We start from the raw sequence: 54,597 nt of genomic DNA on the forward strand, positions 1-54,597 counted from the left end.
CAGATGTGGAAGCCCGGTAACGGGTGGAGCTGACTGGTACTAATAGGCCGAGGGCTTGTCCTCAGTTGCTCGCGTCCACTGTGTTAGTTCTGAAGTAACGAACTGTGCCGTATCCGGTTTGGTTAACTTCATAGTGTTTCGGTGGTCATAGCGTTAGGGAAACGCCCGGTTACATTTCGAACCCGGAAGCTAAGCCTTTCAGCGCCGATGGTACTGCAGGGGGGACCCTGTGGGAGAGTAGGACGCCGCCGAACAATTTTTCCGGGAAAGCCCCGCACCTTTTGGTGCGGGGCTTTTCTGCGTTCCGGACCGGACATGCATAGGGTCGGTGTCATGAGCTATGACCTCGTCATCTTCGACAACGACGGTGTTCTGGTGGACAGCGAGCCGCTCTCGAACACCATTCTTTCCGGGTACCTGACCGAGCTGGGGCACCCCACCTCGTACGAGGAGTCCCTGCGCGATTACATGGGCGCCGCCGTGCACCGGGTGCACGACACGGTCCTGGAGCGGACCGGGGAGCGGCTGCCGGCCGACTTCGACGACACCCTGCACGCCCGGGTGTTCGCCGCGTTCGAGAAGGAACTGCGGCCCGTCGCCGGAGCCACGGACGTCCTCGAGGAGCTCACCGCGCGCGGGATCCCGTACTGCCTCGCCTCCTCCGGGAGTCACGAGCGGATCCGGGTGGGGCACCGCACCACCGGGCTCGACGAGTGGTTCGAAGAGGAGTGGATCTTCAGCTCCGAGGACGTCGGCAAGGGCAAGCCCGCGCCGGACCTCTTCCTGCACGCCGCCGAGCGGATGGGAGCCCGGCCCGCGCGCTGCGTCGTCGTCGAGGACAGCCCGCTCGGAGTCCGGGCGGCGCGGGCCGCCGGAATGGACGTCTTCGGTTTTACCGCCATGACCCCGGCCGAACGGCTCGCCGGTGCCACCGGCCTGTTCGGCGAGATGAAGGAGCTCCCGGGGCTTCTCCAACTCGATATGTGATCTCTCTACCCACGGGTAGGCCCCGCGCCTACGCTGAGCCGCCATGACAGCAGACGTGCGGCTGCGCCGTGGACGAGGGTCCCTGGGCTTCAGCTTCTTCGTGCAGGGCGTCACCTTCGCCCTCCTGGTGACCCGGATCCTCGCCATCCAGCACCAGTACGGCATATCCGACGGCCTCCTGCCCGCCTTCCTCGCCGCCGTCCCCGTCCTCGCCGGGGTGTCGAGCGTGGTCACCGAGCACCTGGTGAAGCGGGTCGCGCCCAGCACCGTGCTGCGCTGGGCGCAGCCGCTCGTGCTGCTCGCGCTCCTGGGCGCCGGCGCCGGGACCCGGATGTGGCACATCGCGCTGGCGCTCGGGGCGTTCGGGCTGGCGGTGGGCGCGCTCGACGCCTCGATGAACATGCTCGGGGTGAGCCTGCAGCGGGCGTACGGCCGCAGCATCATGCTGGGTTTCCACGCCTCGTACAGCCTCGGCGGGATCGTCGGCGCGTCCGCCGCGTGGGCGTGCGTGCACTGGCACCTGTCGCTCTTCGAGAGCTATCTGCCCGCCGTGGTGATCCTGCTGCCGCTGGCCCTCGCCGCGAGCCGGTACTACGTCGACACCCCGGCCGCGGGCGCCGGCGGGGAGCAGGGGGAGGCGCCGTCGGGGTGGCCGACGAGCGGCGGCCGGCTGCTGCTGCCGCTCTGCCTGGTGATGGCGTTCGCGTACATCGGGGACTCGACGGTCTCCAACTGGGGCGCCAAGTACCTGAAGGACGTCCTGGGCAGCTCCGAGCAGCTCTCGACCGTCCCCTACAACGTCTACATGGTGACCACCCTGCTCGGGCGGGCCGTGGGCGACCTGGGGGTGCGCCGCTTCGGCGCGGTGGCCGTCGTACGGGCCGGGACGCTCGTCGCGGCGGCCGGGTTCGCGGTGGTGGCCGCCGCGCCCGGGGCGTGGGTCGGGATGCTCGGGTTCACCCTGCTGGGGATCGGGCTGTGCGTGATCGTGCCGCAGACCTTCGCGGCCGCGGGCCGGCTGTTCCCGGAGTCCTCTGACACGGCCATCGCGCGGCTCAACATCTTCAACTACGTCGGGTTCCTCGTCGGGGCGCCGTTGGTGGGGGCGCTCGGTGACACGTGGAGCTACCGGGGGGCCATGCTCGTCCCGATGGCGCTGGTCCTGATCACGCTCCTCTACGCCCGCTCGTTCGCCCCGGAGGGCGCCCGATACGGTGTCGGACATGAGCGGCGAGTCGGTGACAGGGCTGTTGATGTGGGACGAGGCGGTAACGAAGTATGACTTCGGGCCCAGCCATCCGATGGATCCGGTGCGCCTGGCGCTGACCATGGGCCTGGTGCGGGCCTTCGGTCTCGACCGGGAGATGGACGTGCGCGCCGCGAAGGCGGCCGGTGATTCCACGCTGCGGCTGGTCCACCGCGAGGACTACGTCGCCGCGGTGCGGGAGGTGTCAGCAGACCCCGGGGTGGCCGACGGCTCGTACGGGCTGGGCACCCTGGACGATCCGGCCTTCCACGGGATGCACGAGGCCTCCGCGCTGATCGCCGGGCAGTCGGTGGCGGCCGCGGAGGCGATCTGGCGCGGGGAGGCCGCGCACGGCGTGAACTTCGCGGGCGGGCTGCACCACGCGATGCCCGGCGGGGCCGCCGGGTTCTGCGTCTACAACGACGCCGCCCTTGCGATCGCCCGGCTGCTGGAGCTGGGGGCCGAGCGGGTCGCCTACGTCGATGTGGACGTGCACCACGGGGACGGCGTACAGGCCGCGTTCTGGGACGACCCGCGGGTGCTGACGGTCTCCCTGCACGAACACCCGCGGACGCTGTTCCCGCAGACCGGCTGGCCCGAGGAGACGGGCGGCCCGGCCGCCGAGGGGTCGGCCGTCAACGTGGCGCTGCCGGCCGGGACCGGGGACGAGGGGTGGCTGCGGGCCTTCCACGCCACGGTGCCCGAGCTGTTGGCGGACTTCCGGCCGCAGGTGCTGGTGACGCAGCACGGCGCCGACACGCACTTCGAGGACCCGCTGGCGCACCTCGCGGTGTCGCTGGACGCGCAGCGGGCCGTGCAGGAGGCCTGCCACGACCTCGCGCACGCCCACGCGGACGGGCGCTGGCTGGCCCTGGGCGGCGGGGGTTACGCGATCGTGGACGTCGTACCGCGGTCCTGGACGCATCTGGTGGCGATCGCCGCGCACCGGCCGCTCGACCCGGAGTCGGCGGTCCCGGCGTCGTGGCGCGACGAGGTGTACGCGCGGACCCGGCAGCTGGCTCCGGCCCGGATGACGGACGGGCGCAGCCCCGCGTGGCGGGAGTGGGAGTCGGGGTACGACCCCGCGGACCGGATCGACCAGGCAGTGCTGGCGACGCGGCGGGCGGTGTACCCGCTGCGCGGGATGCTGACCTGAGGGGCGGCCGGGCGGGCGCGCGGACGGCGTCCGCGCAAGCGTGACATTAGGCCAACTGTGGGGCTGTTTCGGTGAATTGATGATCAGTCGGGCCGGGTGCGGCAGCATCGGAGGGTGTTGAGCACCGGCGCGCTGCGTGCGCATCTGCTGGCCGCCCGGTTGGCCGGGCCCGTCGCGACCACCCGGGAAGAGAGCCTGCGCAGCTACCGGCTGTTCGCGGCCCGTGATCCGAGGGTGCTGCTGGGCCTGGATCCGGAGTGGGGCTGGGCGCAGCCCGACCTGCTGCGGCTGATGGCCGACAAGTGCGGGGTGTCGGCGGACCCCGCGCACGTCGACGGCCAGGACGTGATCGATCCGGAGCGGACACTGGCCGGACTGGACGCCTTCGCGGGGCGGTTGCGGGAGGCCGCGCTGGCCCGTGCTCCGGTGCTGTTCGGCACCGGTCACCCGCACCGCCTCCTGGGGTTCTACGCCACATTGGCCCAGGCGTTGTCGGCGGTGGGCTGTGTTGTCCTCACCCCGGCGCAGGGGGTGGCCGTGGACGTTCTGACGCGGTTCGGCGTACGTACGTACCGCCTCGCCTACGTACGGGGGGTCGCACTGGTACGGGAGCCCGGCGCGCGTCCGCCGGGGGGCGCCACCGGCGCGCACACCCATTCGCCGCTGCCGGTTCGGATCGCGCTGGGGGCTCTGGCGGAGGCCGGGGAGCCGCTTCCGGAGCTTGTGGTGGGGGACCACGGATGGGTCTGCGGGGCAGGTCAGCTGGGTTTCGAGGCGATCGGGCTGGCCGATACGGACGATCCGGCGCTGTTCGTCGGGGAGGCCGAGGGAAGGGTCGCGGCGGTGGTTCCGCTTGATGACGCGGTGCGGTCGGACTACTACCGACCGCTCACACGGTACGTGCTGGGGCGCGCGGGGCTCGCGGGCTGAGGTGTGGCCGGGACTGGTGGCTGTAGCTCCTCTTCCCCACTCGTATCACCCGCCCCTACTCTGGGGAGTGAGCGTGCGACGACGGGGCGTAACCGGAGGGGAAGCCGGTGCCCGTCATGCGCGGAAGGTCAAAGGTGTGTCATGGCTGCTGGCGAGAGGCCTCTCAGTGAGGTTCAGTTCCTGACCGTGGCGGAGGTCGCCTCGGTGATGCGAGTGTCGAAGATGACCGTGTACCGCCTGGTGCACAACGGTCATCTGCCCGCGATCCGGGTGGGCCGGTCCTTCCGGGTGCCCGAGAACGCGGTTCACGAGTACCTCCGAGAGTCCTATGTGGGGGTGGAGTCGGCCTGAGACTGACGTCCTCGGCCCCCCTCGGCCGCATGCGGATTACGGGCTCAGAGATCTGGCGGGTAGGCTAGGCCGACGTAGGTCGTGTGGGCCCAGACGCCCCGCACCGATCCCCGCTAGCGCGGGGATGTTCCGAGAAGTGAGCGAGGGTAGTCGTGGGCTCTGTTATTAAGAAGCGGCGCAAGCGGATGGCCAAGAAGAAGCACCGCAAGCTGCTCAAGCGCACCCGCGTGCAGCGCCGTAACAAGAAGTAAACGGCAGCTGTACGTGTTTTCCGCAGCCCCTCCACCATTCTGGTGGGGGGGCTGCGGTGCAGCCGGGGTACGACGAGGGAGGCGCTGAGCAGTGGGGAAGGTCGTGCTCGTGACTGGGGCAGCCCGGCAGCTGGGAGGCCGATTCGTACGCCGGATCCAGCGCGACCCGGAGGTCGAGCGGGTGATCGCGGTGGATGCCGTGACTCCGCCGCACCGACTGGGATCGGCCGAGTTCGTCCGTACGGACATCAGGCAGTCGGCGATCGCCCGGGTGCTGGCCGAGTACTCCGTGGACACCGTGGTGCACCTCGCGGTCACCGGCGGCGGCGGGGTGGGAGCGGGCGGCGCGGGAAGCGCCGTGAAGGAAACGAACGTCATCGGGACGATGCAGCTCCTCGGGGCCTGCCAGAAGTCCCCGACGGTGCGCCGTCTCGTCGTGAAGTCGAGTACGAGCGTGTACGGAGCGGCCCCGCGGGATCCGGCCGTCTTCAGCGAGACCACCCAGCCCAAGTCACTGCCCGCCGCGGGCTTCGCCAAAGACGCGGTCGAGGTCGAGGGCTACGTACGGGGCTTCGCGCGCCGGCGGCCCGACGTGGCCGTGTGCGTCCTGCGCTTCGCCAACATCCTGGGGCCCTTCGCGGACTCGGCGCTCGCCGAGTACTTCTCGATGCCGGTCATGCCGACCGTGCTCGGATATGACCCGAGGCTCCAGTTCGTCCACGAGGACGACGTCCTCGACGTGCTGCGGCTGGCGGCGGGGGAGCCCCGGCGCGGGAGCCTGAACAGCGGGACCTTCAACATCGCGGGTGACGGCGTCCTGCTGCTGTCCCAGTGCTCGCGGAGGCTGGGGCGGCCGACGATAGCGCTGCCGCTGCCCGCGCTCACCTGGGTGGGCTCCGCGCTGAAGGCGGTCGGGGTCACCGACTTCTCGCCGGAACAGACCAGGCTGCTCACGCACGGGCGGGTCGTGGAGACCTCCCAGATGCGCGAGGTGCTGGGATTCAAGCCGATGTACACGACCGCCGAGACCTTCGCGGACTTCACGCGGAGCCGGGGGAACGGGCTGCTGCCGCCGGAGCGGGCGGGGCGGGCCGTGGACCGGGTGGCGGGGATGCTGAAGGTCGACGTTGCCGTGGCAGGAGACGGAACCGGAGCCGGAGCCGGGTCCGCGGTCGAAGAGGGAGCGCAGCGATAGTGGCGGACGCCAAGGTCATTCCGTTCGACGAGGACCGTCCGCGCCGGCGGGCCCGGCGGGTCCGGGCGGTCGCCGGATCCGACGCGGGGTCAGCGGCGGCTCCGGGGAGTGGTTCCGGGGCCGGTTCCGCGGCCGTGGGCCCCCAGGGGGCGGTGCCCGGTCCGGCCGTCGTACCCGCGCCGGTGCCCGCCGCCCCGAGCGGCTGGGAGCGGCGGCTCGCGGGCGGGCTGGCCTTCCTGCGGCGCCGTGTCACCGGTGACTACGAGGTCGACGACTTCGGGTACGACAAGGAGCTGACCGACCAGGTCCTGATGTCGGTCCTGCGACCCGTGTTCGACAAGTACTTCCGGGTCGAGGTCAAGGGCATCGAGAACATCCCGAAGGAGGGTGGCGCGCTGATCGTGGCGAACCACTCCGGGACGCTTCCGCTGGACGGCCTGATGCTGCAGGTCGCGGTGCACGACCACCATCCCGCGCAGCGGCACCTGCGGCTGCTCGCGGCGGACCTGGTGTTCATGCTGCCGGTGGTCAACGAGCTGGCGCGCAAGGCCGGGCACACCCTGGCGTGCGCGGAGGACGCGCAGCGGCTGCTGGAGGCCGGGGAGCTGGTCGGGGTGATGCCCGAGGGCTTCAAGGGGATAGGGAAGCCGTTCGAGGACCGGTACAAGCTGCAGCGGTTCGGGCGCGGCGGCTTCGTGTCGACGGCGCTGCGGGCGGGCACGCCGATCGTGCCGTGCTCGATCGTGGGGGCGGAGGAGATCTACCCGATGATCGGCAACGCCAAGACGGTGGCGCGGCTGCTGGGGATCCCGTACTTCCCGATCACTCCGACGTTCCCCTGGCTGGGGCCGCTGGGCGCGGTGCCCCTGCCGACGAAGTGGACGATCCAGTTCGGTGAGCCGATCGCCACGGACGGGTATCCGCCGGAGGCGGCGGAGGACCCGATGCTGATGTTCAACCTGACGGACCAGGTGCGGGAGCAGATCCAGCACACGCTGTACAAGCTGCTGGTGCAGCGGCGGTCGGTCTTCTTCTGATTGAGGCGTCGAGCGTGGCCGGACGCCGGCGGGGCATCGCTGCCCCGCCGGCGTCCTGGCGTCGCGCCGTCAGTCCGCGTCCTCGCCCTTGATGCCCAGGCCCGGGAGCAGTCCAGGGAGCAGGGGCGGGAGGGTGATCTCCGGATGCGGGATCTCGGGGGTGACCGGCGGCAGCTGGCCGCCGCTCGCCGGGGGCGGGTTGAGCAGGCCGTCGGCGCCGCCGATGAGGCCGCCGGTACCCGCGGACCGGGAGCCCGAGGGGGACGGCGAGGGCCCCGCGGAGCCGCCGGACGGGCCGGAGCCCGCGGTCGGGGGCGCGGAGTGGTGCGGACCGCCGGTGCCCGGCTTCGCCGGGGCGCCGGAGGAGCCGGGTCCCCTCGACTGTTCCGGTGGCTTCGGCAGCAGCCCCTGGAACGGCTCGACGTCATCGTCTATGGCCTGGAAGACCGACGTGACCTGTTCGCCCACGTCCGTGAGCTGCGCCGGGAGCTTCTCGCGAAGCCTGCCCCACGCGTCGCGGTGGGAGCGGGAGAAGGACGACAGGGCCTGGATCGGGCCCAGCGAGCCGTCCCGCGCGTACGCGGACTGGAGGAGCCGGTGGCCCTCCTCCGCGTCGTGCTTCATTCCCGCGAGGGCCCGGCGGATCTCGCCCAGCGCCTCGTGGTCGAGCGCACCCGGCGACCTGCCGCGCTCCATCAGCCGACGGGCCTCCGACAGGCGGTTCGAGGCCTGGTCGAGATAGAGCTCGCCCCGGTCCGAATCGTCGTCGGCCATGCCCAGCTTGAGATCCTCCATGCCCAGCTTCACCGGGTACAGGGAATCACCCGGCAGGGCGTCGGTGCTGGCAGCGGCCACTCCGCTGAAGGCTCCCGCGGCCACACCGACCGTGAGGCCGCCTGCTGCGATGCCCTTGGACCAGCGGGAGCGGGCCATTTTCCGGAGCGGGGTCGCCCGGTGGGCGCCGCGACCGGTCCGCTGCTCGGGCACCAGAGGGTCCGAGGCGGCACCGCCCCCGGACCTCTCTTCCATCACCATGGTCTCCATGGCGGCAATGAGCTGCGCTCGTTGCACCACTTTGACATCGGCGTCCATCTGCGGGCGTGGCATTTCGCCGAGCGCGCTCGCCAGGGCCAACAACCGGTCGCAGTCGGCAGGTTCGGCAGGTGCCTCGGACTGCTCGGCCGCCGGCTCCGGTTCCGAGGGTTCGGACGGGGTCCGATCCTCCAGGGCCTGGGCGAAGGCGTTCGCCCGCCGGTGCGGAGAAACGTTCGCGATCACTGGCGGCACCTCCTCTCGTCATGACGATCGACTCCCCGGGGTGTCCGGAAGGTTGCCTTCCTTGAGCACATCCACCCTTTCGAGTGATCGGCTTCGGGCAGGGCGTGTCCACAGGGAGCCTGCATTCCGCACAACGAGCCACGCGGCACTTGGGTTACGGACGAAGGATGATCGGACCACAGCGTCATGGTCAGCGGGCGTCGTCCGGGAGGAGCCGGGCCAGGGTCCGGACCGCCCGGTACTGCAGCGTTTTGATCGCGCCCTCGTTCTTCCCCATCACCCGGGCCGTCTCGGCGACCGAGAGACCCTGCAGGAAGCGCAGGGTCACGCACTCCTGCTGCTGGGGATTGAGTTTCCGTACGGCCTCCAACAGCGCCGCGTTGGACAGGGACTCCAGGACGGAGTCCTCGGGGCTGCGCTCCACCTCGTTGGCGTCGAGCATCTCGCCGGTGGTGACCTCGAGGCGGAAGCGGCTGGACTTGAAGTGGTCCGCCACCAGGTTGCGCGCGATCGTCACGAGCCAGGCGCCGAAGTCGCGGCCCTGCCAGGTGAAGGTGGAGATGCGGCGCAGCGCCCGCAGGAAGGTCTCACTGGTGAGGTCCTCCGCGGTCGCCTTGCCGCCCACGCGGTAATAGATGTAGCGGTAGACGGTGTCGCTGTACTGGTCGTACAGGCGACCGAAGGCATCGGCCTCGCCGGCCTGGGCCCGCTCGACCAGATCCATCATGCGGGCGCTGTCGCTGTCCGCGGTGGGACGGCGGGTGGTCGGCGTGGTCGTGCCGGTGCCGCCGCTCGGACCGGAGCCCGCGCGGCCGCGTCTGCCCACGGTCGCTCCGCCATCCGTCAGGGCATAGCAAGGACCTACGGGGCCGAGGCCGGCGGGGACCGAGGCGGCGAAAACGGGGACGGCGTACGCGGTGGGGACGAAGCCACGCAGGTGGTCGATGACCGTTGCGCGCAGCGTAGCCAGGCCCGAGGCGTCAACCCCGACAGGTGGGTACACGGGACTCCCAGAGGCAGAGCTTCCATCACGTGCAGTGCGGGACCGTTCACTCGTCGTGGCGACGAATGGGCGGTGGCATGCGTTTGAGGAGAATAACGCTTCGTACAGGCAGCGCTACACCTAGTTGCTCAAATCACCGGTTCCGTCGCTTCTGTAGCGTGTCGAGGGCATATTCAGTCGCACTCGGTGATCGGTTATTGATCACTTCTGTACGCGGAATGGTGGCTTCCGGGGCGGCTCGCGACCGAGTGAGGCATGCCGGAATGCCGCGCCGAGGGCACGGGTAGACCGGGGGAATGCCCGCCGCGGGGCCGTGGGCCGGGCGTGCGGGGAAGGGTGGCCGGGCGGGGCGCCGGTGGTGGCGCCCGAGGGCTACTTGCGGCGCCTGTGCAGGGCGATCGCGGCGGCCGCGCCGCCCGCGATCGCGCCGACTCCGGCGGCCGCCGGGACGCCGACCTTCACGGCCTTGCGGCCGGTGCGATAGTCGCGCAGCCGCCAGTCGTGGGCGCGGGCATGCTTGCGCAGTTTCGTATCGGGATTGATCGCATACGGATGTCCGACCAGTGACAGCATCGGAATGTCGTTGTGCGAGTCGCTGTACGCGGCGCAGTGCGCCAGGTCGAGCCCCTCGGCGGCGGCCAGCGCGCGCACGGCCTCGGCCTTGGCGGGGCCGTGCAGCGGCTCGCCCACCAGGCGGCCGGTGTAGATGCCGTCCACGGACTCGGCGACGGTGCCCAGGGCTCCGGTCAGGCCGAGCCGGCGGGCGATGATCGTGGCGGTCTCGACCGGGGCGGCCGTGACGAGCCACACCTTCTGGCCCGCGTCGAGGTGGGCCTGGGCCAGGGCGCGGGTGCCCGGCCAGATCCGCTCCGCCATGTACTCGTCGTAGATCTCCTCGCCGATGGACATCAGCTCGGAGACGCGGTGGCCCTTGACGATGGACAGGGCGCTGTCGCGGGCGTCCTGCATGTGCTCGGGGTCCTCGACGCCGGCGAGGCGGAACCACGCCTGCTGCCAGGCGAAGCGGGCCAGCTCGCGGCGGCGGAAGAACTCGCGCTTGTAGAGGCCGCGGCCGAAGTGGAAGATCGCGGCGCCCTGCATGACGGTGTTGTCGAGGTCGAAGAAGGCGGCGGCCAGCTCGTCCCCCGCGACGGGGAACTCCGGCTCGGGCGGCTCGGGGGCCGCGGGAGGCGCCGTGTCCTGTGGGGCCGCGGAGTCCAGGGAGAAACCGATCCCGGCCGGATCATCGGCCAGGGCGGTCTTGCGGGCGGCCTCGGCCGAGGCCTCGCCGGCCAGCACGCTCCGCGCGGTGGCGGAGCGCCTACGAGGGGTGAGCCATCCCAGAGAGGACATGACGCGAGCATAGCCACTGTGTTCGGAACTTCCCGAACCCGGCGGATTCCAGGGCGGTGAACAATGGATGCATGAGCCCTTTGCTGCGCCGTAAGGAAAAGAAGAGTCCGGCAGAGCGGATGGTCACCTTGATCGGCAAGCCGGGGTGCCATCTCTGTGACGACGCCCAGGAAGTGATCGGGAAAGTCTGCGCCGACACCGGTGCGCAATGGGAGAAGAAGGACATCTCGCAGGACGAGGAGCTGTACCGCTTGTACTGGGAGCAAATTCCGGTGGTCCTGATCGATGGCGAACAGCACACCTTCTGGAGGGTGAACCCGGACCGGCTCCGACGGGCGTTGGGGGCCTGACCCCTTCGCCGGTTACCATCATGGGCGATTTATGGGGTCTCGGGGGCGTATCGATGAGGGATGTGTACGGTTTTGCCCCCTTCGGGATTTGAACGGGTTCGGCGCGGCGATGGTTCCGCGCCGGGGTGCCCGGGGCGCGTGACCCCGGTCACTTTGCTCGGACAAATTGGACACTATCTTTGTGCACGCGTTCACAAAGACATAGCCTGCATCCGACGGGGTGGTCCTGGGACAAGAGGCCACCTACAGCCCCGCTCATCCCGCAGGAGCATCGTGGCAACTGGCCGAACTCACCGACCGGCGACCCGCAGCCGAGGTATTCCCGAGGCCACTGTCGCCCGGCTTCCGCTGTACTTGCGCGCCCTCACGGCGCTCTCCGAGCGCTCGGTACCCACGGTGTCCTCCGAGGAGCTGGCGGCCGCCGCCGGAGTCAACTCCGCGAAGCTGCGCAAGGACTTCTCCTACCTCGGTTCCTACGGCACCCGGGGCGTCGGCTACGACGTCGAGTACCTCGTCTACCAGATCTCCCGGGAACTCGGCCTGACCCAGGACTGGCCGGTCGTCATCGTCGGCATCGGTAACCTCGGCGCCGCCCTCGCCAACTACGGCGGCTTCGCCTCGCGCGGCTTCCGCGTGGCCGCGCTCATCGACGCCGACCCGGCGATGGCCGGCAAGCCGGTCGCGGGCATGCCGGTGCAGCACACCGACGAGCTCGAGAAGATCATTTCGGAGAACGGCGTCTCCATCGGGGTCATCGCGACCCCGGCGGGCGCCGCCCAGCAGGTCAGCGAGCGGCTGATCGCGGCCGGAGTGACCTCCATCCTGAACTTCGCGCCGACCGTCCTGTCGGTGCCGGAGGGCGTCGACGTGCGCAAGGTCGACCTCTCGATCGAGCTGCAGATCCTCGCCTTCCACGAGCAGCGCAAGGCGGGCGAGGGCGCCGCTGCGGCCGCGGCCGCCGCCGGTGAGGACGAGGACGGCATCGAGGCCGCGGCGTCCCTGCCGCAGCCCGCCGCCACCCGTGCCCCGGCCGGGACCGCCGCCACCGCCGCCTCGGCGGCGCGCAAGGGCGGCCCGGAGGGCGACGTACCGGCGGTGATGCCGGCATGAGTCTGCTCGTCGTAGGGCTGAGCCACCGCAGTGCGCCCGTGAGCGTGCTGGAACGCGCCTCGCTCTCCACCGATGCCAAGGCGAAGCTGCTGCACGACACCCTGGCCGCCGAACCGGCGACCGAGGCGGCCGTGCTCGCCACCTGCAACCGGATCGAGCTGTACGCCGACGTGGACAAGTTCCACGCCGGTGTCGCCGAGCTGTCCACGCTCCTGGCGCAGCACAGCGGTGTCGCGCTGGAGGAGCTCACCCCTTATCTGTACGTGCACTACGAGGACCGGGCCGTCCACCACCTCTTCTCGGTGGCGTGCGGGCTGGACTCGATGGTCGTCGGCGAGGGCCAGATCCTCGGCCAGATCAAGGACGCGCTCGCGCTGGGGCAGGAACTGCACACCGCGGGCCGGCTGATCAACGACCTCTTCCAGCAGGCCCTGCGGGTCGGCAAGCGGGCGCACTCGGAGACCGGCATCGACCGGGCCGGGCAGTCGCTCGTCACCTTCGGGCTGGAGCAGCTGGCCGTGCGGGTGCCGGTGGCCGAATGGGCCGCGGGCAAGCGGGCGCTGGTGATCGGTGCCGGGTCGATGTCGTCGCTGGCCGCGGCGACGCTGGCGCGGGTGGGGGTGGCGGAGATCGTCGTCGCCAACCGGACCTCTGCTCGTGCCGAGCGGCTGGTGGAGATCCTGGCCGGTGGTGGCGCTGCCGCGCGGGTCGTGGCCATGGCTGATGTCGCCGCCGAGCTGACACGAGTCGACGTTGTCGTGTCCTGTACCGGGGCCACGGGCCTGGTGCTGACCGGGGACGACGTGGCCTCGGCCGTGGCCGTGAGCGGTGCGGATGTCTGGCCGCCCTCCGGGGGCGCCTCAAACGCCGGCGGGGCTGGATTTGGCTCGGCCGGGGATGGATTCGGCTCGGGCCGGAGCGGGAACGCCGGGGCCGGTTCGCCCTCCGGGGGCGCCTCAAACGCCGGCGGGGCTGGATTTGGGCCGGCCGTAAACGTCGGCGGGGCTGGATTCGGGTCGGCCGGGAGTGGCAGTGTCGCGGCCGTGCCGCAGGCGACGTTCGGGAACGCCGAGGTCGTGGCGCGGCTCGTGGCCGCCGCCGAGGCCGGGGGGCGGATCGCCGATGCCGGGGCCGCGCGGACGTTGACGGCCGCCGCGGTCGTGGAGGCGGACGGGTGTCCCGTCGGGCTCGACGCGCCGAGCGCGAACGGGCGCTCCGCGCTCACCGGGGTCGACGCCAACGCGCTCGAGCTCCACGGGACCTGGGCCGACCAGGGCGAGGCCGCCGCCCAGCGGCAGCCGCGCCGCACCGGGCGGGCCCTGGACGCGGGGGCCGACGTACGGCTCGCGCTGCTCGACCTGGCGATGCCCCGCGACATCGACGCCGCCGTGCACCGGATCCCCGGGGTGCGTCTCGTCGACATCGAATCGCTCGCCGAAGCCTCCGCCGACGCGCCGATGGCCGCCGACGTGGACGCCGTACGCACCATCGTCGCCGACGAGGTGGCCGCCTTCGGGGCGGCCCAGCGCGCGGCGCACATCACCCCCACCGTCGTCGCCCTGCGCGCGATGGCCGCCGAAGTGGTGGCCATGGAAGTGGCGCGGCTCGACGGCCGGGTACCCGATCTCGACGAGCGGCAGCGGGCCGAAGTGACCCAGACCGTGCGCCGCGTCGTCGACAAGCTCCTCCACGCGCCGACCGTGCGCGTCAAGCAGCTCGCGAGCGAGCCCGGCGGCGCCGGGTACGCCGAGGCGCTGCGTGAACTCTTCGACCTCGACCCGCAGACGGTGGCATCCGTCAGCCGGGCTGACGCGGCCGATCCGAAGAACGACGACCCAGGACGGGCATCATGAACTCACGTCCCGACCAGCCCCTCCGGCTTGGGACACGGCGCAGCAAACTGGCCATGTCCCAGTCAGGACACGTCGCCGACGCGGTCCGCGCCATCACCGGCCGGCCCGTGGAACTCGTGGAGATCACGACGTACGGCGACGTCTCCAAGGAGCTGCTCGCGCAGATCGGCGGCACCGGTGTGTTCGTCACCGCGCTGCGCGACGCGCTGCTGCGCGGTGACGTCGACTTCGCCGTGCACTCGCTCAAGGACCTGCCGACCACGCAGCCCGACGAGCTCGTCATCGCCGCGATGCCGCAGCGCGAGGACGCGCGCGACGCGCTCGTGGCGCGCGACGGCCTGAGCTTCGCGCAGCTGCCCGACGGCGCCCGCATCGGTACCGGTTCGCCGCGCCGCATGGCGCAGCTGAACGCCTACGCCCGCACGCTCGGCAAGGTCATCGAGACCGTGCCGATCCGCGGCAACGTGGACACCCGGATCGGGTTCGTGCACTCCGGCGAGCTCGACGCGGTGGTCCTGGCCGCCGCCGGGCTCAACCGGATCGGGCGCGGAGACGAGGCGACCGAGCTCCTGTCGGTCGACAACGTGCTGCCCGCCCCGGGCCAGGGGGCCCTCGCGGTCGAGTGCCTGGCGTCCAACGCGGACCTGATCGCCGCGCTCGGTGAACTCGACGACCCGTACACGCGGGCCGCCGTCACCGCCGAGCGTGCCCTGCTCGCCGCCCTGGAGGCCGGCTGCAGCGCCCCCGTGGGCGCGCTCGCCGACCTGCTGGCCGACGGGCAGACTGTCAACGCAATGCGCCTGCGCGGTGTCGTCGGAACGCTCGACGGCTCGACGCTGGTGCAGCTGTCCACCACCGGACCCGTCCCCCACTCGTACGAGGAAGCAGCGGCGCTCGGCCGTGAACTCGCGGACGAGATGCTGGCCAAGGGCGCGGCCGGTCTGATGGGGGAGCGATCCCTTTGAACCCCTCACGTCCCACCACCTCCGCCTTCGCGGCCGTTCCCGCGCACGGGCAGGTCACCTTCCTCGGTGCCGGCCCGGGCGACCCGGGGCTGCTGACGCTGCGCGCGGTCGAGGCCCTCGCGGCCGCCGATGTGCTGATCGCGGAGCCGGAGGTGCTGGAAGTCGTCCGTACGCATGCGCGGACGGGTGTCGACACGCCTCAGCTGACGGTTGCTGACGAGAAGTCAGCAGCCGCCGGTGTACCGGTCATCCGGGACGCGGCCAATCTTGTCATGGAGGCCGCGCGCTCCGGCAGGCGGGTCGTCCGTGCGGTCACCGGCGACCCCGGCCTCGACGGGAACGCCGCCGAGGAGATGCTGGCCTGCGCCAACGAGGGGATCCCCTTCGAGGTCGTGCCCGGTGTCGCGAACGCGGTGGGCGTACCGGCCTACGCCGGGGTGCCGCTGCGCGGCCGCTCCGGCGCGGACGTGCGCTTCGTCGACGCGAAGAACGCCTCGGCCCGCTGCTGGAGCGAGGTCGGCGCCAGCGACGGGATCCTCGTGGTCTCCGCGACGCTGGAGACCGTCTCGGCCGCGGCCGCGGAGCTGGTGAGCGCGGGCCGCAAGCCCGACACCACGCTGACGGTGACCGTGGGCGGTACGACGACCCGCCAGCGGACCTGGACCGCGACCCTGGGCACCATCGCCCAGGTGTTCAAGCAGGGCAAGGTGCTCCCCTCGCCGGAGGGCGGCCGGACGGTCATAGCCGTGGTCGGGGAGCACGGCGCCGCCGCGCGGCGCGAGGAGCTGGCCTGGTTCGAGTCGAAGCCGCTGTTCGGCTGGCGGGTGCTCGTACCGCGGACCAAGGAACAGGCCGCCTCGCTCTCCGACCAGCTGCGTTCCTACGGCGCGGTGCCGCACGAGGTGCCGACCATCGCCGTGGAGCCGCCGCGCACCCCGCAGCAGATGGAGCGCGCGGTCAAGGGCCTGGTGACGGGCCGCTACGAGTGGATCGCCTTCACGAGCGTCAACGCGGTGAAGGCGGTGCGGGAGAAGTTCGAGGAGTACGGGCTCGACGCGCGCGCCTTCGCCGGGATCAAGGTCGCCGCGGTGGGCGAGCAGACGGCCGCCGCGCTGGTCGAGTTCGGTGTGAAGCCGGACCTGGTGCCCAGCGGTGAGCAGTCCGCGGCCGGGCTGCTGGAGGACTGGCCGCCGTACGACCCGGTCTTCGACCCGATCGACCGCGTTTTCCTGCCGCGCGCCGACATCGCGACGGAGACGCTGGTGGCCGGGCTGATAGAGCTGGGCTGGGAGGTGGACGACGTCACGGCCTACCGGACCGTGCGCGCGTCGCCGCCGCCGGCGGACACGCGTGAGGCGATCAAGGGCGGCGGTTTCGACGCGGTGCTCTTCACCTCGTCGAGCACCGTGCGCAACCTGGTCGGGATCGCGGGCAAGCCGCACAACGTGACGGTCATCGCCTGCATCGGTCCGGCGACGGCGAAGACGGCGGAGGAGCACGGCCTGCGGGTCGACGTCCTGTCGCCGGAGCCGAGCGTCTCGAAGCTGGCGGAGGCCCTGGCCGAGTACGGCGCGGCGCGCCGCGACGCGGCCAAGGAGGCCGGCGAGGTCGTGTGCCGGCCGAGCGAGCGTCGGCCGGGGGCGCGGCGTCGCCGTACGACCTGACCCGTCCAGCAGTTCCCCACTGGGGCCCGGGCGCGATGCGCGCCCGGGCCCCAGTGGCATGCTCAGGCCATGGACGAGCTGATCGCGGCGGTGGCGGCGTACGACCACGAGACGGCCGAGGCGCTGGTGGCCGCCGGAGCGGACCCGTGCCGGGTGCTGCCCGACGGGACGACCGCGCTGCTGCGGTCCGTCGAGGGCGGCTCCCCGGCGCTGGTGTCGGCGCTGCTGCACGCCGATCCGGGGGCGCGGTGGCCCGAGCCGGAGCGGGTACGGCTGCTGGCGGCGGCCCGGGAGCTGGACGCGCGGGGCGCGGAGGCGGAGCTGCGGCGCCGGGCGGGGGCGGACGGCCTCGTGGAGCGGCGGTGGGTCGAGGAGTGGTGGGCCGATGTCGAGGAATTCACCCTTGGCGGGCTGACGGTCCGCGACGGGTACGCGGGCGTACTGACCACGCTGGAGGCGGCCTTCGGCGTGCGGACGCCGCTGGCGGAGCTGATGGCCCGTGCGGTCCGCCACCCGGACCCCTGCCATGCGGTGTGGGCGGCGAGCCGGCACGCCGTCGGGCCGCGGCCGGACGCGGAGGCCTGGGCGCAGGTGCTGGCCTTCCACCGCCATCCCTCGGCGGCGTACCGGCTCTTCGTGGCCGACTGCCTGTACTCCCGGGAGGAGCGGCTGAGCCCCGGTGCCCCCTGGTACGAGGAGGAGCGGCGGCTGCTGCACGCCTGGGCCGCCGGTGAACCGGACGCGGGCGTCCTCGCGCAGCTGCTCAAGGCCTTCCCGGGGGAGGAGCACATGGACGGGGAGGGTGTCGGGCTGCTGCACCGGGCGCACCCCGATCCGCGGGTACGCCGGGAGGTGCCGCACTGCTTCGGCATGCTGGACGTCCCGCTCACGGACCGGGCCCGGGAAGCGCTGCACGCCATGGCGGGCGACCCGGACGCGCGGGTGCGTTCCTCGGTGGCCGATGCCCTGGCCCACGCGGAGTCGACGGCCGCCTCGCGGGAGGTGCTCCTGCGGCTGCTGGGCGACGCCGAGCACGCCGTACGGCTCACCACCGCCGGGGTGCTGGCCGCATGGGCGCACCACCGGACGCCGGAGGTCGTGGAGGCGCTGGCCGCCCTGCTGGACCAGGACGACCGGATGCTGCGCCTGGAGGGTGCCTACGGGCTGGCGCGGCGCGACGACCCGCGCACGCCGGAGGCGTACGAGCGGGTGGGCCCGCTGGGCCCGGAGTTCGAGCACGACACCCGGGCCGATGAGCTGTGGCGGTGGCGGTTCAGGCAGCGACCCACCGGGTGAGCCCGGCCCAGGCGGCGGGGGTGAGGGCCAGGGTGGGGCCGTCGGTGACCTTGGAGTCCCGGACGTGGACCGTTTCGGTGCCGGTGCAGGTGGCGACTTCGAGGCACTGGGCGCCCTCCTGGCCGCTGTAGCTGGACTTGAACCACTTCAACGAGTTGCTCATCGCTCTCCTAATAGCCGTTCCAACAGGTCCTTCGTGTCAGCGCAGTTGAGGGCCTGAGATCGCAGCATTGCATACCTCTGGGTGAGGTTGCTGACCTCAATCGGGTTGCTCATGAGGAAGCTGCCCCGCTGGGATTCCGAGTAGGCGAAGTGCTCGAACTCTGGTGTTTCCAGGAGGATGAATGGGCCGCTCAGGCCCGCGTGGACGGTGCCTCCGAGGGGCAGCACCTGGAGGGAGAGCCCCGGTCGGTCGGCGCAGGCCCGCAGGTGGCGCAGCTGTTCCCGGTGGACGTCGTCGCCACCGATGCGGTCGATCAGGGCGGCTTCCCAGACGACGAAGCTCAGGCTGTCACGTTGGGCCGTGACTGCTTCCTTGGAGGCATGAGGGTGAACTCCCTGTGTCTGCACGAGCGATATCTGAGCCGACCCGTACTCCTGAAGGAGTACGGGTCAGGGCCCTTCTCCACGCTAGTCACGCAACGCGACCATTACCCCGTGAACGTGGAAATGGATGTGGCCGTGCTGCGTGAGCGGGTCTACCCCCGTAGTCGGCAAACCGTGCGCCCTGCCAGGGAGTTCGCCCGTGTCACACTGCACGCGTGGGGTGTCATACACCGCCAGGACGAGATGTTGCTCTGCGTGAGCGAGCTGGCCACCAACGCCCTGCTGCACGGGGTCCCGCCCGGCCGGGGGTACCGGCTGCGGCTGCTGCGGTGCGGGGGCTTCGTACGGTTCGAGGTGCACGACAGCGGCGGCGGTCGGCCGTGCGTGCAGAACCGGGACGTGGACGCCGAGGGCGGGCGCGGGCTGCTGCTGGTCGCCGCGCTCGCGGACCGGTGGGGGGTCGGGGTGCGGGTGCCGGGGAAGGTGGTGTGGTGTGAGTTCGGGCTCGGGGAGGACGCGGCCCGGGACCCCCTAGGCTGGGTGGCGACTGCTGTCGATGCTCGAAGAGGCGACTGAAGATGAGCGCGTACGGATCCTTCCCCGGCTCGCGGCCCCGCAGGCTGCGCAGCACCCCGGCGATGCGGCGGATGGTCGCGGAGAACCGGCTGCACCCCTCGGACCTGATCCTCCCGGCGTTCGTCCGGGAGGGCATCAGCGAGCCCCTCGCGATCTCCGCGATGCCGGGCGTGGTCCAGCACAGCCGGGACACGCTGCGGAAGGCCGCCGTGGAGGCCGTCGAGGCCGGCGTCTCGGGGATCATGCTCTTCGGGGTCCCGGCGGACGAGAACAAGGACGCGCTGGGCACGGCGGGCACCGAGCCGGACGGCATCCTGCAGCTGGCGATCCGCGACGTGAGGTCCGAGGTCGGTGACGACCTGGTGATCATGTCCGACCTGTGCCTCGACGAGTACACCGACCACGGTCACTGCGGGGTGCTGGACGAGCACGGCCGGGTCGACAACGACGCGACGCTGGAGCGGTACGCCGAGATGGCGCAGGTCCAGGCCGACGCGGGCGTCCACGTGGTGGGCCCGAGCGGCATGATGGACGGCCAGGTCGGCGTGATCCGCGACGCGCTGGACGAGACGGGCCACGAGGACGTCGCGATCCTGGCGTACACGGCGAAGTACTCCTCCGCCTTCTACGGTCCCTTCCGCGAGGCCGTCGCCTCCTCGCTCCAGGGCGACCGCAAGACGTACCAGCAGGACCCGGCGAACTCCCGCGAGTCGATGCGGGAGCTGGCGCTCGACCTCGAAGAGGGCGCCGACATGGTGATGGTGAAGCCCGCGGGGCCGTACCTGGACATCCTGTACCGGGTGGCGCAGGCGGTCGACGTGCCGGTGGCCGCGTACCAGATCAGCGGTGAGTACGCGATGATCGAGGCGGCGGCGGAGAAGGGCTGGATCGAGCGCGACCGGGCGATCCTGGAGACCCTCACCGGCATCAAGCGTGCGGGCGCCGACACGATCCTGACCTACTGGGCGACCGAGGTCGCGGGCTGGCTGCGCGAGGCGCGCTGACCCGGCGGTGCGCCTCGCCAACTGCTCTACGCTGACCCGATGGTGAAGCAGCAGCGTGGCGAGGCGACCGTCGGTCTGATCCTGAGAACCGCGCTGCGCGTGTACGCCGAGTCCGGCCAGCAGGGCTTCACCGTCAGCGCCGTCACGGCGGCCGGAAAGGTCAGCCTCGGCAGTCTCTACCACCACTTCGGCAGCTTCGACGGGCTCGCCGCCGCGCTCTACACCCAGTGCATGGGCAAGCTGTTCGAGGAGATGAACGAGGCCCTGCGGCGCAGCCGCACCGCCCGCACCGGGGTCCGCGCGCTCGTGCACGCCTACCTCCGCTTCACCCAGGAACAGCGGGAGGCGGCGCTCTTCATCCACGCCTCGGCGTACTCCGGTTATCTGGCCCTGCACGCCGAGGAGATCCGGGCGGCCAAGGAGGTCATGCTCGCGCCGATGAACGAGTGGATGCGGCTGCGGATGGAGAAGGGCGAGGTCGCCCCGCTGCCCGGGCCGCTGATCGAGGTCCTCGTGATGGGGCCGGTGGCGGAGGCCGCGCGGCGCTGGCTGTCGAGTGCGTACGATCTCGAACTCGCGGAGGCCGAGCGGTTGTTGCCGGACCGGATCTGGCGGTCGCTGGAGCCGTAGGGGAACGCGGGCGGATCTAGAGGGAAGTTCTAGATCGACCTTCCTCAAGTGGCCTCCGACGAGCGACACTTGTGGTCATGACCGGTGACGACCCCGCCCCCGCGCCGGACCCGCTCGAATTCCTGGAACGCGTGCTGTGGCTCGCCTTCCGGCAGGCGTGCGCCACCATGCGGCTGCACGACGCCGTGCAACGGCGGATCTGGGGCTTCCGCTATCCGCGGGTGGAGGCGCTGGGCTGGCTGCCCGATCTCGGCGAGTCGGCGGAGTACCGCAGGCGGCTGACGCAGATGGACGCCGAATGCGCCGTGTACGTACGCGAGTCGGCCGCGCCGTGGCCGCCGACCGGCGTGGGGCCGCGGGGTGCGCGTGCCGCGGACGGGGCCCGGCTGGTGGTGGCGGCCGCCGTCTGGCCGCGCGCGGGGCTCTCGGGGCTGCGCGTCGCCCGCTACCGGTGGGACGGCGCGCTGGAGGACGTCACGACGGAGGGGGTGCGGCTGGAGGACACCCACCTCGACGTGCCGTGGCTACGGGCGTGCCTGCCGGTGCCGGTCCCGGTTCCGGTGGCGGCGCCGGATCCGCCGGCGCGTCGGGCGCTGGAGCGGTGGCGCAGGGCGGCCGGGGCCCGGTTCGACTGGCTGTAGGGCGGGGTGGGGCGCAGGCTGGATGCAGAGGCCTGGAGGTGGTCCATCATGTCCACGCTCGTCGGATGGCATGTGGAACTCGAATTCTCGGAGGAGGGCCACCGCACCAGCACGGCGGCCCTGCTCAGGCTCGCTGACGGCTCGGAGGTGAAGGGGCGCGGCTACGCCATGCGACACCCCTCCGACCCGGAACAGCTGAGGGTCGGAGAGGAGATCGCGGGCGCGCGGGCCCTGATGGACCTCGCGTCGCAGCTGCTGCAGAAGGCACACGGGGAGATCGACGAGGCGACGGGGCGGCATTCCTACCCGCTCAACCACTGAGGCGCCGATCCGTCGGCCCGCGCGCGGCCCGGCTGCCGGCCCGGCTACGCGGGCATCGACGCCGTGATGACCGAGAAGGCGCCGCCCTGGGGGTCGGCGAGGACGGCCATGCGGCCCGCCGCCATGTCGAAGGCGGGGGCGAGGACGCTGCCGCCGGCGCGCTCCGCGGCGGCCTGGACCTCGTCGACGTTGTCGACGTGGAAGTACGGCTGCCAGTGCGGGGGGACGCCCGGCGGGAGCGAGGACAGGTCCATCATCCCGCCGACCGCGCGGTCGTCGACCTTGAACTCGACGTACCCGTCCGCCCCCGGCATCTCGGAGCGGGCCGTGGTGACGGGCAGGACGGACGAGTAGAACGCCGAGGCGGCCGCGAGGTCGGCGGTGACCAGCTCGTTCCAGATGAGCGCGCCGTGCTCGTTGACGATGCCCGCGCCGTCGAAGGTGCCGGGCTGCCACAGGCCGACGACCGCGCCCGTCGGGTCGGCGATGACCGCCATCCGACCGAGGTCCATGACGTCCATCGGGCCCATCATGACCGTGCCGCCCGCGTCGTCGGCGGACTTGAGGGTGCCGTCGATGTTGTCCGTGGACAGGTACGTCGTCCACACGGTCGGCGGCATCGGGTCGGGGACGGAGCCGTCCGGATTCGACGCCTTCATGATGCCGGCGACGGGCTTGCCTTTGAGGGTGCAGACGGAATAGCCGCCCTGCTCGGCCGGGCCGACTTCGCCCTGCCAGCCGAAGAGGTCGCAGTAGAAGTCGAGGGCGGCCTGCTGGTCGGGGACCATCAGGTCGATCCAACACGGGGTGCCGGGCTTGTAGGGGCCGCTCATGTCGGGCACGGGTGCCTCCGGGTGGGGACTGCTCGGGGATGGACGGGGCGTCCCCTACCCACCCTGAACCGGCCGAACCGAGCCGTACGGGTGAGGGGCGCGGTGGCCTGCTTTCGGAGGCCCACGGGCATTTTGCTAGCAGAATGCTGGCGCCGCGACTATTCTTGTCGCATGGCCACCTTGTACGTACGTGATCTGTCCGACGAGGCGCTCGCCGAGCTGAAGATACGAGCCGCCCGCAGTCGTCAGTCGCTCCAGGCGTATGCCCGGACCCTGCTGGAGGAGGAGGCCGCGACGCCCTCCGTCGAGGACGTCGTGGCGCGGATCCGCTCTCGGGTGTCGGCCGAGCTGAGCGTGGACGCAGTGCTCGGCGACATCGATGCCGGACGGCGGCGCGAATGATCGTGATCGATGCGAGCGCCGTCGTCATGCTGGTCGCGGACGCGGGTCCGGTGGGCGAGGCGGTGCGCGAGCGGGTGGTCGGGGAGCGGCTGGCCGCCCCCTACCTGCTCGACGTGGAGGTGACGCAGGCGCTGCTCGGCCGCCACCGGGGCGGCAAACTCTCCGTCCGTCAGCTGGACGCGGCATGGGACGACTTCGCTGCCCTGCCGGTCAGACGGATGGAGCATCTCCCGGTGCTTCCCCGGGTGCGCGAGCTGTACGCGAACCTCTCCGCGTACGACGCCACCTACGGGGCCCTGGCCGAGGGACTCCAGGTGCCGCTCGTCACCTGCGACGCGCGCATCGCCCGCTCCGGGAGCCCCCGGTGCAAGGTCGAGGTCTTCGGCGCGGTGTAGGACGGCGGAAGGCCCCGCCTCCCGATGGGGGGGCGGGGCCTTCGCGTGCCGGGGACCGTCAGAGCTTCTCGGGGGTGCGGATGCCCAGGAGGGACATGCCCTTGGCGAGGGTGCTGGCGGTCAGGTCGGCCAGGAAGAGGCGGTTCTCGCCGACGGCGAGCTCCGGCTCGGGCTTGATGACCGGGCACTGCTCGTAGAAGGTGCTGAACAGGGAGGACAGCTGGTAGAGGTACGCGGCCACCTTGTGCGGGGCGTACTCGGCGGCGGCCTCCTCGATCAGTTCGCCGAAGCCGTCCAGGTGCAGGCCCAGCGCGCGCTCGGCCGGGGCCAGCTCCAGCTCCGGGCGGGCGAGGGGGGCGCGGTCGCCCGCCTTGCGCAGGATGGAGCGGATGCGGGCGTACGCGTACTGCAGGTAGACCGAGGTGTCGCCGTTCAGCGAGACCATCTGGTCCAGGTCGAACTTGTAGTCGCGCGCGGCGGAGGTGGAGAGGTCCGCGTACTTGACCGCGCCGATGCCGACGTACTGGCCGTTCTCGAGGATCTCGGCCTCGGTCAGGCCGACCTTCTCGGCCTTCTCGCGCACGACGGCGGTCGCGCGTTCGACGGCCTCGTCGAGGAGGTCCACCAGCCGGACGGTCTCGCCCTCACGGGTCTTGAACGGCTTGCCGTCCTTGCCGAGGACGGTGCCGAAGGCGAGCTGGACGGCCTTGGTGTCCTCGTCCAGCCAGCCCGCGCGGCGGGCCGTCTCGAAGACCATCTTGAAGTGCAGGGACTGGCGCGCGTCCACGACGTACAGCAGGGTCGAGGCCTTGAGGTTGCCGACCCGGTCGCGGATCGCGGACAGGTCGGTCGCCGCGTAGCCGAAGCCGCCGTCGGACTTCTGGACGATCAGCGGGGTCGGGTTGCCGTCCGGGCCCTTGACGTCGTCGAAGAACACGCACAGCGCGCCGTTGGAGCGGACGGCGACGCCCGACTCCTCCAGCAGGCGGCAGGTCTCCGCCAGCATGTCGTTGTAACCGGACTCGCCGACGACGTCGGGGTCCTGGATGTCCATGTCCAGCTTGTTGAAGACGGAGTAGAAGTAGATCTTCGACTCGTCGACGAACCGCTGCCACAGCTCGAGGGTCTGCGGCTCGCCCGCCTGGAGGTCGACGACCCGGGCGCGGGCGCGGGTCTTGAACTCCTCGTCGGAGTCGAACAGCACGCGCGAGGCCTTGTAGAGGCGGTTGAGGTTCGACATGGCCTCCTCGCCGGAGACCTCCGTGTCGTCGGCGCCCTCGTCGGACCTGTGGTCCAGCTCGTGCGGGTGCTCCAGCAGGTACTGGATGAGCATGCCGAACTGGGTGCCCCAGTCGCCGATGTGGTGGCGCCGGACCACCCTCTCGCCGGTGAACTCCAGGATCTCGACCATCGCGGCGCCGATCACGGCGGAGCGCAGGTGGCCGACGTGCATCTCCTTGGCCACGTTCGGCTGGGCGTAGTCGATGACCGTGGTGCCCGCGTCCGGCGAGAGCGGCACGCCGAGGCGCGCGTCGGCGGCGCGGGCCGCCAGGGTCTCGGTGATCGCCCGGTCGGAGACGGTGATGTTCAGGAAGCCGGGGCCGGAGACCTCGATCTCCTTGATCAGCTCACCCGTGGCGATGCCCTCGACCACGGTGGTCGCCAGCTCGCGCGGGTTGGCCTTGGCCTTCTTCGCGAGCGCCAGGATGCCGTTGGCCTGGAAGTCGGCCCGGTCGCTTCGTCGCAGCAGCGGGTCGCTCGCACCGGCGTCCGGCAGTGCGGAGGCGAGTGCGTCGGCGACGCGCTGGTTGACGGACGAAGCGAGGGAAGGGACCGAGGCCATGAGCTGCCGTTCCTGTGAGGATGTACTTGAGTGCGCGGCCGCCCGCGCACTTGGGTGTTCCGACAAAGACCGAGTATCCCACGCGGGCGGGGCCGGGATTCCGGGATTTCCCCGGGAGGATCCCCGCGCCGGGCAACCCCGGAGCGCTCGATTCCGTCTGGGAGAATGGCTGAAGCCAGCATTCGAGCAGAAGGACGTGTCGTGGCTCAGAGCAGCACCGAGACCGACTGGGTCTCCCGTTTCGCGGACGAGGTCATCGCCGAGGCGGAGCGCCGAGCACCCGGCAAACCTGTCGTCGTCGCGTCCGGACTCTCCCCGTCCGGCCCGATCCACCTGGGCAACCTCCGCGAGGTCATGACCCCGCACCTGGTCGCGGACGAGATCCGCCGCCGGGGCATCGAGGTGCGGCACGTCCTGTCCTGGGACGACTACGACCGCTACCGCAAGGTGCCGGCGGGCATCCCCGGGGTGGACCCCGAGACGTACGGCCAGTACATCGGCATGCCGCTGACCGCGGTCCCCGCCCCGGCCGGGTCCGCCCACGCCACCTGGGCCGAGCACTTCAAGGCCGCCATGACCTCGGCGCTGGCCGAGCTGGGCGTCGAGTACGACCCGATCAGCCAGACCGAGCAGTACACGACCGGTGTCTACCGCGAGCAGGTGCTGTTCGCGATGAAGCACCGCGGCGACATCGACGCCGTGCTCGACCAGTACCGCACCAAGCAGAAGCCGGGCGGCAAGAAGCCCCAGCAGAAGCAGGCGGACGAGGCCGAGCTGGAGGCCGCGGAGGGCTCCGGCGCGGCCGCCGAGGACGACGGCAGCGCGGGCGAGGGCGGGTACTTCCCGTACAAGCCGTACTGCGGCCGGTGCAACAAGGACTTCACCAAGGTCACCTCGTACAACGACGAGACCACGGAGCTGACCTACGTCTGCACCGAGGACGAGTTCACCGAGACGGTCAAGCTCAGCGAGTTCAACCGCGGCAAGCTGGTCTGGAAGGTCGACTGGCCGATGCGCTGGGCCTTCGAGGGCGTGATCTTCGAGCCCTCGGGCGTCGACCACTCCTCTCCGGGCTCGTCGTTCCAGGTCGGCGGCCAGATCGTGCACATCTTCGGCGGCGAGCAGCCGATCGGCCCGATGTACGCGTTCGTCGGCATCAGCGGCATGGCGAAGATGTCCTCCAGCAAGGGCGGGGTCCCGACCCCGGCCGACGCGCTGAAGATCATGGAGCCGCAGCTGCTGCGCTGGCTGTACGCCCGCCGCAAGCCCAACCAGTCCTTCAAGATCGCCTTCGACCAGGAGATCCAGCGGCTCTACGACGAGTGGGACAAGCTGGAGGCCAAGGTCGCCGACGGCACCGTGCTGCCCGCCGACGCGGCCTCGCACGCGCGCGCCGTGCGGACCGCCGCCGGTGAGCTGCCGCGCACCCCGCGGCCGCTGCCGTACCGGACGCTCGCCTCGGTCGTGGACATCACGGGCGGGCACGACGAGCAGACGGTCCGGATCCTGAACGACCTCGACCCGGCGAACCCGCTGGGCTCGCTGGACGACGTACGTCCCCGGCTGGACCGCGCCGAGAACTGGATCAGCACCCAGGTCCCGGCCGACCAGCGCACGCTGGTGCGCGAGGAGCCCGACACCGAGCTGCTGGGCTCGCTGGACGAGGAGGGCCGCGAGTCGCTGCGGCTGCTCCTGGAGGGCCTCGACACGCACTGGTCGCTCGACGGGCTCACCACGCTCGTCTACGGCGTGCCGAAGGTGATGGCCGGGCTGGAGCCCGACGCCAAGCCGACGCCGGAGCTGAAGGTCGCGCAGCGGACGTTCTTCGCGCTGCTCTACCGGCTGCTGGTGACCCGGGAGACCGGGCCGCGGCTGCCCACGCTGCTGCTCGCGGTCGGCGCGGACCGGGTGCGCAAGCTGCTCGCGGTCTGAGCCGGTGACCGGCTGACACGCGGAAGGGCCGAACCCCTGGGGGGTTCGGCCCTTCTCCGTTGCCGCCGGATGCTCGTGCCGGTCACGCGATGTGTTCGTTCTCCAGGTCCGTCTGGTAGCGCTGCTTGAGCTCGGGCATCAGCCGCTTGAGCGTGGTGGCGCTGCGCGGGTGGACGATGCCGTGGCCGTCCGAGAGGTGTATGTCGAGCTGCTCGGGGCTCGGCCAGTTGCCGTGCTCGTCGACGTAGGTGCGGAACACCTCGTAGGCCGCCTCGGCGAACTTCACCTCGTCGACCGGGGTGAGGTCCGCGTCCTGGGGCGCCGCCTGGGCCGCCGGGCCGCCGGCGGTCGGGACGTTGCCGGTCGGGACGTTGCCGGTCGGGACGGAGAGCCGCGGCTCCGCCGGGCCCTGCGGCTGGGCGTCGTCCGGGCCGGTCGGCGCGAGGACCGGGATGGGCTCCAGGCCCTCGACGTACTGCGGGTTGTAGCCGCCCTCGTACGCCGCCTGCGGGGCCAGGGGGGCGGCGAACCAGGCGCTGTTGTGGGCCGCGGGCATCGCGGTCGGGTCGACCGCGAAGGGGGGCGCGGCGGCGCTGTGGGCGGCCCCGGTCTGCTGCGCGGGCACCGGGGCCCGGTGCTGTTCGGCGAGCGGGGCCCGGGCCGACGCCTGGAGCCGGGGGTCGGCGCCCGGGTGCGTACCCGGCTGCGGCTGCGCGCCCGGCTGCGTCTCCGGCTGCGTACCCGGGCGTGCCTCCAGGGCCGGCGGGACCGCCTCGGAGCCCGCGACCGGGGGCAGCAGCGCGGGCTCGATGCCCGCGGCCGCCAGCCCCTCCGGGACCGTCTGGGACAGCGGTACGCCGATCCGCGCCAGGCGCAGCGGCATCAGCGCCTCGACGGGGGCCTTGCGGCGCCAGGCGCGCCCGTAACGGGCCTGGAGGCGGGCCTGGTAGATCAGCCGGTCCTGTTCCATGCCGACCGCCTGCTCGTAGGAGCGCAGCTCCCACAGCTTCATCCGGCGCCACAGCTTGAAGGTGGGGATCGGGGAGAGCAGCCAGCGGGTGATGCGGACGCCCTCCATGTGGCGGTCCGCCGTGATGTCGGCGATCCGCCCCACCGCGTGCCGGGCCGCCTCGACCGTCACCACGAACAGGATCGGGATGACGGCGTGCATGCCCACGCCCAGCGGGTCCGGCCAGGCCGCCGCGCCGTTGAACGCGATGGTCGCGGCGGTCAGCAGCCACGCCGTCTGGCGCAGCAGCGGGAAGGGGATGCGGATCCAGGTCAGCAGCAGGTCGAGCGCGAGCAGCACGCAGATGCCCATGTCGATGCCGATCGGGAACACCAGCGAGAAGTTGCCGAACCCTTTCTGCAGCGCCAGTGCGCGCACCGCTGCGTAGGAACCGGCGAAGCCGATCCCCGCGATGACGACGGCACCCGCGACGACGATGCCGATGAGTATCCGGTGCGTTCGAGTCAGCTGCATCGCGGCCACCCGCGATCCCCTCCCACTATCGAGCTACGGCAGGCACAGCGTACGGGTGACGTGATGTCCCCTGGTCCGCGGCCCCGTTCGGCTCTTCGACCCGGTCAGGAGGAGGACGCGGACTCCGACGGAGAAGCGGATGCGGAGGCCGACGGGGACTCCGAGGACGCCGGCTGCGCGTTGGCGCCGGAGACCGCGTTCACGGCTTCACGGGTCGCGGCGATGGCGCTCTCCAGCAGCTTCCCCGCGTCGGGGGCGGCGGCGCCCTCGTAGGCGGCGCCGTTGTAGTCGAGGGAGACGACGACGTTCTGCGTGCGCACCAGGATGGTGGTGTTGAAGAAGTCGGCGCCGTCCTTCTTCGTGCTGTAGGTGACCGAGGTCCCCTGGTCGCCGATGCCGCCCACCTGGTCGTTCTTCACGTTCTGCGCGCCCTGGACGGTCTTCGCCGTCTGGAGCTGCTTGTTGTACTGCTCCTCGGCGCGCTTGTTGCCGCTGCCCAGGGTCTCGTGCGAGTCGTAGCGCACCAGGGACACCGCGAGCCAGCGGTAGTCCGAGCCCTTGAGGCCGTTCACGTCGAGGCCGTTCCAGGAGCAGCTGGCGCGGCTGGTCAGGTCGTTCGACTTGGTGGCCGTGCCCTTGTTGTCCTTGGCCTCCGGGACGAGCGCCTCGATGGTCTTCGTCTGGACCGTCTTGCACGGGTCGGGCAGCGTGGCGAACGCGGCCTTCTCGAGGGGCGTCGGCTTCTTCGCGCCCGGCGACTTGGACGAAGCGGACGAGTCGGACTTCTTGCCCGTGTCTGCGCTCTTGCCCGAGTCGGACGAGCAGCCGGAGACGGCGAGGATCACCGGGACGGCTGCGCAGGCGATGACACGGGTGAGGCGCGAGGCTGATCGGTGCATGATTCCTTCGTACGTTTGTGTGTCTATGGGCACGGGGACCCGTGCAACGGTAGCCCGACCGGGCGGCGGACTGCTGTGCCCGCCGTCACGCGGGGCCCGCGCGAAGCCGCCGATCCGCCGCGGACCGGGGGCTGACCAGGCATTCGGCGGCCGGTTCGGACGCGGGGTCAGTCGTTGAAACGGTTCACGAGGGCCTCCGCCAACTGGTGCGCCTCGTCCTGCGTCTGCGCGCTCGAGGGGACCCCGCCCGGCAGCGCGGGCTGGACGCTGTACTCGACGGTGACGATGACGTTCGCCGTGCGGAAGACGATGCGTACGGTCCGCGACTGCGCGGCGGATCCGGCCGCGCTGAGCCGGTCCTCGACGAAGGCGGCGTCCCCGAGTCCCTCCAGGACGCGGGAGCCCAGCTCGGGAGGGGTGGGCGTGGCGGAGGGGGCTCCGGCGGGCGGGCCGGAGGGGGCGCTGACGGGTGCTCCGGCGGGGGCTCCGGCGGGCGCGGCGGTGTTGCCGGGGGGCGCGCCGGGCTTCGTACCCGCGCTGGGGGCGGTCACCGCGCCGGGGCCGGCGCCCGGGCCCGGGGCCGTACTCGCGCCGGGGGCCGGGCTGGTCGTCGGGGCGGGGACGGGCAGGTGGGCGTCGGCGAGCCGGCGCTCGTAGACCTGGGTCGCTTTGTCGTCGTCGCTGTTGGCGGCCCGGTCGTAGGACACCACCCGCTCGAAGCCCACGGACAGCAGCCGGGTCTCCTCCGGGGTCTGCGCCTTCCAGCGGCAGCCGACGCGCCGGTCGCCGTCGTACGAGGTGTCCGCGGTCCCGGCGTAGAGCTGGTCGCGCTGCGGCGAGGTGAGCGTGGTCGCGGCCGGGAGCATGGCCTTCAGCCGCTTCGCGTCGGCCGCCTTGCAGGGCGAGGGCAGGCTGCGGTACTTCCCCGGCGGCGCGGCGACGGGCGTGCTGTCGCCCGCCTTGGAGTCGCTGGTGACTCCGGCGCCGGTGCCGCTCGTGCACCCGGCCATGAGCGCGGTGAGCATCAGGATGCCCGGAAGGACTTGCCGTACCGCGTTGCGCTGCACGTCGTCTGGCTCCGTTCGACAGGCTCTGGGTGGGCCTTCGGTCAGGACTGGGGTGAGGAGTGTGGTGAGGACTGTGGTCGGGAAATTGCGTTGCCGCCGCTGGGCCGCGCGTGGACACAATGTCTATCGCACACGCTGGTGCTGACGCCGGTCCCATGTCGTCTTTGGGCCCTGTTGCGAGGCCTTTTGCGTATTGAGACTTTTCAGTGGTTAACGGGGTGTTGAGGACGCTATGTCGTATGTAGAAGTGCCGGGAGAGCAGGTCTCGATCCGGATGTGGACCGATCCGTCCACGGTCGAGGGCAGCGCGATGCGGCAGCTGCAGAACGTCGCGACCCTGCCCTGGATCAAGGGCCTGGCCGTCATGCCGGACGTGCACTACGGCAAGGGCGCCACCGTCGGCTCGGTGATCGCGATGAAGGACGCGGTCTGTCCGGCCGCGGTCGGTGTGGACATCGGCTGCGGAATGTCGGCGGTGCGGACCTCGCTGACGGCCAACGACCTGCCCGGGGACCTGTCACGGTTGCGGTCGAAGATCGAGCAGGCGATCCCGGTGGGAGCGGGTCTCCACAAGGAGGCCGTCGACCCGGCGCGCCTGTACGACTTCGCGGGCAGCGGTTACGACGACCTCTGGACGCGCTTCGACTACATCGCGGACGCGGTCAAATTCCGTCGTGAGCGCGCCACGAAGCAGATCGGAACGCTCGGGGGCGGCAACCACTTCATCGAGTTCTGTCTCGACGAGACGGGCGCGGTCTGGCTGATGCTGCACTCCGGCTCCCGCAACATCGGCAATGAGCTGGCCGAGCACCACATGGGCGTGGCCCGCGGCCTCGCGCACAACCAGAACCTGGTGGACCGGGACCTCGCGGTGTTCCTCGCGGCCACGCCGCAGATGCAGGACTACCGCAACGACCTCTTCTGGGCGCAGGAGTACGCGAAGTACAACCGGGCCGTGATGATGAGCCTCTTCAAGGAGGTCGTCCGCAGGGAGTTCCGCAAGGCGAAGGTCTCCTTCGACCACGAGATCAGCTGCCACCACAACTACGTGTCCGAAGAGCGCTACGACGGCATGGACCTGCTGGTCACCCGCAAGGGCGCGATCCGCGCGGGCAGCGGTGACTTCGGGATCATCCCGGGCTCGATGGGCACCGGCTCGTACATCGTGAAGGGCCTCGGCAACGAGAAGTCCTTCAACTCGGCCTCGCACGGCGCGGGCCGGAAGATGAGCCGGACGGCGGCGAAGAAGCGGTTCTCCGAGCGGGACCTGGCGGAGCAGACCAAGGGTGTGGAGTGCCGGAAGGACTCGGGCGTCGTGGACGAGATCCCGGGTGCCTACAAGCCGATCGAGCAGGTCATCGACCAGCAGACCGATCTGGTCGCGGTCGTGGCCAAGCTCAAGCAGGTCATCTGCGTCAAGGGCTGAGTGCCGGCCCGGGGCGCGGCTGTCGGGGGAGTGGAGGGGCCCGGACCGTTCAACGGTCCGGGTCCCTCCGCATGTCCGGGTCCCTCCGCATGTCCGAGTGCCTCCGCGTGTCCGAGTGTCTCCGCAACTGATCGGTCGTGCACGGGGGTTGACGGTCCGAGTTGGTCTAGACCAAGGTGTGCCGCATGTGGAGATCTCGCGTGGTTCTCGGTGTGTTCGCTTCGTTGTCGCTCACCTTCGGGGTGGCCGGGTCCGCCGTGGCGGGGGTGGGGCTGCCGCCGGTCGTGGCGCACGTACCGACCACCGACAAGGTCGTCTTCATCACCATCGACGACGGCTGGAACCACGACCCCGCCGCCGCGCGTACGTTGATCGACCAGCGCGTCCCGGTGACCCTCTTCCTGCTGCCCGGGGCCACCTCGTACGACACCGGCTACTTCACGGACCTCATCGAGCAGGGGCGGGCCACCGTCGAGAACCACACCGTCAACCACCCCGACCTGACCACGCTCGACGCGGCCGGGAAGGACGCGGAGGTGTGCGGGGCGCGGGAGCGGCTCAAGGGGACCTTCGGGCGGGCGCCGCAGCTGCTGCGGCCGCCGTACGGGGCGGTCAACGACGACGTACGGCTCGCGGCGAAGGCGTGCGGGGTGAAGGCCCTGGTCACCTGGACCTACGACTTCACCACCTGGAGCGAGACCCCGCCGACCCCGCGGCTGCGGGCGGGGGACATCGTGCTGCTGCACTTCACGCCCACGCTCGAGGCCGACCTGGAGCGGGCGCTCGCGGCGGCGAAGGCCGCGGGCCTGAAGCCCGCGGCCCTCATGCCGCGGCTCAAGGCGGCGGGGCTGGCTTAGTGGGGCCGACGTGGTGGGGGCCGACGTGGTGGGGGCCGGCGTGGTGGGGGCGGAGGCAGCGGGGGCCCTGGCGGTGCTACTTGGTGGTGCTAGAGCTCGCGGTGGACCTTCGTGTTCGAGGCCTGGGCGCGCGGGCGGACCACCAGCAGGTCGATGTTGACGTGGCTGGGGCGGGTCACGGCCCAGGTGATGGTGTCGGCGACGTCGTCGGCGGAGAGCGGCTCGGCGACCCCCGCGTACACCTTGGCTGCCTTCTCCGCGTCACCACGGAAGCGGGTCGTGGCGAACTCCTCGGTCTTGACCATGCCCGGCGCGATCTCGATCACGCGGACCGGCTGGCCGACGATCTCCAGGCGGAGGGTCTCTGCCAGGACGCGGGCGCCGTTCTTCGCGGCGACGTAGCCCGCGCCGCCCTCGTACGTCGAGTGCCCGGCCGTCGAGGAGAGGATCACGACCGTGCCGTCGCCGGAGGCGGTCAGGGCCGGGAGCAGGGCCTGGGTGACGTTGAGGGTGCCGATGACGTTGACCTCGTACATCGTGCGCCAGTCGGCCGGGTCGCCGGTGGCGACCGGCTCGGCGCCGATGGCCCCGCCCGCGTTGTTGACCAGTACGTCGACGGAGGGGAACCGTTCCAGCGACGCGGCGAAGGCGTCGACGGCGGCGCGGTCCGTCACGTCCAGCGCGTGCGCGGTGGCCTGCTGCCCCGCCGCGGTGATCTCGGCGGCCAGCTGCTCGATGCGGTCCTTGCGGCGGGCGGTCAGCACGACGTGGTAGCCCGCGCCGGCGAGCTGCCGTGCGGTGGCCGCGCCGATTCCGCTGCTCGCCCCGGTGACGACTGCGATGCGGGGGGTCATGGGAGCGCTCCTCGTTCGGGTGATCGATACCCGGCCAGCATAGGCATGCGGGCGGCCCCGGGGCGTGGCGGTCAGCGGCCGCGCGGGGCGTACATGATCAGGGCCATTCCGGCCAGGCAGACCAGGGCTCCGGCGATGTCCCAGCGGTCGGGCCGGTAGCCGTCGGCGACCATGCCCCAGGCGATGGACCCGGCCACGAAGACCCCGCCGTAGGCGGCCAGTACCCGGGCGAAGTCGCCTTCGGGCTGGAGGGTGGCGACGAAGCCGTAGAGGCCGAGGGCGATGACCCCGGCGCCGATCCAGACCCAGCCCTTGTGGTCGCGCACGCCCTGCCAGACGAGCCAGGCGCCGCCGATCTCCAGGACGGCGGCGAGGGCGAACAGGGACACGGAGCGGACGATCAGCATGGGGATCACGTTCGCATGGTCGGGGGGTGGGCTGCTGGTGCCCTTCGGTGCTGCTCGTCGCAGATGGCGGGGAGGCGCGCCCACGTTCGTGTGATGGTCCGACCGATGGGTCGTGGGGGCCGTTAGCCTCCGCGCGTGGAGGTGGTGACGGTGACGGTGCGCCGTGGCGTCGTACGAAGCGTGGTGGCCCTCGGGCTGGTCCTGGCCGGGGTGGCGGGGCAGGCGGGAGCGGCGCAGGCCGGGGTGGCGAATGCGGGGGCGGGGGCGGTGGCGGCTGGGAGGGCGACGGCCGGGACGGTGACGGCGCCCGAGGCGGATCTGGCGTACCACGGGCGGGTGAGCCTGTCCGACGGGCGGCTCGCCGTCTGGGTGGTCCCGGAGAACCAGGGCCCCGCCGCGCTCGCGAACACCACCCTGCGGCTGCGGCTCTCCGCGGACCTCGCCGACGGCCAGGAGCTGGCCGAGGGCTGCGCCCGGGCCGGTCAGCGCGAGGTGATGTGCGAGACGGGGGCCCTGCCCGCGCACGGGCGGGGCCGCCACATCGGCCTGCGGCTGCGGCTCCAGGAACGGCCGCCGGAGGTGGTGGTGCGGGTGGACACGTGGTGGAACGGCGGCGCGACCGACCGGAACCACACCAACGACGAGTACGCCGTGCTGGCCCTCGACACGGGTGACGCCTACTCCTTCTGATCCGCTTCCTTGTGGGCCTCGGGGTGGTTGTGGGCCTCGGGGTCCTTGTGGGCCTTGGGGTCCTTGTGGGGCCTGAGGATCCAGGCCGCGACGGCCCGGTTCACCTCGGCCAGCCCGGGCGCGGGGGCGGACCAGGCGACGTAACCGTCGGGGCGTACGAGCACGCAGGCCGTACGTCCGGACGTGCGCCAGGAGGCGTGCGCGAGCCCCGGCTCCCGCGCGCCGAGGCCCGGCGCCAGCTCCGGCGGGGTGATCAGGACGAAGTCGCCGCCGCGCAGCAGCTCGTACAGCCTGCCCTCGCGCAGGACGGCGTCGGGCGCGCGGCGGCCGGCGGGGCGGGCGGCGCCGGGCGGTGGCGGGTAGGAGATGCCGATCCCGGAGACCATGCCGAGCGCGCGGTCGCGCGCGGGCCGGATCCGGTTCAGCAGCGCGGCGCCGAGGTCGCGGGCCGCGCGGCTCGCCGGGGTGGCGGCCATCGCGACCCGGGTCAGGGCGCCGCTGCCGCGCAGCACGCGGCGGCCGACGGGGTGGCGCTCGCGCTCGTAACTGTCCAGGAGGGCTTCGGGGTCGGGGGCCCGGCCGAGGAGGACGGCGGCGAGCTTCCAGGAGAGGTTGGCGGCGTCCTGGAGGCCGGTGTTCATGCCCTGGCCGCCCGCGGGGGAGTGGACGTGGGCGGCGTCCCCGGCGAGGAAGACGCGGCCCACGCGGTAGTGCGGGACCTGGCGTTCGTCGGAGTGGAAGCGGGAGATCCAGCGGGCGTCGTGCATGCCGTGGTCGGTGCCGAGGGCGGCGCGGGTGATGGCGCGCAGCTCGTCGAGGTCGACGGGGTCGCCGTCATGGGCCCGGCCGTCGCGGTGCCAGGCGATGGCCCGGTACCAGCCGTCTCCGAAGGGGACGAGGAAGGCGAAGGCGCGGCCGCTGCTGTTGACGGCGAGCTGCTCCGGGGGCTCCTCGCTCAGGCGTACGTCGGCCAGCACCATCGAGCTGACGACGGCGTGCCCGGGGAAGGGCAGGCCGAGCTCGCGGCGGACGGTGGAGCGGACGCCGTCGGCGCCCACGACGTGGCGGGCGTACAGGGTGGTGGTGCGGGTGGTGGTGCGGGTGGTCGTGCGGGTGGGGGCGTTGGTGGTGGCGCTGGTGGTGCTGCCGGTGGGGGTGCGGAGTTCGAGGGTGACGGTGTCCTGGCCCTGATCTTGGTCCTGGTGCAGTGCGATCAGCTCATGGTCGTACCGGAAGTCCACACCTGTGGACAACGCGCGACGCTCCAGCAGGTGTTCGGTCTCAAATTGGGGGGTGATGAGGACGAACGGGAAGCGGGTGGGGAGCGTGTCCAGGGACAGGGTGAGTCCGCGGAAGAGGCGGAGCCGTCGGATAGGGCGGCCGGTGGCGACGAGGTCGTCGGCGAGTCCGCGCGCGTCGAGCAGTTCGAGGGTGCGGGCGTGGACGGCGAAGGCGCGGGTGAGATTGGCGGCCGTCCGCGGGCGGCGCTCGATCAGGGTGACGGTCAGTCCGGCGGCGGCGAGGTCTCCGGCGATCAGCAGGCCGGTCGGCCCGGCGCCGATGACGGCGACGTCCACGACGGCCACGACGTCCACGGGATCCATGGCGTCCATGGCGTCCATGGTGTCTGCGGCGGGTGCGGGCTCGGGAGCGGGTGTGGGTGCGGGTGTGGGTTCGGAGGCGGGGTCTGGCGCGGGGGCCGGGGCGCTCATGGTGGAGGAGTCTGCCCGCCCCCGCCGCTCCTTACGCGGTGACGCCGCCGCCGAATTCGGCCAACGCGTCGCTGACGATCAGCTCCAGGCGGGCGTGGTGCGCGCCCCGCCAGTACACGCGCTCGCAGTCGCCGCATTGGGCGAACACGTCGTACGAGCGCTGCGTGCCGCCCTCCAGGAGTTCGCCCACGCTGTCCTTGTCGGCCGCGTGCAGCGTGCCGTTGCAGGCGGTGCAGCGGGTCCAGGGCATCAGGTGCGGCGCGAACCGGCCGAGGATGTCGCGCAGTTGCTCGTCGGGGGCGTCGCTGTAGACGTAGGCGCCCGCCCAGATCTCGCGGCGCCGCAGCAGGCCGCGGTCGCGGGAGAGCAGGACGCGCCGCTCGGCGGCGGAGCGGGTGGCGAGCGCGGGGTCGCCGATGTCCTCGTTCTCGTACGCCGTGTCGATGCCGAGCAGGCGCATCCGGCGGGCGAGTGTGCCCAGGTGGACATCGAGGAGGAAGCGGAGCGGGGCCCCGGGGACCGGCTGGGGGCGCTCGACGGCCTCCACCTCCACGTCTTCGCCGCCTTGGGGGACGTAGGAGGCGGGCGCCTCCCGGCCGTCCACGAGCAGGCGGCCGACCTCGGTGAGCGGGACCCCGGCCGATTCGACGACGTGGCCGAGGCTGGAGGTGCCGTCGATGGTGGTGGGTACGCGCTCCGCGCGCCGGCTGGGCGCGGTGAAGAGGCGCAGCTCGGGGGCGAGGGTGAGGTTGATGTCCGGTCCGTTCACGAGGCTCAGCATGCCAGCTCCGGGTGGGGTCGCGAAGGGCAATTAGGCGTCGGCCGAGACCGCTTGGTCGTAGACCTCGCGGTGGGCGCTGACCTGGTCGAAGTGCTGCTCGGCCCAGTGCTTCACGGAGGTGAGGAGGGCGCCGAGGCTGTGGCCGAGGGGGGTGAGGCGGTAGTCGACGCGGACGGGGACGGAGGCGGTGACGGCGCGGGAGACGAGGCCGTCGCGTTCGAGGGCGCGCAGGGTCTGGGTGAGCATCTTCTGGCTGACCCCGGGGATGCGGCGGCCGAGCTCGCTGTAGCGCATGCTCTCGGTCTCGCCGAGGGCGCTGAGGACGAGCCCGACCCACTTGTCGCTGATGCGCTCCAGGAGCCGGTTGGTCGGGCACTCCTTGAGGAAGGCGTCGTAGGCGTGGCGGGCCTCTTGGCGGCGGGTCTCGGCGGTGCGGGTGGCCATGGCGGGCTCACTTTCGGGTCCGGTACGCACCTTGGAGTGCGGACACCTCCTTCGGTGGCCCGGAGCAGGTCGTCACGGCCTGGGTGCCGCTGCCGGTGCCCGCGGCCGGTCAGGTACGGATCCGGGTGCGGGCGGCGGGGCTCAATCCGGTGGACGCGCTGGTCCGCCTCGGGGTCTTCGGCGGCGAGGGCGAGCGGCTCGGCTTCGGCTGGGACGTGGCCGGGGAGATCGACGCGGTCGGTGCGGGGGTCGCCGACTGGCAGGTCGGGCAGCGGGTCGTCGGACTGCACTGCACTACGGCGCGGTGAAGGGGCTCGGGACGCACGCCGAGTACGTCGTCCTGGATGCGAGCGCCCTCGCCGCCGCGCCGGAGTCCGTGGACGCCACGACCGCGGCGGCGCTGCCGCTGAGCGGGCTGACGGCGGCCCGGTCCCTGGGGCAGCTGGAGCTGGTGGCCGGGGACTCGGTCCTGATCACCGGCGCCGCCGGGGTGGTCGGCGGGCTCGCGGTCCAGCTCGCAGTGCGCGCCGGGCTGGAGGTCACCGCGCTGGCGGCCCCGGCGGACGAGGAGCTGGTCCGCTCGCTGGGCGCCACCGGCTTCGTGGCCCGGGGCACGGCCGCGGCGGATGCGGGTGTGCGGGTGGACGGGGTGCTGGACACGGCGGTCCTGGGGGAGGCCGCGCTGGACTTCGTCCGCGACGGCGGTGTCTACGGCGGCCTGCGCCCGGGCGGAGCCCCCGCGCCGGTGCGCGGGATCCGCGTCCGGGAACAGGAGGTCGCGGCGGACGGCGCGCTCCTGGCGGAGCTGGTGTCCCTGGTCGACGACGGCACCCTGACCCTGCGGGTCGCCGCGACGTACGCCCTCCAGGACGCCGCAAAGGCCCACGCCCGCCAGTCCGAGCCCAACACCCGAGGCCGCCTGGTCCTCACCATGCCCTGACCCCTCCCGCCCCCAGGGCCCCGGCCAGGGGCGCGGCGGTCCCGCGTGCCTGGGCACGCCCGTCTGCCCGGCATGCGTGCCGGGTTGAGGCCCGGCACTCCAGTCCGGCCCGGGTCCCGGCGGCTTCCCGGTCCGGCCCGGGTCCCGGCGGCTTCCCGGCCCGGCTGCCCGGTCCGGTGTCGCCGCCGAGGCCGGGCGGCGGGCCGCGGCGCGCCCGGGCCGGGGCCCGGCGGTCCGGGCCCGCCCCGCGCCCACCCAGCCCCGCGCCCACCGGGGTCCGGGCCCGCCCCGCCCCCGCCCACCGGAGTCCGGGGCCGCCCGGCGGCCCCGCCCTGCCCCGCACTCACCGCCCCCCGGCCCCCGGGTTACGTACCGATCGTGTAGCGCCAGTCGTGGGAGGGGTGGAAGACGCCTGGGGGGTATTCGAAGTTCACGTCGCCCAGGGATTCGAAGCCCGCTCGGCGGCAGACCGTGTTGGAGGCGGTGTGGTCGGCGGCGGGGAAGGCGTGTACGGCGGGGCGGTTGCCGTGTTCCTTGACGTACGCGAGCAGTTCGGTGATCGCCGCCACCGCCAGGCCGCGGCCCTGGTACTCGGGGAAGACCGCCCAGCCGCTCTCGTAGACCTCTTCGTCACGCCACTCGCGGGTCCAGAAGCCCACGGAGCCGACGGTTTCGCCCGTCTCCACCAGGCTGACGCGGAACATCCGCCCGGCCGCGGGCTCCCGGTCGTTCAGGGCGAGGTACCGGCGCTGGCGGTCGGCCAGCTTCTCCTCGGACTCGGGTCCACCCAAGTACTTGGTCATTTCGGGCTCGTTGGCCCGCAGCAGTAACCCGAGGTCCTCCTGGGACCAAGGGGTCAGACGCAGCGATATCTCCATTTGAGGAGCGTACGAGGAACTCCTCCCCGTTGTCCGGTCCTCGGCCGCACCTCGTGCGGCTCGCCGGTCAGGGCCAGACCAGACAGTACGGCTGGTGGCCCGCCTCGTGGAGGCGGTGGGAGAAGTCCTGCCACTCGTGCAGGAGCTGGTAGACGTTGTACGCGTCGCGCGGGCCGCCGCGGTCGGGGACCGTGGACCAGATGAAGGCCGCCGCGCCGACGGACTCCTCGCCGATGCCGCGCAGCGGGTCGACCACCGTCATCGGGAGCTTGACCACCGCGTAGTCGGGGTGCAGGACCACCAGCTCCAGCGGCGGGACCTTGTGCAGGGGTATGCCCTCGATGCCGGTGAGGACCATCGCCGCCACCGTCTCCGGTTTGATCTTGCTGAACATGCCGCCCATGCCCAGCTCGTCGCCGCCGAGCTCCTCGGGCCGCATCGAGATCGGGACGCGCGCCGCCGTCGCTCCGTCCGGGGCGCCGAAGTACTTGTACGTCACTCCCATGGCGCGACCCCCAGGGACCGGGCCCACGGGGTCCGGTACGCCGTCCACCGCGTCCGCGCCCCGGCGGCGGTGCTTGCCTCGGCGCCGGGCGTCACGGGAAGCGTCGCGGGCTTCGCGGGCACGCTCGGGCCCCAGGCCGTCCGTACCCTCGCCCGGTCCGCCACCGCGTTGCATATCTCCACCCGACTGGTCTTGCGTGCCCCGGCCCCGTGACCCCCGCCACGCGGCCTGATCATCATGGCAGTGACCTCCCCCGCGGCGGCGCGGTGAAACGCCCGTCCGCAAGTCTGTCGCGGCCTCTGAGACCATGGCTGGTGTGAGCTACCCGTATCCGTATGAAGCCCCAGTCTCGCAGAACCTGTTTGACCGCGCGTCCCTCGTGACCCCCGGCGGCGTGAACTCTCCGGTGCGTGCCTTCCGCGCCGTGGGGGGAACGCCCCGGTTCATGGTGTCCGGTACCGGTCCGTACCTCACCGATGCCGATGGACGCGAATACGTCGACCTGGTCTGCTCGTGGGGGCCGATGATCCTCGGCCATTCCCACCCCGCCGTGATCGAGGCCGTGCAGGCCGCGGTCTCCCGCGGCACGTCCTTCGGTACGCCCGGCGAGGGCGAGGTCGCGCTCGCCGAGGAGATCGTCGCGCGGATCGAGCCCGTCGAGCAGGTGCGCCTGGTGTCCTCCGGTACGGAGGCCACCATGTCCGCGATCCGGCTGGCCCGCGGTTTCACCGGCCGGGCCAAGATCGTGAAGTTCGCCGGCTGTTACCACGGCCACGTGGACGCGCTCCTCGCCTCCGCCGGATCGGGCCTCGCGACCTTCGCGCTGCCCGACACCCCCGGTGTGACGGGCGCGCAGGCCGGCGACACGATCGTCCTCCCCTACAACGACCTCGAAGCGGTCCGTGCCGCCTTCGCCGCGCACCCCGGTGAGATCGCCTGTGTGATCACCGAGGCCGCGCCCGGCAACATGGGCGTGGTGACCCCCGGCGAGGGGTTCAACCAGGGCCTGGCCGACCTGTGCCGCGCGAACGGCGCGCTGTACATCTCCGACGAGGTCATGACGGGCTTCCGTACCTCCCGCGCCGGCTGGTTCGGCGTGGACGGGGTCACGCCCGACCTGATGACCTTCGGCAAGGTCATGGGCGGCGGCTTCCCGGCCGCGGCCTTCGGCGGCCGCGCCGACGTCATGGGGCACCTGGCCCCGGTCGGCCCCGTCTACCAGGCCGGCACCCTCTCCGGTAACCCGATCGCGACGGCCGCCGGTCTCGCGCAGCTGCGGCTGCTCGACGCGGCGGCGTACGAGAAGGTCGACGCCGTGTCGGCGGAGATCCAGGGCCTGGTGACGGCCGCGCTCCGCAAGGAGGGCGTGGCGCACCGCCTGCAGACCGCCTCCAACATGTTCTCCGTCTTCTTCACCGAGGACGAGGTCAGGAACTACGACGACGCCAAGAAGCAGGAGAGCTTCCGCTTCACCGGCTTCTTCCACTCGATGCTGGCGCAGGGCGTCTACCTGCCGCCGTCGTCCTTCGAGTCCTGGTTCGTCTCCACCGCCCACGACGAGCGCGCGATCGAGCGCATCGCGGCCGCGCTGCCCGCCGCCGCGCGCGCCGCCGCCGAGGCCACCCCGGAGGCCACCGCATGAGCAGCAGCGACATCACCGTCGTCCACCTGATGCGCCACGGAGAGGTGCACAATCCGGACGGGGTCCTCTACGGGCGCCGCGCCGGCTACCACCTCTCCGAGCTGGGCCGGGAGATGGCCGAGCGGGTCGCCGAGCACCTGGAGAACCGCGACATCACCCATGTCGTGTCCTCCCCGCTGGAGCGCGCGCAGGAGACGGCGGCCCCGATCGCCAAGTCCCACAGCCTGGACCTGGCGACGGACGGGCGCCTCATCGAGGCGGCCAACGTCTTCGAGGGCAAGACCTTCGGCGTCGGCGACGGCGCGCTGCGCAAGCCCGCCAACTGGAAGCACCTGACGAACCCGTTCCAGCCGTCCTGGGGCGAGCCGTACGTCGAGCAGGTCGTCCGGATGATGGGCGCGCTGGACGCGGCGCGGGACGCGGCCCGTGGTCACGAGGCCGTGTGCGTGAGCCACCAGCTGCCGATCTGGATCGTGCGCAGCTTCGCCGAGAAGCGCAGGCTGTGGCACGACCCGCGGCGCCGGCAGTGCACGCTGGCCTCGCTGACGTCGTTCACGTACCAGGGCGACAAGATCGTGTCGGTGGGCTACAGCGAGCCGGCCCGGGACCTGGTCCCGGCGCACCTGCTCGCGGGCGCGAAGCCGGTGAAGGGCGGGTCGAAGGCGTTCGGCGCCTGACCCGGCAGCCCCGGCCCCGGCCTCGGGCCCGGCCCCGGCCTCGGGCCCGGCCCCGGCCTCGGGCTCGGGCTCAGCCCCAGCCCCAGTCCCGATCCGGATCCCGATCGTCAAGTTTTCCCAAGGGCTGACCTAATTTCATACAAGTCGCTCCGTCGTGGCCGTGTCGCCCGCCAGGCTGCGTGGGAATGTCCGTTTATATGACATTCCATGAGCGAGATGAGCGACATGCGTGAGGTCAGCCGAAGGGGTGCGCTGGGGCTCGGACTCGGGGCCGGGCTCGGGACCCTCGCCGCGATGGGGATCGCGGGCTGCGGCGCCGGGTCCGGGTCCGGCGCCGAGGACGCCCGGATGGGGAACGGGTCCGGCAAGGCCGGGCCCGCCCCGAGCGGCGGCGCGGCGCACCCCGTCAAGCCCATCGGCGACGGTTCCACCGCCGATACGGGCCCACAGCCCAACCAGCCCGCCAAGCCCGTCCCCCTCCAGCCCGGCGAAACCCCGCCCCAGTTCGTCGTCTTCAGCTGGGACGGCGCGGGCGAGATCGGCAACGGCCTCTTCCCGCGGTTCCTCAAGCTCGCCAAGGACCACCACGCGGGCATGACCTTCTTCCTCTCCGGGCTCTACCTGCTCCCCGAGTCGAAGCGGGACCTCTACCGGCCGCCCAACAATCCGGTCGGCGCCTCGGACATCGGCTTCCTCAAGGACGAGAACGTCCGCAACACCCTGAAGTGCGTCCGCCAGGCGTGGCTCGACGGCCACGAGATCGGCACCCACTTCAACGGGCACTTCTGCGGCGGATCCGGCTCGGTCGCGAACTGGACCCCGCAGGACTGGCGGAGCGAGATCGACCAGGCCGTGTCCTTCGTCACCAACTGGCGGACCAACACCGGTTTCACCGACCTGGAGCCGCTGCCCTTCGACTACGCGAAGGAGCTGGTCGGCGCCCGTACGCCGTGCCTGCTCGGCCAGGACCAGCTGCTGCCCACCGCCGCGAAGCTCGGCTGGCGCTACGACGCCAGCTCGCCCGGCGGTGTCCAGGCGTGGCCGGAGAAGAAGGAGGGCGTGTGGGACCTGCCGCTGCAGTCCATGCCCTTCCCGGGGCACTCCTTCGAGGTGCTGTCGATGGACTACAACATCCTCGCCAACCAGTCGAAGAACACCACCCGGGGCGTCCCCTCCAACTACCCCGCGTGGCGCAGCCAGGCCGCGGCCGCCTACCAGGGCGGGTTCCGGCGCGCCTACGAGACCAACCGGGCTCCGCTCTTCATCGGCAACCACTTCGAGGACTGGAACGGCGGCATCTACATGGACGCCGTCGAGGAAGCCCTCAAGTCGATGGCGGACAAAAGCGACGTACGCCTCGTATCCTTCCGGCAGTTCACCGACTGGCTGGACGTCCAGGACCCCAAGGTGCTGGCCAAGCTGCGCGGCCTGGCTCCCGGACAGCCGCCGACCGGCGGGTGGAAGAGCTTCCTCACCGCGGCCTGAGCGCGGCCCGAGCGCGGCCCGAGGTGCACCCCGCCCGCGCCCCGCCCCGCGCCCCGAGCGCCGTGCCGGGGGGCGCGCAAGATCCGTAATTCGCCCATGCGAAACTTTTCACATGAGCCTTAGCCGCGCGCGTGTCCGTCGTAGTCGCCGCCGCTCGACCAGCGGCCGCGCCGTCCTGCTGACCGCGGTGGCCGTCGCGGGCGCCCTCACCCTCACCTCCTGCGGGGATTCGGCCGGTGGCGCCAAGTCCTCCGGTTCCGCCGGCGGCAACTACGTGACGGGCCCGGGCGGCATCTCCACCGTCGCCAGGGGCGAGCGCGACGACGCCCCCAAGCTCGACGGCGAGACCGTCGACGGCAAGACGCTCGACACGACCACCCTCAAGGGGAAGGTCGTCGTCCTGAACGTCTGGGGCTCCTGGTGCCCGCCGTGCCGCGCCGAGGCCCCCTACTTCGCCAAGGTCTCCAAGGAGCTGGCCGACGCGGGCAAGGACATCGCCTTCGTCGGGATCAACACCCGCGACAACAGCAAGCAGAACGCGGTCTCCTTCGAGGAGAACTTCGGGATCACCTACCCGAGCCTCTACGACCCCGACGGCAAGCTGATGCTCCGCTTCCCCAAGGGCACGCTCAACGCGCAGTCGATCCCCTCCACGATCGTCCTCGACAAGGAGGGCAAGATCGCCGCCCGCACCCTGGTCGCGGTCAACGAGGAGCAGCTGCGCAAGATGATCGACCCGCTCCTCGCGGAGAAGTGACCGGCGTGAACGAGACCGTCCTCGGCGGAGCCCTGCTGCTGGCCCTGCCCATCGCCGTCCTCGCCGGGCTCGTCTCCTTCTTCTCCCCGTGCGTGCTGCCGCTCGTCCCCGGCTACCTCTCCTACGTCACCGGCGTCACCGGCGCGGACATGGCCGAGGCCCGGCGCGGGCGGATGCTGGCCGGGGCGAGCCTCTTCGTCCTCGGCTTCACCGCCGTCTTCGTCTCCACCGGCGCCCTCTTCGGATACTTCGGCGATGTCCTCCAGGACAACCGCGCCGTGATCTCGCGGGTGCTGGGCGGTGTGGTCATCCTCATGGGGCTCTTCTTCATGGGGCTGATCCCGGGCCTGACGATGCGGGAGTTCCGCTTCCACAAGAAGCCCACCGGCGGCCTGATCGGCGCGCCCGTCCTCGGTGTCCTCTTCGGCATCGGCTGGACGCCCTGCATGGGCCCGACGCTGGCCGCCGTGAACACGCTCTCCCTGAACGAGGCGAGCGCCGGGCGCGGCGCGCTGCTGACCACCGCGTACTGTCTGGGCCTCGGCCTGCCCTTCATCCTCGCCGCGATCGCCTTCCGCAAGGCGCTCGGCGCGTTCGGCTGGGTGAAGAAGCACTATGCGTGGGTGATGCGCATCGGCGGCGGCATGCTGGTCCTGACCGGTCTGCTGCTCGTCACAGGTTGGTGGGACACCATCGTCAGCGACATGCAGAGCTGGACACAGGGCTTCACGGTGGGGATCTGAGGACTACAAGCACATGAGTACGAGCGACAAGGCGCCCACCGCGGCGTCGGACCCCGAACACGACACGGCCGCCGAGGCCGCCGCCGTCGCGGCCGCCACGGCCGCGGCCGCGGAGGCCACGGACGCCGCCGCCGCGGCCCAGCTGTCCACGGCCCCGCTGGAGGATCCGCCGGCCGGCGGCCCCGCCGTCGGCATCGGTGTGCTCGGCTGGGCCCGCTGGTTCTGGCGGCAGCTCACCTCGATGCGGGTGGCGCTGATCCTGCTCTTCCTGCTGTCGCTGGGCTCGATCCCCGGCTCGCTGATCCCGCAGAACCGGGTCGACCCGATGAAGGTCGCGATCTGGAAGGGCAAGCACGAGTTCTGGGTGCCCGCCGCCGAGAAGCTCCAGCTCTTCGACGTCTACAGCTCGGTGTGGTTCTCCGCGATCTACATCCTGCTGTTCGTGTCCCTGATCGGCTGCATCGTCCCGCGCACCTGGCAGTTCGTCGGCCAGCTCCGCGGCCGCCCGCCCGGCGCCCCCCGGCGCCTGGACCGGCTCCCCGCGTACACGACCTGGCGCACCGAGGCGGCCCCGGACGAGGTGCTCTCGTACGCGAAGGAGATGCTCGGCGGGCGCCGCTTCCGGACCGCCGCCGACCCGGCCGGGAACGCGGTCGCCGCGGAGAAGGGCTACCTGCGCGAGGCCGGGAACCTGATGTTCCACATCGCGCTGATCGTGATGCTGATCGCCTTCGCCACCGGCCAGCTCCTCAAGTCCGAGGGCGGCAAGCTCGTCCTGCGCGGCAAGGGCTTCTCGAACACGCTCACCCAGTACGACGACTTCAAGTCCGGCAGCCTCTTCCGCTCGGACGACCTGCCGCCCTTCAGCTTCACCCTGGACCAGTTCGACGCGGAGTACGAGAAGAGCGGCCCGCAGAAGGGCACGCCGCGCGAGTTCAAGGCGTACATCACCTACAGCAAGGGCGCGCACGGCACCCCGGCGAAGACCGAGATCGAGGTCAACAAGCCGCTCGACGTCGAGGGGTCCAAGGTCTACCTGCTGGGCCACGGCTACGCGCCGGTCCTCTCGGTGACCGACCCGTCCGGCAAGGTGGTCTTCAAGGACGCCGTGCCGATGCTGCCGCAGGACGCGAACCTGACCTCCGCCGGGGCCGTCAAGGTCACGGACGGCTACCAGGACAAGAACGGCAAGAAGGAACAGCTGGGCTTCAACGCCCGCTTCGTGCCGACCTTCGCGGGCAAGGGCCAGGGCACGATGCTGAGCCAGTTCCCCGCCCCCGACTTCCCGGTCCTCGCGCTCAACGCCTGGCACGGCAGCCTGGGCGTGGACTCGGGGCTGCCGCAGAACGTGTACCAGCTGGACACGGCCAAGATGCAGCAGTTCAAGAAGGAGAACGGCGACCCGTTCTCCCAGCTGATGCTGCCCGGCGAGACGATGACGCTCCCCGACGGCGCGGGCACCGTGAAGTTCGAGGGCATCGAGCGCTGGGCCACCTTCCAGATCTCCCAGGAGCCGGGCACCGGCTACGCGCTGGGGGGCGCGGTGGCGGCCATCCTGGGCCTCGCCGGGTCGCTGTTCATCCAGCGCCGCCGGATCTGGGTCCGGGCGGTGACCGGCAAGGACGGCGTGACCGTCGTGGAGATGGCGGGCCTCGGCCGCAGCGAGTCCGCCCGGCTCCCGGAGGAACTCGCGGACCTGGCCGCCCGGCTGAACGAGCGGGCGCCCACCGCGCCCGAGCCCGAGCCGGCACCCGAGCCCGACAACAACCCTGTCGAAGCAACCGTTGAAGGAGAACGCGGATGACGCTGCTCGCAGCAGCCGCGACCAACACGAGCCTGGCCCACGCCAGCAACGTGCTGATCTATTCGTCGATGGCGGTCTACACGCTCGCCTTCCTCGCCCACATCGCCGAATGGGTCTTCGGCAGCCGCAGCAAGGTGGGCCGTACGGCCAACGCGCTGACGGCGGGCGCGGGCGCCGCGAAGGCCCCCGCCGTCCAGGTCCGCACCAAGGCCGGGGGCACCGCGGTCCTCGACAAGCCGCAGGTCGTCACCCGCTCCGCCACCGGCACGCGCGACGTGCCGGACGGCCCGGGCGCGGCGGGCGGCACGTTCCAGGGCGACCTGTACGGCCGGATCGCGATCTCGCTGACCGCGCTCGGGTTCCTGCTCGCGGCGGGCGGCGTGGTCAGCCGCGCCCTGTCGGTGCAGCGGGCGCCCTGGGGCAACATGTACGAGTTCTCGATCACCTTCGCCACGGTGGCCGTGGGCGCCTACCTGCTGCTGCTCGCGCTGGGCAAGAACGTCCGCTGGATCGGTCTGGTCCTGGTCACCACGGTCCTGCTGGACCTGGGCATCGCCACGACCTGGCTCTACACCGACAGCGCGCCGCTGGTCCCGGCCCTGCACTCGTACTGGCTGTGGATCCACGTCTCCACCGCGATCATCTGCGGCGCGGTCTTCTACATCGGTGCGGTCGGTACGGTCCTCTACCTGGTCCGCGACTCCTACGAGAGCCAGCTCGCCCAGGGCGGCAAGCCCGGCACCTTCCGCGCCTCGGTGCTGGAGCGGCTGCCCTCGGCGGCCTCGCTCGACAAGTTCTCGTACCGGATCAACGCGGCGTTCTTCCCGCTGTGGACCTTCACGATCATCGCGGGCTCGATCTGGGCGAACGCCGCGTGGGGCCGGTACTGGGGCTGGGACCCCAAGGAGGTCTGGTCCTTCATCACCTGGGTCGCCTACGCCTGCTACCTGCACGCGCGCGCCACGGCCGGCTGGAAGGGCCGCAAGGCCGCCTACCTGGCGCTCTTCGCCTTCGCGTGCTGGATCTGGAACTACTACGGCGTGAACATCCTGCTCAACGGCAAGCACTCGTACGGCGGGGTGTAGGCCCTCCGGCCGGGGCGCGCAGCCATGTGAAAGGGCCGGACCCCCGCGGGGGTCCGGCCCTTCGTCGTCGCCTACCCCTTGTCGGGGTCGTTCTTGTCCCGCTCCTCGCGCAGCGACTTCAGGAACTCCGGGTTGTCGTCCGGCGCGACCCACTGCGTCCGGCGCGCCCGGCCGCCGCCGAAGCCGCCGCCGGCCACGGCGCGCTTCTTCCCGGCGAACAGCCACACGACGGGGCCGACGATCGAGAACAGCAGGATGATGATCACCCAGACGACCTTCGGGAGGTGCTTGACCTCTTCTTCCGGGGTGTTCAGGCAGTCGATGAAGGCGTAGATGGTCAGCGCGATGATCAGCAGGAACGGCAGATAGCGCAGCACGGTGAGAGCCAGACCCCCAAGACGGTGGCGGAGCCGCGTCGGGCCCCGGTGACTCTCCCAGGGTAGTCCGTGGCCGATACTGGGTGGCATGGCTTACGACGATCTCCGCTCGCTGCTCCGGGCTCTGGAGCGGGAGGGCGACCTCAAGCGCATCAAGGCCGAAGTGGACCCGTACCTGGAGGTCGGGGAGATCGTCGACAGAGTGAACAAGGCGGGCGGGCCCGCGCTGCTCTTCGAGAACGTCAAGGGCTCGGCGATGCCGCTGGCCATGAACGTCTTCGGCACCGACCGCCGCCTCCTCAAGGCGCTGGGCCTGAAGTCCTACGCCGAGATCAGCGAGAAGATCGGCGGCCTCCTCAAGCCCGAGCTGCCGCAGGGCTTCATCGGGGTCCGCGAGGCCTTCGGCAAGCTCGGCTCGATGGTGCACGTGCCGCCGAAGAAGGTGAAGGGCGAGTCCGCGCCCGTCCAGGAGGTCGTCCTCACCGGGGACGACGTGGACCTGGACCGGCTGCCGGCCCTCTTCACGTGGCCCAAGGACGGCGGCTCCTTCTTCAACCTGGGGCTCACGCACACCAAGCACCCCGAGACGGGCGTGCGCAACCTCGGCCTCTACCGCCTCCAGCGCCACGACAAGCGCACCATCGGCATGCACTGGCAGATCCACAAGGACAGCCGCAACCACTACGCCGTCGCCGCCAAGCGGGGCGAGCGGCTCCCGGTCGCGATCGCCTTCGGCTGCCCGCCCGCCGTGACGTACGCGTCCACGGCGCCGCTGCCGGGTGACATCGACGAGTACCTCTTCGCCGGGTTCGTCGCGGGCAAGCGGATCGAGATGGTGGACTGCAAGACGGTCCCGCTCCAGGTCCCGGCCCACGCCGAGGTCGTCATCGAGGGCTGGCTGGAGCCGGGGGAGACGCTCCCCGAGGGCCCCTTCGGCGACCACACCGGCTTCTACACCCCGCAGGAGCCCTTCCCGGCCCTGAAGATCGACTGCGTGACGATGCGCAAGCGTCCGCTGATCCAGTCCATCGTCGTCGGCCGCCCGCCGACCGAGGACGGGCCGCTGGGCCGCGCGACGGAACGCTTCTTCCTGCCGCTGCTCAAGATCATCGTCCCGGACATCGTGGACTACCACCTGCCGGAGTCGGGCGGCTTCCACAACTGCGCGATCGTCTCGATCGACAAGAAGTACCCGAAGCACGCGCAGAAGGTCATGCACGCCATCTGGGGCGCGCACATGATGTCGCTGACCAAGCTGATCATCGTGGTGGACGCCGACTGCGACGTGCACGACCTGCACGAGGTCTCCTGGCGGGCGCTGGGCAATACGGACTACGCGCGCGACCTCACGGTCGTCGAGGGCCCGGTGGACCACCTGGACCACGCCTCCTACCAGCAGTTCTGGGGCGGCAAGGCGGGCATCGACGCCACGAAGAAGCTGCCCGAAGAGGGCTACACCCGCGACGGGGGCTGGCCCGACATGGTCGAGTCCGACCCCGCGACCGCGGCCCTGGTGGACCGCCGCTGGAAGGAATACGGACTGTGAGCCAGACCGCTGGGGGCCCCGCCCTCTTCATCGGTGACGAGACGGCGTACGTCGCCCTCGTGCGCCCCGAACTGGACCCGGCCGACCCGGACATCCGCGCGGCCGCCGCCGCGGCGGGCGTCACTCCGGAGGAGTTCGTGGGCCCGGGCACCATCTGGGCCCTGATGAGCGAGGACGCGAGCGGCGAGGGCGACGGCTTCGAGCTGCCCGGCCTGCGCGACATCGAGGCCGACGACTTCGCCGGGCAGCTGGCCGCCGGGCTGGCGGGCAGCGAGGCCTTCACCCTGGAGGCCGGTTCGGTGCTGCGCCTGGACGCCCGGCCCGCCGACGGCGACAGCTGGGCGGTGACCGCCGAGGTCACCCCGCCCGAGGGCCACGACGGCCAGGGCCCGCAGTCGCTGGACCTGGGACGCCTGGTCTCGGCCGCGCTGCTCGCCGACCTCGAAGAGTTCCGGAGCAGCCTCGCATGATGACCACCGCCGACGGAGTGGTCGGACCGGGCCCCGCGCCGCGGCCCACCGGCAAGGTGAAGGCGTTCCTGCGGCTGGTGATGATCGAGCACTCGGTCTTCGCGCTGCCCTTCGCCTACATCGCCGCGCTCACCGCGATGTTCCAGCTGGACCGGCAGGTCCACTGGCTCAAGCTGCTGCTCGTCACCGTCGCCATGGTGGGTCTGCGCACCTTCGCGATGGCCGCCAACCGGATCATCGACCGCGAGATCGACGCCCGTAACCCGCGCACCGCGGGCCGCGAGCTGGTGACCGGCGCCGTCTCGGTACGGTCCGCCTGGACCGGGGCCGGCATCGCGCTGGCGGTGTTCCTCGGGGCGGCGGCGCTGCTCAACCCGCTGTGCCTGGCGCTCGCGCCCATCGCGGTGATCCCGATGGTGGTGTACCCGTACGGCAAGCGGTTCACGAACTTCCCGCACGCCATCCTGGGCCTGGCCCAGGCGATGGGTCCGGTCGGGGCCTGGCTGGCGGTCACCGGCGAGTGGTCCTGGGACGCGGTGGTCCTCGGGCTCGCGGTCGGCGTGTGGATCGGCGGCTTCGACCTGATCTTCGGCTGCCAGGACGTGGCGGCCGACCGCTCCGAGGGCGTCAAGTCCGTCCCGGCGCGCTTCGGGGTCCCGGCGGCTTTGTGGGGGGCGCGAGTCTGTCATGTCGTGACCACCGGGCTGCTCGTCTGGTACGCGCTGGCGACCGACGCGGGGGCCTTCTTCTGGACCGGGCTGATCGTCGTGGTGGCCGCCTTCGGCTACGAGCACTCGATCGTGACCCCCAAGGACCTGTCCCGGCTGAACCGGGCCTTCTTCACCGTCAACGGCTTCATCGGGATCGCGCTGTTCGTGTGCGCGCTGGGCGACCTGATGGTGCGGGGGCTGACGCCGTAAGTCCCGGATAGGCTCGGACGTATGAGTGACGGCAAGCGCACCCCCTGGGTGGTCGGGGTTTCGGGGGCGTCAGGCACGCCGTACGCGGCGTCCGTGCTGCGGGGGCTGCTCGCGGCGGGGGAGAGCGTGGACCTGGTGGTCAGCCGGTCCGCGCGGCTCACGCTGCTGGACGAGACCGGGATCGCCTTCCGCGACGCCCATTGGCGCGACGATCTCGCGCAGTGGCTGGAGCGGGGCGCCGACGGGAAGCCGGGCACCTTCGCCGGCTTCGACCGGGCAGGCGCCCTGGACGCGGTGCGGTACTGGAACGCCGGGGACCTGGCGGCCGGGCCGTCGTCCGGCTCGTATCCGGTGAAGGGGATGCTGATCGTGCCCGCGTCCACGGCATGCGTGGCGGGGGTGTCGCTGGGGCTGTCGAAGGACCTGCTCCAGCGGGTGGCGAGCGTGACGCTCAAGGAGCGGCGCACGCTGGTGGTCGTGGTGCGGGAGACCCCGCTGAGCGGCCAGACGCTCAAGGCGCTGGTGGCGCTGGACGAGGCGGGCGCAGTGGTGCTGCCCGCCTCTCCGGCGTTCTACGCGGGTGCGACGCACATCCAGGATCTGGCTGACTTCGTCGCGGGGCGGGTGCTGGACGCGGCAGGGGTGCCGCATCGGCTGTACCGCCGTTGGGACGGGGAGCTGGGCGCGGCCCGTGCTCCCGGTGCTGGTGAGGACTAGCCCGGGCGGACCGGAACTAGCGCTTCTTGGCGCCGAACGACTTGCGGGTCTTGTCGACACGCAGGGCTGCGGCGGGCTGGTGGGCACGGGATCGGTTGGCCAGCTCCTGGAGCTGTCGCATCTGCGCGTAGGCCATCTCGATCGTGTACACGGTGAACCACTCCTGAAGATCGTCAGATCGTCGTTGATCTGTTGAAAGATTCACAGGGTGTCGACCCTGTGTGCCTTAGATTCTATACGTAAACTTGCGGGAACGCCGAATAATGGAAGGCTCCAGGTATATGGACACCGTGGACAGGCAGCTCATCCAGGCCCTCCGGGAGAACGGCCGTGCCTCCTACGCGGAGCTGGGCCGGCTCGTGGGCCTCTCCGGCCCCAGCGTCACCGACCGGATCAACCGCCTCGAGACGGCCGGTGTGATCACCGGCTACCGCGCGACCGTGGACGCGGCCTCGCTCGGCCTCGGCGTCACCGCGCTGATCGGCATCTCGCTCTCCGACGCCGCGGACCACGAGGACGTCGCCCGGCGGCTGCGCGACCTCGCGGAGATCGAGGACTGCTGGTTCATCGCCGGCGACGACTCCTTCATGCTCAAGGTGCGCGCGAACGACGTGGACGGCCTGGAGAAGATCATCCGCAGGCTGTCCGGCACCAAGGGCGTCTCGCGGACCCGCACCACCATCGTGCTCTCCACCAAGTGGGAGAACCGGGTCGGGGAACTTCCGGAAGAGCACTGAGAGTACGGTGGGTCGGGGTTTGGCAGGACAGGTACGCACGTAAGCAGGACAGACACAGGAGGCGACCGGCACATGGACGCTGGGCTCAAGCGCGAGCTGGAGGAGAAGGTCCGCTCCGGCGAGCGGCTGACGCGTGAGGACGGCATCGCCCTCTACGAGTCGGACGATCTGGCCTGGCTCGGTGGCCTCGCCCACGAGGTGCGCACCCGTAAGAACGGCGACGTGGTCCACTTCAACGTCAACCGTCACCTCAACATGACGAACGTCTGCACCGCCTCCTGCGCGTACTGCTCGTTCCAGCGCAAGCCGGGCGAGAAGGACGCGTACACGATGCGCATCGAGGAAGCCGTCCGTCTCGCGAAGACGATGGAGAACGAGAACCTCACCGAGCTGCACATCGTCAACGGCCTGCACCCGACCCTGCCGTGGCGGTACTACCCGCGCTCGCTCTCCGCGCTGAAGGAGGCGCTGCCGAGCGTCTCGCTGAAGGCGTTCACGGCGACGGAGATCCACCACTTCGAGACGATCTCCGGTCTCTCGGCGTCCGAGATCCTGGACGAGCTGATCGAGGCCGGCCTGGAGTCGCTCACCGGCGGCGGCGCGGAGATCTTCGACTGGGAGGTCCGGCAGCACATCGTCGACCACCAGACCCACTGGGAAGACTGGTCGCGCATCCACCGCCTCGCGCACGAGAAGGGTCTCAAGACCCCGTGCACGATGCTGTACGGGCACATCGAGGAGCCGCGCCACCGCGTGGACCACGTGCTGCGCCTGCGCGAGCTGCAGGACGAGACCGGCGGCTTCCAGGTCTTCATCCCGCTGCGCTACCAGCACGACTTCGTGGACATGAAGGACGGCAAGGTCCGCAACAAGCTCCAGGCGCGGACGACGATGGCGACCGGCGCCGAGGCGCTGAAGACCTTCGCCGTCTCGCGGCTGCTCTTCGACAACGTCCCGCACGTCAAGGTCTTCTGGGTGATGCACGGCGTGCAGACCGCCCAGCTGGCGCTCCAGCACGGAGCGGACGACATGGACGGGTCGGTCGTCGAGTACAAGATCACGCACGACGCGGACAACTACGGCACGCCGAACAAGCTGGGCCGTGACGACCTGCTGGAGCTGATCCGGGACGCGGGCTTCCGCCCGGTCGAGCGCAACACCCGTTACGAGATCATCCGGGAGTACCCGGGCCCGGACGCGGGGCTGCGCGACGAGCCGCAGGCGATGCGTCTCTGATCCCCGGTCGTTTCGGTTGAGGGGAAGGCCCCGGTCCCGTGGTGGACCGGGGGCCCCGGCGGGCGGGGCGGGGGGCGCGGCATGCTTCACTGGACGGGCACGTCGGGGCGTACGCGACGTCACGGACGACGTTCACAGACGACGTAGACAGACGACGTAGACAGAGAGAAGGGTCACCGTGTCCCTCAAGCCGAGCGCAACGATCCGCTACACCACGATGCGGCTGGCCATCTTCGTGGGCTGCTTCGTCGTCGTCCTGGGCCTGGTCAAGGTCGGGGTCGTGCCGTCCTCCCTCGGTGACGCCAACCTC

The 54,597-nt window shown here is 71.5% G+C and carries 58 protein-coding genes, 1 rRNA gene and 1 pseudogene (1 of these 60 only partly in view); 41 read left to right on the forward strand and 19 right to left on the reverse strand.

Features of this window, described 5'->3' with window-relative positions; translation table 11 throughout:
- The first annotated feature begins 137 nt into the window (after positions 1-137).
- The 9 genes from rrf (at position 138) to ABT084_RS14795 (ending at position 7,153) form a co-directional block, all read left to right on the forward strand.
- Positions 138-254: ribosomal RNA gene (gene rrf / locus ABT084_RS14755) — 5S ribosomal RNA — on the forward strand.
- Between the two features lie 79 nt (positions 255-333).
- The gene (locus ABT084_RS14760) at positions 334-987 is read left to right on the forward strand and encodes an HAD family hydrolase (protein WP_351042805.1); all 654 of its coding nucleotides are present in this window, start codon (positions 334-336) and stop codon (positions 985-987) included.
- Between the two features lie 43 nt (positions 988-1,030).
- A complete protein-coding gene (locus ABT084_RS14765; RefSeq protein WP_351042808.1) occupies positions 1,031-2,269 on the forward strand; it encodes an MFS transporter in 1,239 nt (412 codons plus the stop codon).
- Positions 2,241-3,389 carry an acetoin utilization protein AcuC gene (locus ABT084_RS14770; protein WP_502968938.1) on the forward strand — a complete coding sequence of 383 codons (1,149 nt, stop codon included), beginning with the start codon at positions 2,241-2,243 and terminating at the stop codon, positions 3,387-3,389. Before ABT084_RS14765 ends, ABT084_RS14770 begins: the two co-directional genes overlap by 29 nt.
- A 114-nt stretch (positions 3,390-3,503) precedes the next feature.
- Complete coding sequence (locus ABT084_RS14775; protein WP_351042814.1) at positions 3,504-4,319, forward strand: phosphatase; 816 nt, start codon at positions 3,504-3,506, stop codon at positions 4,317-4,319.
- Positions 4,320-4,460: 141 nt separating this feature from the next.
- Entirely contained in the window at positions 4,461-4,670 is a 210-nt protein-coding gene (locus ABT084_RS14780; protein ID WP_008738568.1) for a helix-turn-helix domain-containing protein, read from the forward strand.
- A gap of 152 nt (positions 4,671-4,822) precedes the next feature.
- Entirely contained in the window at positions 4,823-4,921 is a 99-nt protein-coding gene (locus ABT084_RS14785) for a 30S ribosomal protein bS22 (RefSeq protein WP_003948845.1), read from the forward strand.
- A gap of 91 nt (positions 4,922-5,012) precedes the next feature.
- Entirely contained in the window at positions 5,013-6,116 is a 1,104-nt protein-coding gene (locus ABT084_RS14790) for an NAD-dependent epimerase/dehydratase family protein (RefSeq protein WP_351042817.1), read from the forward strand.
- Positions 6,116-7,153 carry a lysophospholipid acyltransferase family protein gene (locus ABT084_RS14795; RefSeq protein ID WP_351042819.1) on the forward strand — a complete coding sequence of 346 codons (1,038 nt, stop codon included), beginning with the start codon at positions 6,116-6,118 and terminating at the stop codon, positions 7,151-7,153. The genes ABT084_RS14790 and ABT084_RS14795 overlap by 1 nt, the downstream gene beginning before the upstream one ends.
- 69 nt (positions 7,154-7,222) lie before the next feature.
- On the opposite strand, the gene ABT084_RS14800 is transcribed toward ABT084_RS14795, so the two are convergent.
- The 3 genes from ABT084_RS14800 to ABT084_RS14810 form a co-directional block, all read right to left on the reverse strand.
- A complete protein-coding gene (locus ABT084_RS14800; protein WP_351042822.1) occupies positions 7,223-8,431 on the reverse strand; it encodes a DUF5667 domain-containing protein in 1,209 nt (402 codons plus the stop codon).
- Between the two features lie 190 nt (positions 8,432-8,621).
- The gene (locus tag ABT084_RS14805; protein WP_351042825.1) at positions 8,622-9,434 is read right to left on the reverse strand and encodes an ECF subfamily RNA polymerase sigma factor, BldN family; all 813 of its coding nucleotides are present in this window, start codon (positions 9,432-9,434) and stop codon (positions 8,622-8,624) included.
- Between the two features lie 372 nt (positions 9,435-9,806).
- Positions 9,807-10,787, reverse strand: coding sequence for an HAD family hydrolase (locus tag ABT084_RS14810; RefSeq protein ID WP_351042828.1), 981 nt, complete (start codon positions 10,785-10,787; stop codon positions 9,807-9,809).
- Between the two features lie 71 nt (positions 10,788-10,858).
- On the opposite strand from ABT084_RS14810, the gene ABT084_RS14815 reads away from it, so the two are divergent.
- The 6 genes from ABT084_RS14815 to ABT084_RS14840 all read left to right on the forward strand — a co-directional run bounded on the left by ABT084_RS14815 (position 10,859) and on the right by ABT084_RS14840 (position 18,025).
- Complete coding sequence (locus tag ABT084_RS14815; protein WP_351042831.1) at positions 10,859-11,137, forward strand: glutaredoxin family protein; 279 nt, start codon at positions 10,859-10,861, stop codon at positions 11,135-11,137.
- A 273-nt stretch (positions 11,138-11,410) separates the two neighbouring features.
- The gene (locus ABT084_RS14820) at positions 11,411-12,247 is read left to right on the forward strand and encodes a redox-sensing transcriptional repressor Rex (protein ID WP_351042832.1); all 837 of its coding nucleotides are present in this window, start codon (positions 11,411-11,413) and stop codon (positions 12,245-12,247) included.
- Complete coding sequence (locus tag ABT084_RS14825; RefSeq protein WP_351042834.1) at positions 12,244-14,100, forward strand: glutamyl-tRNA reductase; 1,857 nt, start codon at positions 12,244-12,246, stop codon at positions 14,098-14,100. Before ABT084_RS14820 ends, ABT084_RS14825 begins: the two co-directional genes overlap by 4 nt.
- Positions 14,097-15,065 (forward strand): hydroxymethylbilane synthase, encoded by a 969-nt coding sequence (gene hemC / locus ABT084_RS14830; protein WP_351042837.1) that lies wholly within the window; start codon positions 14,097-14,099, stop codon positions 15,063-15,065. Before ABT084_RS14825 ends, hemC begins: the two co-directional genes overlap by 4 nt.
- A complete protein-coding gene (locus tag ABT084_RS14835) occupies positions 15,062-16,729 on the forward strand; it encodes a bifunctional uroporphyrinogen-III C-methyltransferase/uroporphyrinogen-III synthase (protein WP_351042840.1) in 1,668 nt (555 codons plus the stop codon). The genes hemC and ABT084_RS14835 overlap by 4 nt, the downstream gene beginning before the upstream one ends.
- A 69-nt stretch (positions 16,730-16,798) precedes the next feature.
- A complete protein-coding gene (locus ABT084_RS14840) occupies positions 16,799-18,025 on the forward strand; it encodes a HEAT repeat domain-containing protein (RefSeq protein WP_351042843.1) in 1,227 nt (408 codons plus the stop codon).
- Here ABT084_RS14840 and ABT084_RS14845 read toward each other — a convergent pair.
- A complete protein-coding gene (locus ABT084_RS14845; RefSeq protein ID WP_351042846.1) occupies positions 18,003-18,188 on the reverse strand; it encodes a DUF397 domain-containing protein in 186 nt (61 codons plus the stop codon). The genes ABT084_RS14840 and ABT084_RS14845 overlap by 23 nt on opposite strands.
- The gene (locus ABT084_RS14850) at positions 18,185-18,595 is read right to left on the reverse strand and encodes a DUF5753 domain-containing protein (RefSeq protein WP_351042848.1); all 411 of its coding nucleotides are present in this window, start codon (positions 18,593-18,595) and stop codon (positions 18,185-18,187) included. The genes ABT084_RS14845 and ABT084_RS14850 overlap by 4 nt, the downstream gene beginning before the upstream one ends.
- A 99-nt stretch (positions 18,596-18,694) precedes the next feature.
- On the opposite strand from ABT084_RS14850, the gene ABT084_RS14855 reads away from it, so the two are divergent.
- The 5 genes from ABT084_RS14855 to ABT084_RS14875 all read left to right on the forward strand — a co-directional run bounded on the left by ABT084_RS14855 (position 18,695) and on the right by ABT084_RS14875 (position 21,743).
- Positions 18,695-19,147, forward strand: coding sequence for an ATP-binding protein (locus ABT084_RS14855; RefSeq protein ID WP_351043059.1), 453 nt, complete (start codon positions 18,695-18,697; stop codon positions 19,145-19,147).
- A 2-nt stretch (positions 19,148-19,149) separates the two neighbouring features.
- The gene (gene hemB, locus ABT084_RS14860; RefSeq protein ID WP_351042851.1) at positions 19,150-20,151 is read left to right on the forward strand and encodes a porphobilinogen synthase; all 1,002 of its coding nucleotides are present in this window, start codon (positions 19,150-19,152) and stop codon (positions 20,149-20,151) included.
- A gap of 39 nt (positions 20,152-20,190) precedes the next feature.
- Positions 20,191-20,781, forward strand: coding sequence for a TetR/AcrR family transcriptional regulator (locus ABT084_RS14865; protein WP_351042853.1), 591 nt, complete (start codon positions 20,191-20,193; stop codon positions 20,779-20,781).
- A gap of 77 nt (positions 20,782-20,858) precedes the next feature.
- Entirely contained in the window at positions 20,859-21,422 is a 564-nt protein-coding gene (locus ABT084_RS14870; RefSeq protein WP_351042856.1) for a hypothetical protein, read from the forward strand.
- Positions 21,423-21,470: 48 nt separating this feature from the next.
- Positions 21,471-21,743: a DUF1876 domain-containing protein gene (locus tag ABT084_RS14875; protein WP_351042858.1), complete on the forward strand. Its 273-nt coding sequence runs from the start codon at positions 21,471-21,473 to the stop codon at positions 21,741-21,743.
- A 44-nt stretch (positions 21,744-21,787) separates the two neighbouring features.
- Here the strand turns inward: ABT084_RS14875 and ABT084_RS14880 are convergent, their stop codons facing one another.
- On the reverse strand, positions 21,788-22,576 hold the full coding sequence (locus tag ABT084_RS14880) for a VOC family protein (protein WP_351043060.1): 789 nt from the start codon (positions 22,574-22,576) through the stop codon (positions 21,788-21,790).
- A gap of 171 nt (positions 22,577-22,747) precedes the next feature.
- Here ABT084_RS14880 and ABT084_RS14885 point away from each other — a divergent pair, with 171 nt between their 5' ends.
- Together ABT084_RS14885 and ABT084_RS14890 are read left to right on the forward strand one after the other, a co-directional pair.
- Positions 22,748-22,978, forward strand: a complete 231-nt coding sequence (locus ABT084_RS14885; RefSeq protein WP_351042859.1) for a FitA-like ribbon-helix-helix domain-containing protein — start codon at positions 22,748-22,750, stop codon at positions 22,976-22,978.
- Positions 22,975-23,373 (forward strand): type II toxin-antitoxin system VapC family toxin, encoded by a 399-nt coding sequence (locus ABT084_RS14890; RefSeq protein WP_351042862.1) that lies wholly within the window; start codon positions 22,975-22,977, stop codon positions 23,371-23,373. Before ABT084_RS14885 ends, ABT084_RS14890 begins: the two co-directional genes overlap by 4 nt.
- A gap of 58 nt (positions 23,374-23,431) precedes the next feature.
- On the opposite strand, the gene argS is transcribed toward ABT084_RS14890, so the two are convergent.
- Positions 23,432-25,216 (reverse strand): arginine--tRNA ligase, encoded by a 1,785-nt coding sequence (argS, locus tag ABT084_RS14895; protein WP_351042865.1) that lies wholly within the window; start codon positions 25,214-25,216, stop codon positions 23,432-23,434.
- 165 nt (positions 25,217-25,381) lie between these two features.
- Between argS and lysS the strand changes: the two genes are divergently transcribed.
- Positions 25,382-27,148, forward strand: a complete 1,767-nt coding sequence (lysS, locus tag ABT084_RS14900; protein WP_351042866.1) for a lysine--tRNA ligase — start codon at positions 25,382-25,384, stop codon at positions 27,146-27,148.
- Between the two features lie 82 nt (positions 27,149-27,230).
- Here lysS and ABT084_RS14905 read toward each other — a convergent pair whose 3' ends face one another.
- The 3 genes from ABT084_RS14905 to ABT084_RS14915 all read right to left on the reverse strand — a co-directional run bounded on the left by ABT084_RS14905 (position 27,231) and on the right by ABT084_RS14915 (position 30,597).
- Positions 27,231-28,640, reverse strand: coding sequence for a DUF2637 domain-containing protein (locus ABT084_RS14905; protein ID WP_351042868.1), 1,410 nt, complete (start codon positions 28,638-28,640; stop codon positions 27,231-27,233).
- Between the two features lie 95 nt (positions 28,641-28,735).
- The gene (locus tag ABT084_RS14910) at positions 28,736-29,530 is read right to left on the reverse strand and encodes a DUF3558 family protein (RefSeq protein ID WP_351042869.1); all 795 of its coding nucleotides are present in this window, start codon (positions 29,528-29,530) and stop codon (positions 28,736-28,738) included.
- Between the two features lie 167 nt (positions 29,531-29,697).
- Entirely contained in the window at positions 29,698-30,597 is a 900-nt protein-coding gene (locus ABT084_RS14915; protein ID WP_351042871.1) for a DUF3558 domain-containing protein, read from the reverse strand.
- Between the two features lie 232 nt (positions 30,598-30,829).
- Between ABT084_RS14915 and ABT084_RS14920 the strand changes: the two genes are divergently transcribed.
- On the forward strand, positions 30,830-32,023 hold the full coding sequence (locus ABT084_RS14920) for an RtcB family protein (protein ID WP_351042873.1): 1,194 nt from the start codon (positions 30,830-30,832) through the stop codon (positions 32,021-32,023).
- 185 nt (positions 32,024-32,208) lie between these two features.
- Positions 32,209-32,880, forward strand: coding sequence for a polysaccharide deacetylase family protein (locus tag ABT084_RS14925; RefSeq protein WP_351042876.1), 672 nt, complete (start codon positions 32,209-32,211; stop codon positions 32,878-32,880).
- An 89-nt stretch (positions 32,881-32,969) separates the two neighbouring features.
- On the opposite strand, the gene ABT084_RS14930 is transcribed toward ABT084_RS14925, so the two are convergent.
- Together ABT084_RS14930 and ABT084_RS14935 are read right to left on the reverse strand one after the other, a co-directional pair.
- Positions 32,970-33,734, reverse strand: coding sequence for an SDR family NAD(P)-dependent oxidoreductase (locus ABT084_RS14930; protein WP_351042878.1), 765 nt, complete (start codon positions 33,732-33,734; stop codon positions 32,970-32,972).
- Between the two features lie 71 nt (positions 33,735-33,805).
- Complete coding sequence (locus tag ABT084_RS14935) at positions 33,806-34,141, reverse strand: YnfA family protein (protein ID WP_351043063.1); 336 nt, start codon at positions 34,139-34,141, stop codon at positions 33,806-33,808.
- Positions 34,142-34,276: 135 nt separating this feature from the next.
- Between ABT084_RS14935 and ABT084_RS14940 the strand changes: the two genes are divergently transcribed.
- Positions 34,277-34,831, forward strand: coding sequence for a hypothetical protein (locus tag ABT084_RS14940; RefSeq protein WP_351042880.1), 555 nt, complete (start codon positions 34,277-34,279; stop codon positions 34,829-34,831).
- Here the strand turns inward: ABT084_RS14940 and ABT084_RS14945 are convergent.
- The 3 genes from ABT084_RS14945 to ABT084_RS14955 all read right to left on the reverse strand — a co-directional run bounded on the left by ABT084_RS14945 (position 34,819) and on the right by ABT084_RS14955 (position 37,768).
- Positions 34,819-36,444, reverse strand: a complete 1,626-nt coding sequence (locus ABT084_RS14945; protein WP_351042883.1) for an FAD-dependent oxidoreductase — start codon at positions 36,442-36,444, stop codon at positions 34,819-34,821. The two genes, ABT084_RS14940 and ABT084_RS14945, sit on opposite strands and share 13 nt — an antisense overlap.
- Before the next feature lie 130 nt (positions 36,445-36,574).
- Positions 36,575-37,312: a Mut7-C RNAse domain-containing protein gene (locus ABT084_RS14950; RefSeq protein WP_351043065.1), complete on the reverse strand. Its 738-nt coding sequence runs from the start codon at positions 37,310-37,312 to the stop codon at positions 36,575-36,577.
- A gap of 42 nt (positions 37,313-37,354) precedes the next feature.
- Positions 37,355-37,768 (reverse strand): winged helix-turn-helix transcriptional regulator, encoded by a 414-nt coding sequence (locus ABT084_RS14955; protein WP_351042885.1) that lies wholly within the window; start codon positions 37,766-37,768, stop codon positions 37,355-37,357.
- A gap of 83 nt (positions 37,769-37,851) precedes the next feature.
- Here ABT084_RS14955 and ABT084_RS14960 point away from each other — a divergent pair.
- A pseudogene (locus ABT084_RS14960) lies at positions 37,852-38,708 on the forward strand (NADP-dependent oxidoreductase).
- Between the two features lie 365 nt (positions 38,709-39,073).
- On the opposite strand, the gene ABT084_RS14965 reads toward ABT084_RS14960, so the two are convergent.
- Positions 39,074-39,586, reverse strand: coding sequence for a GNAT family N-acetyltransferase (locus tag ABT084_RS14965; protein ID WP_351042888.1), 513 nt, complete (start codon positions 39,584-39,586; stop codon positions 39,074-39,076).
- Between the two features lie 67 nt (positions 39,587-39,653).
- Positions 39,654-40,091: a hypothetical protein gene (locus tag ABT084_RS14970; RefSeq protein ID WP_351042891.1), complete on the reverse strand. Its 438-nt coding sequence runs from the start codon at positions 40,089-40,091 to the stop codon at positions 39,654-39,656.
- 307 nt (positions 40,092-40,398) lie between these two features.
- Here ABT084_RS14970 and hemL point away from each other — a divergent pair, with 307 nt between their 5' ends.
- The 7 genes from hemL (at position 40,399) to ccsB (ending at position 48,284) form a co-directional block, all read left to right on the forward strand.
- Positions 40,399-41,733 carry a glutamate-1-semialdehyde 2,1-aminomutase gene (hemL, locus tag ABT084_RS14975; protein ID WP_351042892.1) on the forward strand — a complete coding sequence of 445 codons (1,335 nt, stop codon included), beginning with the start codon at positions 40,399-40,401 and terminating at the stop codon, positions 41,731-41,733.
- On the forward strand, positions 41,730-42,410 hold the full coding sequence (locus ABT084_RS14980) for a histidine phosphatase family protein (protein ID WP_351042895.1): 681 nt from the start codon (positions 41,730-41,732) through the stop codon (positions 42,408-42,410). The genes hemL and ABT084_RS14980 overlap by 4 nt, the downstream gene beginning before the upstream one ends.
- Positions 42,411-42,635: 225 nt before the next feature.
- Entirely contained in the window at positions 42,636-43,895 is a 1,260-nt protein-coding gene (locus ABT084_RS14985; protein WP_351043068.1) for a polysaccharide deacetylase family protein, read from the forward strand.
- A 112-nt stretch (positions 43,896-44,007) separates the two neighbouring features.
- A complete protein-coding gene (locus tag ABT084_RS14990; protein WP_351042898.1) occupies positions 44,008-44,652 on the forward strand; it encodes a TlpA family protein disulfide reductase in 645 nt (214 codons plus the stop codon).
- Positions 44,649-45,395: a cytochrome c biogenesis CcdA family protein gene (locus ABT084_RS14995; protein WP_351042901.1), complete on the forward strand. Its 747-nt coding sequence runs from the start codon at positions 44,649-44,651 to the stop codon at positions 45,393-45,395. Before ABT084_RS14990 ends, ABT084_RS14995 begins: the two co-directional genes overlap by 4 nt.
- A gap of 13 nt (positions 45,396-45,408) precedes the next feature.
- The gene (gene resB / locus ABT084_RS15000; RefSeq protein ID WP_351042903.1) at positions 45,409-47,199 is read left to right on the forward strand and encodes a cytochrome c biogenesis protein ResB; all 1,791 of its coding nucleotides are present in this window, start codon (positions 45,409-45,411) and stop codon (positions 47,197-47,199) included.
- A 2-nt stretch (positions 47,200-47,201) separates the two neighbouring features.
- Entirely contained in the window at positions 47,202-48,284 is a 1,083-nt protein-coding gene (ccsB, locus tag ABT084_RS15005) for a c-type cytochrome biogenesis protein CcsB (RefSeq protein WP_351043071.1), read from the forward strand.
- A gap of 71 nt (positions 48,285-48,355) precedes the next feature.
- Here ccsB and ABT084_RS15010 read toward each other — a convergent pair whose 3' ends face one another.
- Positions 48,356-48,661 carry a PLD nuclease N-terminal domain-containing protein gene (locus ABT084_RS15010; RefSeq protein ID WP_351042906.1) on the reverse strand — a complete coding sequence of 102 codons (306 nt, stop codon included), beginning with the start codon at positions 48,659-48,661 and terminating at the stop codon, positions 48,356-48,358.
- A gap of 88 nt (positions 48,662-48,749) precedes the next feature.
- Here ABT084_RS15010 and ABT084_RS15015 point away from each other — a divergent pair, with 88 nt between their 5' ends.
- From ABT084_RS15015 to ABT084_RS15030, 4 genes are read left to right on the forward strand one after another with little or no spacing between them, the layout of a single operon-like run.
- Positions 48,750-50,207: a menaquinone biosynthesis decarboxylase gene (locus ABT084_RS15015; protein ID WP_351042909.1), complete on the forward strand. Its 1,458-nt coding sequence runs from the start codon at positions 48,750-48,752 to the stop codon at positions 50,205-50,207.
- A complete protein-coding gene (locus ABT084_RS15020) occupies positions 50,204-50,677 on the forward strand; it encodes a hypothetical protein (RefSeq protein WP_351042912.1) in 474 nt (157 codons plus the stop codon). Before ABT084_RS15015 ends, ABT084_RS15020 begins: the two co-directional genes overlap by 4 nt.
- Positions 50,674-51,597, forward strand: coding sequence for a menaquinone biosynthesis prenyltransferase MqnP (gene mqnP / locus ABT084_RS15025; protein ID WP_351042914.1), 924 nt, complete (start codon positions 50,674-50,676; stop codon positions 51,595-51,597). The genes ABT084_RS15020 and mqnP overlap by 4 nt, the downstream gene beginning before the upstream one ends.
- A 21-nt stretch (positions 51,598-51,618) precedes the next feature.
- Entirely contained in the window at positions 51,619-52,314 is a 696-nt protein-coding gene (locus ABT084_RS15030) for a UbiX family flavin prenyltransferase (protein WP_351042917.1), read from the forward strand.
- A 16-nt stretch (positions 52,315-52,330) separates the two neighbouring features.
- On the opposite strand, the gene ABT084_RS15035 is transcribed toward ABT084_RS15030, so the two are convergent.
- On the reverse strand, positions 52,331-52,465 hold the full coding sequence (locus ABT084_RS15035) for a hypothetical protein (RefSeq protein WP_351042920.1): 135 nt from the start codon (positions 52,463-52,465) through the stop codon (positions 52,331-52,333).
- A 130-nt stretch (positions 52,466-52,595) separates the two neighbouring features.
- On the opposite strand from ABT084_RS15035, the gene ABT084_RS15040 reads away from it, so the two are divergent.
- From ABT084_RS15040 to ABT084_RS15050, 3 genes are all read left to right on the forward strand, one after another.
- A complete protein-coding gene (locus ABT084_RS15040; RefSeq protein ID WP_330331057.1) occupies positions 52,596-53,051 on the forward strand; it encodes an Lrp/AsnC family transcriptional regulator in 456 nt (151 codons plus the stop codon).
- Positions 53,052-53,123: 72 nt separating this feature from the next.
- Positions 53,124-54,287, forward strand: coding sequence for an aminofutalosine synthase MqnE (mqnE, locus tag ABT084_RS15045; RefSeq protein WP_351042923.1), 1,164 nt, complete (start codon positions 53,124-53,126; stop codon positions 54,285-54,287).
- Between the two features lie 178 nt (positions 54,288-54,465).
- Positions 54,466-54,597, forward strand: the 5' portion of a protein-coding gene (locus ABT084_RS15050) for a DUF4229 domain-containing protein (protein ID WP_351042926.1). Its footprint extends 177 nt past the window's final position; 132 of the gene's 309 nt are visible here — the first part of the coding sequence; the start codon lies at positions 54,466-54,468; its stop codon lies off the right edge, out of view.

Source organism: Streptomyces sp. NPDC002138 (assembly GCF_040296485.1).
Taxonomy (GTDB): domain Bacteria; phylum Actinomycetota; class Actinomycetes; order Streptomycetales; family Streptomycetaceae; genus Streptomyces.

Bases quoted from the DNA above. Each gene is read 5' to 3' on its own strand.
- ABT084_RS14760 (WP_351042805.1), top strand. From the start codon at position 334: ATGAGCTATGACCTCGTCATCTTCGACAACGACGGTGTTCTGGTGGAC.
- ABT084_RS14765 (WP_351042808.1), top strand. From the start codon at position 1,031: ATGACAGCAGACGTGCGGCTGCGCCGTGGACGAGGGTCCCTGGGCTTC.
- ABT084_RS14770 (WP_502968938.1), top strand. From the start codon at position 2,241: ATGTGGGACGAGGCGGTAACGAAGTATGACTTCGGGCCCAGCCATCCG.
- ABT084_RS14780 (WP_008738568.1), top strand. From the start codon at position 4,461: ATGGCTGCTGGCGAGAGGCCTCTCAGTGAGGTTCAGTTCCTGACCGTG.
- ABT084_RS14810 (WP_351042828.1), bottom strand. From the start codon at position 10,787: ATGTCCTCTCTGGGATGGCTCACCCCTCGTAGGCGCTCCGCCACCGCG.
- ABT084_RS14815 (WP_351042831.1), top strand. From the start codon at position 10,859: ATGAGCCCTTTGCTGCGCCGTAAGGAAAAGAAGAGTCCGGCAGAGCGG.
- ABT084_RS14825 (WP_351042834.1), top strand. From the start codon at position 12,244: ATGAGTCTGCTCGTCGTAGGGCTGAGCCACCGCAGTGCGCCCGTGAGC.
- hemC (WP_351042837.1), top strand. From the start codon at position 14,097: ATGAACTCACGTCCCGACCAGCCCCTCCGGCTTGGGACACGGCGCAGC.
- ABT084_RS14840 (WP_351042843.1), top strand. From the start codon at position 16,799: ATGGACGAGCTGATCGCGGCGGTGGCGGCGTACGACCACGAGACGGCC.
- ABT084_RS14845 (WP_351042846.1), bottom strand. From the start codon at position 18,188: ATGAGCAACTCGTTGAAGTGGTTCAAGTCCAGCTACAGCGGCCAGGAG.
- ABT084_RS14855 (WP_351043059.1), top strand. From the start codon at position 18,695: ATGGATGTGGCCGTGCTGCGTGAGCGGGTCTACCCCCGTAGTCGGCAA.
- hemB (WP_351042851.1), top strand. From the start codon at position 19,150: ATGAGCGCGTACGGATCCTTCCCCGGCTCGCGGCCCCGCAGGCTGCGC.
- ABT084_RS14865 (WP_351042853.1), top strand. From the start codon at position 20,191: ATGGTGAAGCAGCAGCGTGGCGAGGCGACCGTCGGTCTGATCCTGAGA.
- ABT084_RS14870 (WP_351042856.1), top strand. From the start codon at position 20,859: ATGACCGGTGACGACCCCGCCCCCGCGCCGGACCCGCTCGAATTCCTG.
- ABT084_RS14875 (WP_351042858.1), top strand. From the start codon at position 21,471: ATGTCCACGCTCGTCGGATGGCATGTGGAACTCGAATTCTCGGAGGAG.
- ABT084_RS14880 (WP_351043060.1), bottom strand. From the start codon at position 22,576: ATGAGCGGCCCCTACAAGCCCGGCACCCCGTGTTGGATCGACCTGATG.
- ABT084_RS14885 (WP_351042859.1), top strand. From the start codon at position 22,748: ATGGCCACCTTGTACGTACGTGATCTGTCCGACGAGGCGCTCGCCGAG.
- ABT084_RS14890 (WP_351042862.1), top strand. From the start codon at position 22,975: ATGATCGTGATCGATGCGAGCGCCGTCGTCATGCTGGTCGCGGACGCG.
- argS (WP_351042865.1), bottom strand. From the start codon at position 25,216: ATGGCCTCGGTCCCTTCCCTCGCTTCGTCCGTCAACCAGCGCGTCGCC.
- lysS (WP_351042866.1), top strand. From the start codon at position 25,382: ATGGCTGAAGCCAGCATTCGAGCAGAAGGACGTGTCGTGGCTCAGAGC.
- ABT084_RS14910 (WP_351042869.1), bottom strand. From the start codon at position 29,530: ATGCACCGATCAGCCTCGCGCCTCACCCGTGTCATCGCCTGCGCAGCC.
- ABT084_RS14920 (WP_351042873.1), top strand. From the start codon at position 30,830: ATGTCGTATGTAGAAGTGCCGGGAGAGCAGGTCTCGATCCGGATGTGG.
- ABT084_RS14925 (WP_351042876.1), top strand. From the start codon at position 32,209: ATGTGGAGATCTCGCGTGGTTCTCGGTGTGTTCGCTTCGTTGTCGCTC.
- ABT084_RS14930 (WP_351042878.1), bottom strand. From the start codon at position 33,734: ATGACCCCCCGCATCGCAGTCGTCACCGGGGCGAGCAGCGGAATCGGC.
- ABT084_RS14935 (WP_351043063.1), bottom strand. From the start codon at position 34,141: ATGCTGATCGTCCGCTCCGTGTCCCTGTTCGCCCTCGCCGCCGTCCTG.
- ABT084_RS14945 (WP_351042883.1), bottom strand. From the start codon at position 36,444: ATGGACGCCATGGATCCCGTGGACGTCGTGGCCGTCGTGGACGTCGCC.
- ABT084_RS14955 (WP_351042885.1), bottom strand. From the start codon at position 37,768: ATGGCCACCCGCACCGCCGAGACCCGCCGCCAAGAGGCCCGCCACGCC.
- ABT084_RS14965 (WP_351042888.1), bottom strand. From the start codon at position 39,586: ATGGAGATATCGCTGCGTCTGACCCCTTGGTCCCAGGAGGACCTCGGG.
- ABT084_RS14970 (WP_351042891.1), bottom strand. From the start codon at position 40,091: ATGGGAGTGACGTACAAGTACTTCGGCGCCCCGGACGGAGCGACGGCG.
- hemL (WP_351042892.1), top strand. From the start codon at position 40,399: ATGGCTGGTGTGAGCTACCCGTATCCGTATGAAGCCCCAGTCTCGCAG.
- ABT084_RS14980 (WP_351042895.1), top strand. From the start codon at position 41,730: ATGAGCAGCAGCGACATCACCGTCGTCCACCTGATGCGCCACGGAGAG.
- ABT084_RS14985 (WP_351043068.1), top strand. From the start codon at position 42,636: ATGCGTGAGGTCAGCCGAAGGGGTGCGCTGGGGCTCGGACTCGGGGCC.
- ABT084_RS14990 (WP_351042898.1), top strand. From the start codon at position 44,008: ATGAGCCTTAGCCGCGCGCGTGTCCGTCGTAGTCGCCGCCGCTCGACC.
- resB (WP_351042903.1), top strand. From the start codon at position 45,409: ATGAGTACGAGCGACAAGGCGCCCACCGCGGCGTCGGACCCCGAACAC.
- ABT084_RS15015 (WP_351042909.1), top strand. From the start codon at position 48,750: ATGGCTTACGACGATCTCCGCTCGCTGCTCCGGGCTCTGGAGCGGGAG.
- mqnP (WP_351042914.1), top strand. From the start codon at position 50,674: ATGATGACCACCGCCGACGGAGTGGTCGGACCGGGCCCCGCGCCGCGG.
- ABT084_RS15030 (WP_351042917.1), top strand. From the start codon at position 51,619: ATGAGTGACGGCAAGCGCACCCCCTGGGTGGTCGGGGTTTCGGGGGCG.
- ABT084_RS15040 (WP_330331057.1), top strand. From the start codon at position 52,596: ATGGACACCGTGGACAGGCAGCTCATCCAGGCCCTCCGGGAGAACGGC.
- mqnE (WP_351042923.1), top strand. From the start codon at position 53,124: ATGGACGCTGGGCTCAAGCGCGAGCTGGAGGAGAAGGTCCGCTCCGGC.